We start from the raw sequence: 42,677 nt of genomic DNA, 5'->3' as shown, positions 1-42,677 counted from the left end.
CTGCATCATTCGGATCGCGGCAGCCAGTACGCTTCTCATGACTACCAGGCGCGGCTGCGCACCTACAAGATGAAAGGCAGTATGAGCCGCAAAGGGAACTGCTACGATAATGCGTGTATTGAATCGTTCCACAGTGTGCTTAAGAAAGAACTTGTCTACTTGGAGAAGTTCAAAACACGCAAGCAAGCCAAGAAACGCATTTTTGAATATATTACCTGCTTCTACAATGGAAAACGAATCCATTCCGCGATTGGGTATTCTACGCCCAATGAGTGCGAACGTATGTACCGATCTGCCGCATAATTTTCTCGATTCTTTGTGTCTACTCTATTGACAGAGGTACAATCCCGTTTAACACCATGTACTCAAACTCACTAGATACCATCATTAATAGTTACTTTCGCTTTCTCGCGTTATTTACAGATATATGCGGTTGAAATCTTTACCCATTCTTCGTTAAGTCATGACACTTCTGTTCTTATACTGTTATCGACTAAATCTAAGGTGGTGATAGCATGATTATCCGAAGCGACAGGCTGATGACGATTGATGAAGCGGCTTATTATTTGAACCTTTCGCCGCGAACAATTTACAGGAAAATATACGAGGGTGATCTCCTTGTTTATAAGGTCGGGGGAGTTTGGAGAATGGAACCTCTACTCGTTTACAAGTATTCGCGGCAAAACAAAAGAACAAGAGTGATTCAAAATGGATAACAATTACACTTTATCGGAAATTGCAAGAGAACTATCTTCGATTGCTTGATGATGCTAAGAAGAAAAAGTTCGATGTCGTCATCGCAAAAGCGGTTTCACGGTTGGGTAGAAATAGTATTAACAGTATGAATACCGCTTGAGCTTGAGAGAAATAACATCCGTCTTATCTTGCCCGAAGATGGATACGACACCAAATCGAGTAATAGCAGGCTAACTTTCAATTTGAGAGCCGTTCTAGCAGAGAAAGAATCTAGCATTGTCCAATAGGATTAAGTGAGGGCTAAAATCCAGCGCAACTCAAGAAAACCGAGTTGTAACTGTACCTCCATTTGGTTATCGTACAAATCTCGTTACTAAGAAGTGGAGATTGATGAAACAGCCGCCCCCATCGTCAAGGAGATTTCAGACTTTACTTGCATGAGGGATGGGGAATGTTCAGCATTAGTAACCTCCTTATGCGAAGGGGAATACCGACACCTAGAGCAAATTCAGGGGCGGCAGACGCAGGACAGAAGTGGCATCAAAATACGATTAAAGGCATCTTGACCAATCCAGTTTATACAGGTAAACAAGTGTTCCACAGGGAGGAAACAACACGTATATTAGCCGCTTCTGAAACTTACAAGGTAAGACGTAAGGTCAACGAAGAAGAACAGGTTTTCATTGAGAACTCACATCCTGCTCTTATATCAGAGGATGACTTTAATGTCGTTCAAGAACTGATGAAAAAGAAGGGCAAGCATAAGAGCAATGGCAAAGAGAGCTTGTTCTCATATATCGATAAATGTCCTGATTGTGGGAGCGGTATGCACTTTAAGCCTGATAGACGAAAGGGTGCTTACGTCTGTGGCGGCTACGTAAAGAGTACACTTCTTCGTATTGCTCTTCTCACATCATCGAGGAGATGGTGCTATTACAAGCTGTCAAGGATGACCTAAAAGCCATAATTAACGATTCGGTGAAGATTGAGAACCTATACGGAATTGCAGAGGAAAAAGCCTTGGCTATTCAATCTCACGTTCAGAGGGAACTGAAACGTGTAGAGAAACAATTAGCAGAACTTGATAATCGTTTCGATAAACTGCTGTCTTTACATGTTGAGGAAGCTATAACAACCGACCAGTTCAAGCATCAGAAAGAGCGCAATGCCCATCAACAGCAATTACTTCATAATAAGAAGGCTGAACTCATATTAGCCTTAGAAGAAGGAAAGAACCTCGCGGAACGTAAAGAAGCCTTTAGAAAGGAAGTTGAACGCTTCATTGACCTCGACATTAGCGATGAACAGGTATTGAAGCAAGTCCTCCAAAGGCTTATCCAAACAATCGAAGTATTCGAGGATGGAAAGATTAAGATTAACTACAACCTTTCCCATACTCTCCCCTCGAATTAAGATACAGTTTACTTAGCTGTATCTTTTCTTTCAAGTCTTACTGTACACTCAACATGCACCGAATGCGGGAACATATCCACCGGCGTGACCTCAACGGTCCGATACCCGCCGTCCTCCAGGATGCGCAGGTCGCGAGCTAGCGTCGCTGGATTGCACGATACGTAAACTACGCGCTCGGGCTTCATCTCAAGGATCGTCTCCAGCAGACGCGGGTCGCAGCCTTTACGGGGCGGGTCGACGACGATGACGTCAGCTTCGATGCCCTGCTCTTTCCAGGCGGGGATCACGTCTTCGGAGGCACCGACCTCAAAGGTGACATGCTCCATCCCGTTCAGCTGGGCGTTGACGCGAGCGTCTTCGATCGCCTCTTTGACAATCTCCACGCCGTACACCCGCTTCGCATGTTGCGCCAGGAACAACGAGATCGTGCCAATGCCGCAATAAGCGTCAATGACGGTCTCTTGACCGGTCAGACCAGCATATTCAACCGTTTTGCCGTAGAGGACTTCTGTCTGGATCGGGTTCACTTGGTAAAAAGAACGCGCCGAGATCGCAAACTTCACGTCTCCGATATAGTCATAGATCACTTCGCGCCCCCACAGGACGCGGGTTACGTCTCCGAAGATTACGTTCGTCTGCCGTGTATTGACGTTCTGGCAGATGCTCACCACGGACGGGAGTTCTTCGCGGATCGCCGCGATCCATTCGTCTTCACGAGGGATCCGATCGCCGTTGGTGACCAGCACCAGCATCATTTCTCCGGTGCGGAAGCCCACCTTCACGACGACGTGGCGCAGCAGGCCCTGGCCGGTCTCTTCGTCGTAGGCGGTGATGCCCAGGCGGCGGCCGATGGCTTTGACGCGGCGGATCACCTCATCGTTGCTCTCGTGCTGAATGAGGCACGTCTCCATATCGATGATGCGATGGCTGCCGCGGGCGTAGAAGCCGCCGACCAGGGCACCGTCGACGACGCCGACGGGCACCTGCGCCTTGTTGCGGTAGCGCCAAGGCGTCGCCATGCCGATCGTCGGTCGCACGACGACGGCAGTGTCCCCGCCCGCCGCGTGCTCCGCGGCGCGGCGGGCGGCATCGGCGGCAGCGCCGGCGTCGCCGCTGCCGCCTGCCGCTGGCGCGCCCGTACCCGGCGCGCCCTCTGCCACGCGCAGCTTGCCGATGCGCTCCAGCACGTCGACGACGTGCTGGAGCTTCCACGCGAGCTGCGCGTCATAGCTCAAGTGCTGCAGCTGGCAGCCGCCGCACTTGTCGTAGATCGGACAGGGCGCGGCCACCCTGTCCGGACTCGCCTCAACCACGTCAAGCAGTTTGGCATAGCCATACTGCTTCTTCGTTTTGAGCACCTTGACCCGGGCTTTCTCGCCCGGCAAGGCGCCGGCGACAAACAGCGTGTAGCCCTCCACCCGGCCCACGCCTTCCCCGTCGTGGTTCATCCCGATGATGTCGATGACGACCTCATCATTCTTCACGACGGGAAGACCCGCCAGCGCGGCTTCAGACGCGCGGCTCCCGGCGCGCCCAACAGGCCGCGCGCTGACAGGCCGTTCCGCAGCCACGGCCGCACGTCCCCGCGGTGGAAGACTCGCCGAGGAAGCTTCCCCTCGTCCGCCGCGGTTGCCTTTCCCGCCGCCAGCTGCTTTTTGTCCTTGTCCCCGAGGGCTGCCTACCCGCCCCGCTTCCGGACGACGATAGTTATTCCGTTGCTTCTTCATCATGGACTCCTTCTATGTTCAACTGAACCGGTTACTCCAACTTGGCATCATCTCATCCAGTTCACGTGATCTACTGTAATTCAAAACTCTCGATATACTTTAATCCTGTACTCTAAATCCTTGCATAAGGTAAGACCATCCGTTCGACGTTAACACACCTGTTTCAGCCCACCCATCAAACAACTAACGGTAAATCCTCCATCTAATTTACCCCGTTTGGGCCATTTTCGCAAAAATAACGGGAAATCGTACAGCTAATTTGGCCCATTTCCCCTGTTTTCAGCAAAGCCTGCGGAATTAACTGTACTTTTTCCAGCTAATCCACGCCAAACCCACAGTTACTCCAAAAATAACGGTAGAATTTCCACTTATTTCGCATTGCCACCACTTCGAACGCTGACCGCTATGCGCTATCCAAACTCCATTCGTACCATTGTGTCAGTTTAAACGTGGTGTGAGGCACGATAGGAAACCACGCAGCAGCGCGTCGAGACAAAACGAGACATAAAGGGTATGTGCCAAGGCAAGGAGTCCTCCTTAAGCCACAGATAGCTGCCTGCGGCCAGGGGACGGAGAGCAGCCTTAAGGCACTAACGGCTCTCGCCCCAACCAAATCAAATCCCCCGCCAACCCGGCGGGGGACCTCACAACCTCAGCTTCCTGATGATGTGCCTCAGGCAACCCTGTAAATTACTGTCTAAGCCTATGAATCACGGACGGATATCGAGAATTCAAGCAAAAATCCGCAAATGCTGCGGCAAAATCTCGAATACGCCGGGCAATTCGCCGCCCAGCTCGCCGTCGAGATTGAGCAGCACACGGCCGGGTGAGGTGACTTCCATGCGCCGCGTCTTGAAGTGAATGACGTGCGAGTCGCCTAAATGATCGCCGCGCAACGCCATCGTCACCAGGCGGATAAATTCCGCCAGGTTGCACTTCTTGAGCGCGATCACATCCAGCAGCCCGTCGTCGATCCGCGCATCCGGCGCCAGCTTCTCGAAGCCGCCAACAGAGTTGCTGTTGGCAATCAAGAACAGCATGAACTCGCCTTCTATGATCTCGTGCCCTTCCGCATCGATAATCAACTTCGTTGGCGACAAGCTGGCCATTTTCTCGATGCCTTTCATATAGTAGGCTAGCTGCCCAATCAGCGTCTTAAGTCGGCTCGGCACCTCATACGTCAGCTCGGTCAACTTGCCGCCGCCGGCGATATTGATGAAATGTCGGCCGTTCACTTTGCCGATATCGATCGGTCTGGTTTTATTCTCAATGACCAGGTCGCAATAATCCTCCCAACGCCGAGGAATTCCCATGGCACGGGCAAAATCATTTGTCGTACCAAGCGGAAACACCCCTAGCGGAGGCAAATCACTCTTCCCAGCCATGCCGTTCACAACCTCATTCAGCGTCCCGTCACCGCCGGCCGCAATAATGATGTCGTATCCGCGTTCGACCGCCAAAGCCGCCTCGCGCGTCGCATCGCCTTCCCCGGTCGTCGCATGACACGACGTCTCGATGCCGCCCTGATCCAGACGCTCCAGCACATCCGGCAGGAGACGGCGCATCTCTTCTCGTCCCGAGGTTGGATTATAAATCAACCTAGCTCTTTTCATCTTCCTAACGCCACCTGAACTCATAATGTCAACCTATCACTGATCCCATTATATTCAATATTTGTTGCGACATCCAGCGAGCCATCAAAGGGTGGGGCAGCAGCGCCTCTCCCGAATAACGATGAGCCAGCCCCTTCAGCCGCTCAGGAATCGTGACCTTCGTAAAATATCCGGCGCTCAGGAAAAGCGGAGCCACAATCACGTCCATTCCCCGTTCTGACCAATCACGGACTTTGGCCGATACGCTGTCCGGATTCAGAAGCGCATAATCGGCCCCGCCTGCGAGGCCGGCCAGCTCCGCACATTGCGCCGCCAGCGAGGCAATTCCGCGCTCCCACCGCTGCAAGAAGCCGGGATGATTACTGCCGTGTCCCACGAGAAGCAGCACTTCACGCTCCGGCCGTACGGACAGCCCCTTCACTTTGTCCCACACCATCTCAGCGACCAGCGGACCATCATCGATAGGATCGCCAAAAAACACCCGAGCGGAAACCCGAAAACGTTCCAGGTCGGTTTCCTTCTCCGGTGCATCTTTCACCCCAAGGGCATAAGCGATTTCATCGATATGGGTACTTCCTGAGGACACGAATAAGGGAATGACGATCATGTCCGTCACTCCCTGACCTTCCAGCTGATCGATGCCGTCCTGAATCAGGCGGCCTTCCACCGTTTCGAGGAAAGCACAGGCGAGCGGAAGCCCGGCGGGCAAATCGTCCGCCGCTTCCGCGACCGCCGCCTCCACTAGAGCTACCCAGTGCTCATCTGGGGAGCCGTGGCTGATGACAAGCACACCCGGTTTCTTGGCGTTCTCCATTGGGAGCATCTCCCGGCCATCGTCCGCCACCCTCATCGACCTTGCTTGAATTTCGTCTGTCATAAGCTTAGCGACCTAAACGGTCAAGCGCCATTTTGTAGCCGTCGTTGCCGTAATTTAGGCAGCGCTTTACCCGGGATATGGTCGCCGTGCTGGCTCCGGTTTCTGCTTCAATCTGGTTGTATGTGTTGCCTTTGCCCAACATTCGGGCGACTTCCAGACGTTGCGACAAAGACTGAATTTCGTTAACGGTGCACAGGTCATCAAAAAAGATGTAGCATTCCTCGATGTTCTTTAACGTTAAAATGGCTTCAAATAATTGATCAATCGTTTTGTCATTTAATTTCTTCAGCTGCACTGAATTATCATCCCCTACCGTTACTGTACCACACCCCCATTGTACCCGAGGGGCGTACTCCTTTTCAAGCATTAACGATTTCACGCATCACAGAAAGAACGCCCAAATTCCGCGAACGCCCACCAGAACCGGGACATTCGTCCATACGCAAGGCAGGGCGGGCACATACAGTATAGTAATACAAACGCCTAGCCAGGGATCATCACGCCGATCTCACCATCCGCGCGTGTCCCCTTCGGCGGATGTCATTTCGCTCCTAGGTCTTGTCTCGGGAGGGCGGACAAGAAGGAAACGGGCCTTACGGTCAGCCTGCCCGGGCAAAATATCCGAAAAGGAAAGTGATACCCATGCCTCATAACTATGATTCCCGCCAGGGTCCGGTGCCCCCGTTCCATCCGTACACCCATTTTTACCCGGGGGTGAATCCGTACGAAATTAAAGCGGAGGCTTCCTCGCTGGTTCCTTATTCTCCGCCGACACCCACACCGACCCAGGCGCCAACACCTACCCCGGCTGCGACAACCACGCCAAAAGCCGGCGGTCTGTCCTTGCCCAGCTTAAGCGACTTGAAAGGCATCGTCGACCGCATGGGCGGGATCGACGGCATCTTGGCAACGATGGGCCAGGTGCAGAAAGTTATGCAGACCGTACAACAATTCGCCCCGATGGCGAAGCTGCTTACCTCGCTCTTGCCCGGCGGCAAAAGCAGACCTGGCAGCCTCGGCCGGGACGATTACCCGCCCCGCCGCCGCAAATCCAATCGCAAGAAAAGCGGCAGCCGTACCGGATCTGGCCGCAGTGGTAAACGCTCCGCAACCGGCAAATCCAGCAAGTCGGTTAAATCGGGAAAACGCCGCCGTTAACCCGGCGGCGGCTTTATTTTTACTTGGCTACCCAGCACCAAATCTAACCCCAAAAAAAGCCAATCCTCAACAGATTGGCTTAACTCCATTTAGAACAACAATTTATAGATTAACCCCGCCATGACAAACACAATCGGAATCGTAATTACCCAGGCAATCACGATGCGCCCAGCCATCGACCAACGTACGGCAGAGAACCGTTTAGCAGCACCTACACCAAGGATAGACGAGGTGATCGCATGTGTCGTGCTGACCGGCAAATGGAACAACGTGGCTCCGAAAATAACCGATGCAGCGGAAATATCTGCGGCAAAACCATTGATCGGTTCGATTTTAAAAATCTTCGTGCCCATCGTCTTGATGATTTTATAACCGCCCACCGATGTCCCCAGCGCCATTGCCGTTGCTGCGGCCAGCTTAACCCACAACGGTACCTCCATATGATCTTGGAAATCTGCCGTGACCAAGGCGAACGTAATAATCCCCATCGCTTTCTGCGCATCGTTGGTGCCGTGCGTGAAGCTTTGGATCGCTGCGGTTACGATTTGCATCGACCGGAAGCCTTTGTTCACCGTATGCGGGCTACGCCGGGCAAAGATCCATTTCAACAAGGTCATGATGATATAACCAATCACAAAAGCGATGATTGGGGAGAACACCAGCCCTTCCACAATCGTCGTAAATCCGCTCCAGTTCAGCTTGTCCCCCCCAGCACCAACGTAGACCGCCCCAGCTAAGGAACCGATCAGCGCATGGGAAGAAGACGACGGAATGCCAAACCACCAAGTAATGAGGTTCCAAATAATTGCCGATAGCAGCGTGGCGATCAGGACTTCCAGACCATTATCCAGCTTTGCCGGATCGGCGACACTGCCCCCGATCGTTTTGGCGACCCCCGTAAACATGATAGCACCTAAGAAGTTCATGACCGCAGCCATCATGATGGCGGTACGCGGCTTCAGTGCCCGTGTAGATACTGAAGTCGCAATCGCATTGGCCGTATCATGAAACCCGTTAATGAAGTCGAATGCCAACGCCAGTATGATAACGATAAGCATAATCATTAAACTCGTATCCATAACATTTTTGCACAGATGGCTATCTCTCTATGTAAATCCGCGCAATTCCAACCTCCCGAACATCAAATATATAGTGAAGTTATCTTAAGAATTACGCATGATGATGGATTCCAGCATGTTGGCAACCTTCTCGGCGGCGTCGGTTGTCGTCTCCAGCCGTTCGTAAATCTCTTTCTTCTTGATTAACTCAATCGGATCGGTAACTTTCATGAACAGTTCCTTGATGCAAATCCGCAGCAGCTCATCGCCTTGATTCTCCAGGTCGTTGAGACGAATCGTATATTCGCGGATCGCCAACAATTTTTTCTGGGACAGCAAATGAATCGCCTTTTGAATCTCATACGCCGAGTTACGCATAATTTCGGCAAAGCGCGCAATATATTCATCCGGCCCGTTCAAATTGTACATAAAAAAACGGGATGTCGTAGCTTCCAAACCGTCGATCACATCGTCGAGGGCGGTAATCAGATGCATAATGTCGTCACGCTCGATGGGCGTAATAAACGTTTTGTTCAATTCCACGATGATTTTATGGGTGTAACCATCACATTGGGATTCGAACTCCTTCATCTTCTTGGCGAAGGCTTCAACGTCCTTGAAGTCCGCGACCTGCTGAGCGAAATAGTCCGCCGAATGCACGATCGTATCTGCCATATCCTCTAACGTCTGGAAAAAGATATCTTTCTTCTTCAGTCGCATCAGTATCCCCTTTTCTCTCCATAAGGTAGTTCTTGTGGTTGATGTTTTTACACAACCTTGAATATCTTATCACAACTGCATCACAGATAGGAAATATTGTCGCAAACATTTCACCTTCATGCGCTTATATTTCCCCTTATTCTCCCAGAGTTATCCTTTAATCGCCCTGGAAATACAAAATCTGCCTTTCTTCTCCTTTACTCTGCCTTTACATGACTGGCGAAATCCGGCGTATTGGGGACGATATGAATAAAGGTTTGGCCCGGCACCATAGGGATCTCCGCGTTATCCTTAATGAACCGGATCATATCGCCTTCCTTGCGGATCCAGTTGGCCTGAATGACTTTGCCTTGCTGGAACAATATCGCTTCACCGCCCAGTTCCAGTCCTACTTCCAGACGGCCGACATCGTCCAGCACCCGGTGGTCTGCCCCCATAACGACGACATTCGCAGCGGTTAATGGATCGCCCGTCTCCAGATCGGTGTGAGGCTCGCCATTGATGAACCGCTTGTAAAGCCCGGACGCCGCATCATATTCGTAACCCACCCGGTAGCTGTCCAGTTGAAACTTAATCTCCACGTGATTTGCGGTCTCCAGGGAATCCGAATGTTCATTTTCCTTATAAAAGAGATACCCCGGCACCGCCGTATCCTCCGTGGTATACCCGCGCTTCGCGGCGCCTTCCAGCAGCTTCTCTACGTTGGAATACAAATTGTGCGGAGCCTTCCGGGACTTGTCCCGCCAGAAATAAGCGCCGGCGTTTGTGATCTCGTCCAGATCCTCTTTATGCTGTCTTTGCAGGATCGCAAACGCTTCGTTGCTCGCCCCGGCATGCACCAACACCCCGTGGTAGCTCTCGCCCAAATCGATCATGTACGGGCGAATGCTGCGAATCGGGCCGATCTTGGCATTGTCCGCTTGACTGTGGAAGATGGATACAAGCCGCGTGACTCCGCCTTCCGCCAACACCTCGTATACAACATCGGCATCGATTAACCCCGATTGCGGGCGGGCTGCCGGCGCATTGTTAATCATAATGGCAAGCGGTCTGCGGGTCAGCGGCTCCTCGAGCGGCAATCCCGTCAACGGAGCCGTATAGGCAGGCGCCGCCGGTTCGGGTTCAGGATTGTCCTCCGGGGTCTCCGTCAGTTGCGGCGGAGCGTTGGTATCCGCAGGCGCGGCGGGCTCCCCGACCTTCCCGCACGCGGAGAGCATCATGATAAGCAAGAATAAGAGCAGCAGCCAACTTAACTTCAATGATTTCAAAGGCATGTCCTCCGTCAAAATTCTTAAGTTTTTTACATTATACGTTGAATTCCTCTTTTGGGGGAAGCCGGAACCAAGCAAACTTCTCCGCAATCTCCTTTATTTCATCTTAATTCTTGAATTGGGGTTTAAAATCGAGCTCTTCATCTGAATACTACAGGAAAGGAGAGATGAAGAGATGATCGTAAAATGGTTAAGGGAGAGCCTTGTTGCCTCTTGGCTCCTCTTGCTGTTCAGACTATATGTTGGTTATGAGTGGCTTACTTCCGGTTGGAGCAAAGTTACCGGTGGATTTGATGCCGCTGGATTTCTAACAGGCGCATTGGCCAAGAGCGGCGGCGACCATCCCGCGGTGCAAGGCTGGTGGGCATCTTTTCTCGAGCATGTTGCTATGCCAAATGTCGGGTTGTTTAATATCCTTGTCCCTTACGGCGAGGTGCTCGTCGGACTGGGCTTAATTCTGGGCGGTTTTACTTGGCTGGCGGCCTTCTTTGGCATGGTCATGAACTTTGCCTTCCTGTTCTCCGGTACCGTAAGTACGAACCCGCAGCTGCTGTTTCTCCAAATCTTTATCGTCGTCGCCGGCACGAACGCCGGGCGGATCGGATTGGACTTCTTCATCCAGCCTCACTTCCGCAACCGCTATGGACGGCGGCGTTAACCGGTCACAACTTCAAAAAAAAAAAGCGCAGACCCCAACCCTTGAGGTTCTGCGCTTATTTATATGGATCGGTCGTTCTGAACCAGGTCAATTCCCCGTCAACGACCGCCAAACTTCCAGCAGTTTAAGCTAAGGCTGCCGTATTGATAATCCTGAAACAATTTCACAGCATGCCGTTCATCGTCTGCCGCCCCCATGGCGTAGAAGAGCGGAACAAAATGCTCCCGTCCATACGAAGGGATCGCCATTCGGACATGCGGGGCTTTGCGGTCATAATCAAAGAGCTGCCGCAAGTCCCAGTTCTCCAGCTGCTGGCCGATCCAATCGTCAAACTCCACGGCCCACGCTGCCGGTTCTCGGCCTTCCCAGTCGAGCAAACGAAGATTATGAACAAGTCCGCCGCTGCCGATGACCAGAACGTTCCGTTGCCGCAGCTCTGTGAGCATTTTGCCGATGGCATACTGCTCTTCCGGCTCGCGTTTGGCGTCCACTGACAAGGCTACGACAGGGATATTGGCAGACGGATACATCAGCCGCAGCACTACCCAGGCTCCATGGTCCAGGCCTCTGCCGGTTGATGCTTTGTAAGGCAGATTGTGTGCTCGAAAAATCGCCTCGATCTCTTCACTAAGCTCAGGGCTGCCCGGGGCAGGGTACTCGATTTCATACATCTCTTCCGGGAAGCCGTAGAAATCGTGCATCGTCGTATGCTTCGCATCCGTTGAGACCCATTGATCCGGAGCATCCCAGTGCGCCGAGAAGACTACAATGGCATCGGGCGGCTCCAGCATTTCCTGACCTAGACGGTGAAGAAAATCCGTATACGCGTTCTTCTCAATCGCTAATGTAGGCGATCCATGTGCAATAAACAATGCAGGCTGAGACATCTCCCAAACCTCCCTACGCCAAAAAATGGTTACACCTTCATTGTATCCATCCCCAAAGGATTTTACCAGTTTTTGTACGCGTGGGTTTGACGTTGTTCGCCTTTAATGATCTTAAATCATCCAATGCTGCCACTCTGACTGCAGAGCTTCCAAACCTCCTAGCCATTCCTTGGTCTTCCGGATGACCTGTTGCTGATGATCACCGGATGAAAACGTGTGATTGCCTTGGAAAATAATCTCCTTATCGCAGCGCCCTTCGGGACGCATCCAGAATACCTTCTGATATAAGAAAGCATAATCCGCCGGAATAATATCGTCTGAGGTTCCATGCACCACCAAGACGTCACCAGCAAATTTAACGGCTTCCTGGAACGGTTGATATTCACCCAGCGAATCAAAAAAATTCGGCGTTAGGCCATAACCCAAATAGTCGGCGCTTCCTTGCTTGACCGCTCGGTCATAGAGATCGCGTCCAGTGATTTTCACAATGTCGCTGAACGGATAGCCCACCGCCGACCATAGGACAAGGTTCTTTACACGCCGATCGCGAATTGCGGTCAAGAGAGCGATCAACCCGCCAAGGCTATGTCCAAGCAACGATACCCGGGTCGGATCAACGTCAAATGCGCTTAAGCCATAATCCAGCACCGAACGGGTTTGGGCGATCATCGACTCCACGCCATGATCGCCGTAAGAACCTGTGCTTTCGCCGCATCCGAGATAGTCGAAGCGAAGTACGAGGAAGCCGTCAGCTGCAAGCTCCCTTGCAGTCTTGACAAATAAACGGTCGACTCCAATACGACTGCCTACAAATCCGTGGCAGATGACGACCAAGGGAGCGCGATGGCAGCGCCCCCCTTGTTTGTTCTCGGCCGGGTAATGTATGCTGGCCGCAAGCTGTTCTTCTCCATGATTGATCACGATCTGTCTTTCCATACCCCGTCTCCTCCCCGTACTTCGGCAATGATATATGCTTTAAATCCGATAAGTTTAATATGATTTAAACTCATCTTATCATTACCTGAGCCGAGGTGTCAATCGGATCGCTGAACAATCGCAAGAAACTCACTTACTCATAAGATTGGCGGAAGTAGGCATGGGTCGTAACCCGGCCCTCCCATTCTTTCATAAACCGGTGATTCCCCAGATCCCCTTCCTCACATGCCTCGTCATCCCCGCATAACATGGCGATTTCTTCATCGCTCTCATTGGTTACGACTTCTTCCAGGCTTCCCCGAGAGTTGCTGTTCAGCAAATACCTCCGGGTCAGCTCCGATTCAAATTTTCCCATGGCTCTGCCTCCCGCAACTTTAGAATGATGATGTGCAAACCGGCCTGTCAGGCATCAAATCCAAATTTAGCCTGAGGCCTTCGCCTGCCGTTTTGCTTAGGAACTAGTTTTTGGTGGGAAGGACGCTTTTTATTCCTGGTTCAAGGAATGTTCATAATCCATTAGTTCTGTTTCCCTTCCACTTCTGCCGTGCCTTGGTCCCTTGCGAATGGGACAATCTATGCAGTATACTACGGAAGAAACTGGGAGGAGAGATACTACCATGTACATCCACGAAATGATCGGCGAAACCAAACGGCTGCGACAGCAAATGACGCCGGAGAACGAAGCGTATTTCGGGGAAATGGTCTTGTACTTCCGTTCCGGCTCCAGCTCGCTTAGTGAGGCCAAGGGGGAAGAGCTCCTGCTAGACATTGCCCGGCAAATCATCAAGAACCAAGCCAAAGGCATTTCGGCGGCAGAACGCTTCGGCCCCGATCCAAAGGCTTATTGCGCAGAGCTGGCGGAGGACGTAAAGACACGGAAGCCCCGAACGCTGAAGGACAAAATCAAATATTATACGATGATCCCCTGGGTAGCTTTGACCTGGGTCTTCTTTATTTATATGATCACCGGTTTCTTCAGCAAATGGTTTGGCGGGGAGCTCGAGTATACCCTGATCAGCACCTCCTCGCTGTTGATTATCGCCGTTCTGTCGATTGTATTGGTTGAGCTGGTCACTCGCTTCCTTGGGCAAAGCTCCAAGGCCAATGAAGGTCAAGAGCCTGCCGGAGAAGCAAGACCAGCAGGGCCCGGAGCGAAACCAGGCATGCCGCCCAACGCGGGGCCGCGCGGCTTTAACCTCCGTGCGTTCGGCACTTACATCGCCGTTGCCGCCGTGTTGATCGTTGTGGGCACCGTATTAAATCGAATCATGCCGTCGTTTACCGTTTCACCTTGGGACAGCCTGATCTTGTTTGCCGTGGGACTGGCTGGGCAAATTTTCTTTTTTGGTCGCCGCTCGAAAAATTAAACAAAAAAAGCAAGAGCCGCATCCCCCAACTATGAGGAAGATGCGGCTTTTGCTTAATCTTAAGGAGATCAAATCTCAATCCGTTTCTTGAGTAAATACGTGATCGCGTAAAACATCAATACGGCTACAACCACTTCAAGCAGGAAAGGCCCGAGCGGGAGCAGATTTACCGATTCCCTCGTCACTGCGCCGTTCTCCTCGGCCATCCCAATCTGAATGATCCCGAAATTAGCAAAGGTACTATTGGTGCCTTTAAAAAGCAAGCCTTCCACCCAAGACATCCCGTTCTGAATGACGAAGAAGGAAAGGATGCCTACCCAGGTCCCGGCTTTGCCACGGATGCTGACGCTGGCGCCAATCGTGATCGCCATAAAAATCGTCAACACCAGCAGTGTATACATCCAAACGATGCTCAAAATAATGAGCACCGTGTTCCCGAACCCCGTGGTCCCGATCTGAACAAAATCGATCTGTACTTGAGCCACCCGATAATAGATCGCCGCATGAATCAAGACAATGGCCCCGATGATCAGCGCCACAAGCCAACTGAACACAAGCGAGGAGAGAATCGTCCATACCGGATGCAAGGGGAGCAGACGGCGATGATAGGCTTTGATATTGTAGGCAAAAGTTTTACAGGACTGCACGAGCATGAAAATGACAGCCGTAAAATACAGAACAAGGGATAAGCCAAAGATGGTTTCTGCATCCCACTGGCGAAGGTTACCTGTGATCGACAGAAGGACTTGCAAGATCACCAAGACAGCGAATAGTCCCAGCACGGTATTGGCATTTTGTTTGATATCGTACTTCAGCAGCTTCATCATTTATGCGAACACCTCTCTGAACATGTCATCGACGCTCTTGCCATAGCGAATCCGCAAATTCTCTACTTCCTCCTGCATAACAACCTCGCCGCTGCGAATAAAGATGACCTCATCGAAAATCCGCTCAATATCCGAAACCAGATGGGTAGAGATAATGAGGCTGCTCTCTTCGTTATAAAACTCCACAATTGCGTCCAATATTTTAGTCCGGGCCACCGGGTCCACCCCGCCGATCGGCTCATCGAGCAGATACAGCTTGGCATTTCTCGATAACGTTAACGTCAGCTGAAGCCGTTCGTTCATGCCCTTCGACAGGGAGCTGATTTTATCCTTCTCATTCAGATTCATGAAGTCGAGCATTGTGCCTGCCTTCTCCTCATCGAAATCCGGGTAGAAATCACGATAAAATCCAATCGCATCCCGCACCTTCATCCACGATTCCGTTAATGGTCGATCGGGCATGAAGGAAACTAACGATCTTGTCGCTAGTCCCACCGGCGTTCCGTCCACTGACACCTTACCTGCCGAAGGATGAATCAGGCCGGCGGCGATTTTCATCAGCGTGCTTTTGCCGCTTCCATTCGTGCCAAGCAGGCCAACGATTTTTCCTTTATCGACGCTTAGGGACACCCCATGCAATGCCTTTTTGCTGCCGTACGATTTAGATACACCTTGTACTTCCAGTAGCGGTTTCATTGATGGTTGCCCTCCTTTAGCGTCGCTCATTAGCCTTCATAGCGTCGGCGACCAGCGCCGCAATATCCTCGTTACTGAAGCCCAGCTCCTGCATGCCTCCGATAAAGCGATCCAGCAGCTCGCCGGCCATTTCTTTTTTGATGGTCATAATTTTCGATTCCTCGCTTGTCACGTATCTTCCGAGTCCGCGTTTCGTTTCCACGATGGCTTCACGCTCCAATTCCTGAAAAGTCCGCTGCACGGTATTCGGATTAATTTGCAGCTCGGCCGCAAGCTCGCGGACCGACGGAATTTTGTCACCGGCCTTCAGTCGGCCGGTGACGATCTCTCTCTTTAAATAATTCATAATTTGCAGATAGATCGGCAGATTATTATCAAATTCGATGCTCACGTTCCCTTGGCTCCTTTCCGCCGTGCCGCCGTTCATGATTCTACCGGTCAAGCGACATCCCGTTTTTTAAACGTAACAAAGCTTACTGCAAGAAACAAGACCAAATAGGCGGCGATCACCACGGAGGAGAAGGTTAATGTCATGCCCGGCATCGGCGGATTACCGTTGAGATATACCGACAAATCAGCGTTGGCGAAGATGAGGTACTTGGCGAAGGCGTATCTCGAAAGCAAGGCCACCACCAGCTCCTCCAGCACAACAAGGAACATGCCGATTCCGATCGTCGCTCCGGTGGAACGAGTAAGAATGCTTGCTAGGAAAGTGATCGTAACGTAAACCACGGTATAGATGAACGAATACAAGGTGTTGGTTAGCACTTCGCTCCAGCTGATTCCCTGTACGCTGGCAGATCCGAACCCGTAGACCAACCCTCCGCCCAACAGGGCAACCGCCAGGGAAAAGACGAAGAGCGACAGCGTAAACAGCAGCACAGCCACGTATTTCGAGGCCAAGATCCGGCTGCGGCTCTGCGAGCGGATCAGCAACAGCTTGATCGTACCAAGACTGTGTTCCTTCGCCACAATCCCCGCGGTGCAAATAATGACCAGCAACGTCGTCATTTGACCCAAGCCGTTTCGGGCAATGGCCATGGATGCGAAATCAAGGAACCCTAACTTCTCCTGCGAGAAAGCGTACATCATGTATAGCATCCCGGCAATCGCCGCGGCGATCAAGGTATAGGGAACGATAAAGCTTTTTTTCTTAGACATCTTCAACCATTCGTTCACAACAAGTGGAGTAAATTTACGCAATTTGATTTCCTCCCGTCCATTTCAAGAATTCGTCTTCCAGGGATTGCTTCACTTCTTCAATCCGGTAGATGGCGATGCCTTCGCTGCCCAGCGCGCTCACGACGCGTGGGATATAGCTGTCGCGCACGGCGACCGTCACTTCGTTCCGTTCTGGGGACATTCCCAGCAGGCGGATTTCTTCCATCCGGATGAGCCGAGTTTTGGCCGCTTCGACATCGCCGACCCGGAACGTCACATTCACCCGTTCCTCGGTTTTCTCAACCGGCTCACCCAAGGCGCGTTCGGTCACGAACTTCCCTTCCTGAATGACGACCACGCGGCTGCACATCAGCTCCATTTCGGCCAACAAGTGGCTGGAGACCAGAACGGCAATCCCTTCTTCAGCCGCAATACGCTTCAGATAGTCACGCATTTCCCGAATCCCCGCCGGATCTAGCCCGTTGGTTGGCTCATCGAGAATCAGAATCGATGGCCGATGTAACAAAGCTTGTGCGATGCCCAAGCGCTGACGCATACCTAGCGAGTACGCTTTGACACGTTTTTTCATCGCCTTCTCCAAGCCTACCAATCGGGTGACTTCTTGAATCCGCTCCTCCGTAATCCCTTCACTCATTCGTGCGTACTGCTTCAGATTGTCATATCCCGTCATGTACGGGTAAAACTCCGGATTCTCAATAATCGCGCCGACATGGGCGATCGCTTGCATGAAATGATTTCGGATGCTATAACCTTTGATCTTCACATCGCCTTCAGTCATTCCGATTAGACCCACGATCATCCGAATCGTGGTCGTCTTCCCGGCACCGTTAGGTCCGAGCAGACCTACGATCTCTCCCCGCCGAATTTCGAAAGACAGCTTATCGACCAGCCGTTTGTTACCAATCGCTTTCGTCACTTTTTGTACCGACAAGACGACGGGCTCATGCCCTTGTCCCTGCGATTTCACCGCAGCTGCTCCCATGCCTTGAGCAGTATTTCCAATCGATTGTTGTTGCACGTACCTTCACTCCTTTATTTGATCGATGATCGCAAATGCGATACTGAAATGCTTTGCTTGCGTCTGAATCTGATGATGTGTAACGTGTTCGATTCCATGGTTTCGATATCGTTGTATTGGTGTGATAGTTAAATAGTACACTAGGATATTAGTGTTGTCAACAAGGACGAAATCATATTTTTTCGACATTCAACGCTAATGGAACGTAGCGACGTTATTTACAATTTCCCGCGGTATTTCCCGAGCTAACGGAACGAAGAGGCCTTATTAAGCGAAAAAGAGCCCTGTGAAACGATGATCCGTTCAAATAGCGCACCTGAGTTCCGTTAGAAACCGATGAGTACCTTGTGACTTTGGAATAAGGTCAGTACGTTCCGTTACCGCGTCGGTCACCGGCTCGCTCCTCGTCTTCCCCCGCTCGAACCCGGCCCGGACAACCAACCCGGACACCGGCTGGGATCCGAACCCGACCTGTTCCCGTGCCTTGGCCCAACCTGACCTATTCTTGAACCGAGGCCCGACCATACCGTTCCCAATCCATACTTCGCCCCTTCCCGCTCAAACTTCCATGCATATCAAAAAGCCCTCCTCGACCAAAGTCGAAGAGGGCTGCTCGCCTCTATATAAGGTTTTTCACTTCCAGCTTAAATCAGTAAATTAAACAAATTCAAATCCCGATTCAGCTCGGTATATACGATGCCTTTCGCAGACATACGTCCGATCAACGGTTCATAATCGGCTTTATCGCTCAGCTCGATGCCAACCAAAGCTGGGCCGTTCTCTTTGTTATGCTTCTTCGTGTACTCGAACCGCGTGATGTCGTCGTTTGGCCCCAGCACCTCTTCCAGGAATTCGCGAAGCGCTCCGGCCCGCTGCGGGAAGTTAATTAAGAAATAGTGCTTCAGCCCTTCATAGATCAGCGAACGTTCCTTCATTTCCTGCATCCGGTCGATGTCGTTGTTGCCGCCGCTGATTACGCAGACGACCGTCTTCCCGCGAATTTGGTCGCGGTACATGTCCAGCGCCGAGACAGGGAGCGCCCCCGCTGGTTCGACGACGATGGCACTATCGTTGTACAGCTCCAGAATCGTCGTACATGCCTTGCCTTCCGGAACTTGAACGATGTCGTCCAGAAGGTTTGCGCAAATGTCGTAATTCAAATCGCCAACTCGCTTCACCGCCGCGCCGTCCACAAATTTATCGATTGATTCCAACGTGACAACCTGCTTCTGTCTTAACGCTTCCGTCATGGACGCCGCACCGGATGGTTCAACACCGATGATCTTCGTATCGGGGCTTACTGTTTTCAAATAAGTGCTAATGCCCGACACCAACCCGCCGCCGCCAATGGTGACGAAGACATAATCTGCAGGTACGGTCAAGCTTTCCATGATTTCCATGCCAATCGTCCCGTTTCCGGCAACAATCTTCGGATCGTCAAACGGGTGGATGAACGTCATCCCGCCTTCCTGGCAAGCTTTCATCGCCTCCGCATAAGCATCATCGTAAGTGTCGCCGATCAGAACGACCTCCACGTGCTCGCCGCCAAATCTTTTAACCTGGTTGATTTTCTGGTTGGGCGTCGTACTGGGCATATAGATTTTCCCCTGAATGCCTAGCGCATTGCAGGAGAAGGCTACCCCCTGCGCATGGTTGCCGGCGCTCGCGCACACAATGCCTCGCTTCAAATCCTCCGGCTGCAGGCTGCGGATCATGTTGTATGCCCCGCGTATCTTGAAGGAGCGTACGACCTGCAGATCCTCTCTTTTTAAATAGACATTGCACTCATATCTAGCCGATAACGTTGCGTCGAGCTGCAACGGAGTTCGAATAACTACTTCCTTCAGCACGTGATGCGCTTTGACGATGTCTTCCATGCCTACCGTTTGTCGTTCCGCCTGATTCATCTATTTCTCCTCGCTTTAACTGAGTTCTCTCATTCTTATAAAGTTACACCTGAAACCGCCTCCGGTTCAAGTTATTTTGTCCTGTCAGGGAAACGCCCCTCCGGACGGGCAGATATTCCCGGCTCGGAAGGGCGTTTACGTTCAAACCTATAGCTTAACGTTTCTTTGGTATTAGACGGTCATCGGTATGACCTTTCGAGTTCGTCTCTTGGGCCAGCTCGGTCAGCTCCCATTCCATCGTGCCGTACACGGGATCGGAAGGGAACTCCTCGCCTTTTTGCAAATAGACTTCCCGTCCCAGTTCATCCCGGTATACGCCGTCGACTTCCACTTCTTCGCGCGAGACCGGGAGCATTCCCTTCATTTTGTCGCTCATGATGATGCCGCCTCCCATTCGAGTATTCCAGGGACTTTCGTAAAGAGAATCCCCAATATCCCTTAACATGCTCGAATCGGCAGCGGATTATCCTAGCCGGATGATCTCCCTATACAAGCGCCTTAGCGGCAATATCCGACCGTTGATGCTTGCCCTCAAACGTAATGAGGTTCGCCGCCTCGTAGGCGTTGTCCCGGGCTTCGGCAATCGAGCTTCCACGGCCAACCACGCCAAGCACACGCCCGCCGTTCGTGACCCACTCGCCTGCTTCGTTCTTCCCCGTGCCGGCATGGAACACCAAAGCCCCTGCAGCTTGTGCTTCTTCCAGCCCTTGGATCGGCAGCCCCTTTGGATAGGAAGCTGGATAACCGCCGGAAGCCAATACAACGCAAACCGCCGCTTCCTCGCTCCACTCGATATCGACCTGGTCCAGCGTCCCATTCACCGCCGCCAAGAAAATCTCCAGCAGATCACTTTTCAAGCGCGGCAGAACCACCTGGGTTTCTGGATCGCCAAAGCGGGCGTTAAATTCGATCGTCTTCGGTTTGCCGTCCGGCGTGATCATCAAGCCGGCAAACAACACGCCGCGGAATGGCCGGCCTTCGGCAACCATCGCTTTTGCCGTTGGTTTGATAATCGTTTCAATGGCCTCTTTGATAATCGAATCTGCGATATGCGGCAACGGGGAGTAGGTTCCCATACCGCCGGTGTTCGGGCCTTTGTCGCCGTCATACACCTGCTTGTGGTCTTGCGCCGCAACCATGGGACGGACCGTTTCCCCGTCGACGAACGACAGAATCGACATTTCTTGGCCTTCCAGAAACTCCTCAATCACAACCTGACTTCCGGATTCGCCGAACACTTTGTCAATCATAATGTTCTTGAGCGCCGTTTCCGCCTCTTCGCGAGTGAAGGCGACCGTAACGCCCTTACCTGCCGCAAGCCCGTCCGCCTTAATTACGATTGGAACCGGACGGCTTTGGAGATACTGAAGCGCCTGCTCGTAGTTATCAAATTTCTCATAGACTGCCGTTGGAATGTTGTATTTTTTCAACAGATCCTTCATGAAGGTCTTGCTGCCCTCGATATGCGCAGCATTCTTACGCGGTCCAAATACCGGGATGTTCTTCGCTTCGAACACATCCACGATGCCCTCAGCCAGCGGATCGTCCGGACCTACGACAACCAGACCTACGCGCTTCTCCTCCGCAAAAGCTGCCAGCTTCTCGAATTCGTTCACCTGAATCGGCACCAGCTCGGCGATTTGTCCGATTCCCGCATTCCCCGGAGCGCAATAAATTTTATCGGCCTTCGGGCTTTTCGCCAGGCTCCAGCAAATCGCGTGCTCGCGCCCTCCGGCGCCAATCACCAAAATGTCCATAGTCTCCTCCTCACTTCTGAGCTCAAAATTTAGAAGTTGTCCAGTCTCGCCTGTTTCGGCACTAATTCGTTAACGAAATGAAATATGCCGATTACCGTTTGGTCTACAAACTAGTCTTTTTCGAAACGAACTGAAAATTCTACTGTTAATTTTCCACTCAGCCCGAATTCAAACGAAAATAACTGGAAAATGTATCGCTAATTAAAGCCTAAAGCATCAATCTAAGCATTTTTGCTCAAATTAACGGCAGGTTTTACAGCTAATTCGTCAAAATCCAGTGTTTCAGCTGAAATAACGGTAGATTTTACAGTTAATTGTCCCATGCAGGTTAGCGCATCTGCGAAAAGACGGCAGGCCGCCGCAGCGGTCCTGCCGTTAAGCTCAATCTTAGTGCTTGAAATGGCGCACGCCGGTGAAGACCATCGCGATGCCATGCTCGTTGGCCGCTTTGATGGACTCCTCGTCCTTCACGGAGCCGCCCGGTTGGATAATCGCCGTAATCCCGGCTTGGGCCGCCGCTTCGACCGTATCGCCCATCGGGAAGAACGCGTCGGACGCCAAGACGCTGCCTTTCGCTTTCTCGCCTGCTTGCTCGACCGCGATCTTCGCGGCACCAACGCGGTTCATCTGCCCCGCGCCGACGCCAACGGTCATATCGTCCTTCGCCAGAACAATCGCGTTCGACTTCACATGTTTAACGACTTTCCAGCCAAACAGCAGCTGTTTCAGCTCTTCTTCGGTTGGCTTGCGGTCGGTAACCACCGTCAAGTCGGACTCTTTCAGCGTATGCACATCGCTTTCTTGCACGACCATCCCGCCGTCAATCGAGGTGACGACAAACTGGCTGCTGCGGCTTGCGCCCAGCTCCAGACCGCCAAGCTTCAGCAAACGGAGGTTTTTCTTCTTCGTGAGAATCTCCAGCGCTTCTTCCGTGAAACCTGGTGCTAAAATAATCTCCAAGAAAATCTCCTTCATCAGCATCGCCGTGTCCGCATCAATGATGCGGTTGGCAGCAACGATCCCGCCGAAGATCGACACAGGGTCGGCCTCGTACGCTTTTTTGTAAGCTTCCAGCACGCTGGCCCCGACGCCAACGCCGCAAGGATTCATATGCTTGACCGCGACAACCGCCGGCTCATCAAATTCCTTCACGATTTGCAGCGCCGCGTTCGCATCGTTGATGTTATTGTAGGAGAGCTCCTTGCCGTGGAGTTGTTCTGCATTCGTCAGCGTGTCCGCTGCTGCCAACGGCTTGCGGTAAAACGCCGCTTTTTGATGCGGATTTTCGCCATAACGCAAATCTTGGATTTTCTCGTAGGTGACCGTAAAACGCTCTGGCAACGGATCGCCCGTCACCTTCGACAAATAATCGGAGATCAAGGCATCGTATGCCGCCGTATGGCGGAAAACTTTGGCCGCAAGCCGTTTACGCGTTTCCAATGTCGTATCGCCGCCCGTACGTACTTCCTCGAGCACGGTTCCATAGTCAGCCGCATCGACAACAACGGTGACAAACGCATGGTTTTTCGCAGCCGAACGAAGCATCGTAGGTCCGCCGATGTCGATATTTTCGATGGCGTCCTCATAGGTAACATCTTGCTTTGCAATCGTTTCTTGGAACGGGTACAGGTTAACGACCACCAGGTCGATATAGTCCAATCCCAGTTCCTTCATCTGTGCTTGGTGTTCCTCGCTGTCGCGTACCGCCAGCAGGCCGCTGTGTACGGCAGGATGCAGCGTTTTAACGCGTCCATCAAGGATTTCAGGGAATCCGGTGACGTCAGAAATTCCGATGACCGGAACGCCTTCCTTCGCCAGCAAGTTTTTTGTGCCCCCTGTCGAAATGATTTCCACACCCAGCTGCGACAGCTCGCGGCAAAAATCCACGATACCCGTTTTATCCGACACGCTCACGAGCGCTCTTTTCATACTCACAATCGGCTCCTCCTTTATTTTGGCGAATCATGCCCCCGATATTTCTCGGGAAATATCGAAACCCAGCATCTGTTCTAAACCTATCCAATCATCCAAAAAAACCTGTAACCAAGCGTTCTTTCGATGCTTCCTATTCCGACAGAATCGTCACTTTTCGGCCTTCCACGCGCACGCGGTTGCTCGCGAACCACGACACGACCTGCGGATATAAGCGTCCTTCTGCCGCATGGATCTTGGCTTCGAGTGTTTCCAGCGTATCGTCCGCCGTAATCTCTACCGCCGCTTGGGCAACCACTGCGCCGGTGTCCATCCCGCCATCAACCAAATGAACCGTAACTCCCGTCATTTTCACACCGTAGTCCCAAGCCTGCCCAATCGCATTTTTTCCCGGAAAAGCCGGCAGTAATGACGGATGAATATTAATCATGCGCCCGGCGTACGGCTCAACCAACACCGACGTGAGTAACCGCATATAACCGGCCAACACGACTAAATCGATTTGCCGCTTGTCCAGCTCGGCGGCAATTTCCGCCTCATAATCCTCTCGACGCGCGTAGGCCTTCGGGTCAAAAAGATAACATTCCACGCCGGCTTGACGAGCCCGTTCGACGACATAAGCCTTCGGCTTATCACAAACGAGCAGCACAATCTCAGCATCTAACTCACCTGACCGCGTCGCGTCGAGCAAATTTTGAAAATTACTGCCGTTCCCCGAAGCAAATACGGCAATCCGGTAGTTCGCCCCCATTAGACATCCGCTCCTGCAAAAGTCACAACCCGTTGTCCTTCCGTCACTTTACCGATGACATAAGGCGTTTCCCCGGCTTGCTTCAATGCAGCAACCGCTGCCTCAGCCTGGTCCTCCGCCACTACAATTACAAGCCCGATGCCCATGTTAAACGTCGTGAACATATCGCGGTTGCTCACGTTCCCTTTCTTCTGCAGCAAGTCGAAGATCGGCAAAATCGGCCAAGAACCGTAGTTGATCTCCACATTTACGCCTTCCGGCAGGACGCGCGGGATGTTCTCGATGAAGCCGCCGCCCGTAATATGAGCCATTCCCTTGACATCGACTTTCTCCAACAGGGATAATACCGGCTTCACATACAGCTTGGTTGGCGTAAGCAGCACGTCACCCAATGATGCTCCGCCTAATTCCGGCAGCTTGTCGGTCAAAGCGTAACCTGCTTCTTCCAGCAAGAGCTTCCGTACCAGCGAGAACCCGTTGCTGTGCACACCGCTGGAGGCCAGGCCAATCACCGTGTCGCCAGGGGCGATGCGGCTGCCGTTGACGATCTTGCTCTTATCAACGACACCTACTGTAAACCCGGCGATGTCGTATTCGCCTTCGCTGTACATGCCCGGCATTTCCGCAGTCTCGCCGCCGATCAAGGCGCATCCCGATTGGCTGCACCCTTCAGCGATACCGGCGACAATGGCCTCGATTTTTTCAGGCACGACCTTGTCGCAAGCCAAATAATCGAGGAAGAAGAGCGGCTCTGCCCCCTGTACGACGATATCATTCACGCACATTGCCACTGCGTCGATGCCGATCGTATCGTGCTTATCCATCGCAAAGGCAATTTTCAGCTTCGTGCCCACACCGTCTGTTCCCGACACGAGCACCGGTTCTGCGTATTTGTCTTTGTTCAAACCGAACAAAGCGCCAAATCCGCCCAGATCGGTCATCACTTCCGGCCGGAACGTCCGTTTGACGTGTTTTTTCATGCGCTCTACCGCTTCATTCCCGGCTGCGATATCAACGCCGGCTTTCTTATATGCTTCAGACACGAGAGGGACCCACTCCTTTAACTTAATGAACACGGAAAACCCAGTTATCACGAAATCAATTCATCATGTGAAATAAGTCGAATCTACGCTAACGAATTTAGCAAGTGCAGCCGAACTTCTCTTCCCCGTCGAAATCCGTCCGGGTTGGATAATCGTTGTCGAAGCAGGCCATACAGAGGCCGCCTTTGTAGTCCGTCGCGTTATCTCCGCCTACCGCCTGGATCAACCCCTGCGGGCTGAGAAACTCGAGCGAGTCGGCATTGATCTCCTTGCAGATTTCTTCTACCGTTTTGTAGGAGGCGATCAGCTCCCCGCGGTCGGGCGTATCGATGCCATAGAAGCAAGGATTTTTGAACGGCGGCGAGGTAATGCGGACATGCACCTCCGTCGCGCCGGCTTCGCGCAGCAAGTTTACAATCCGCCGCGAGGTCGTGCCGCGAACGATCGAATCGTCGATCATTACGACGCGTTTACCTTCCACGACACGGCGCACCGCGCTCAGCTTCATTTTGACCCCTTGCTCGCGCAGCTCTTGGCTCGGTTGAATGAACGTGCGGCCGGTGTATTTATTTTTGATCAGACCCAGCTCGTAAGGGATGCCGGTCTGCTCCGCATAGCCAATCGCGGCGGAAATACTGGAGTCCGGAACCCCAGTAACCACATCGGCGTCCACAAAAGACTCCTGGGCCATCACCTGCCCCATCCGCTTGCGGCTGGCATGCAGGTTCGAGCCATTCATGTCACTGTCCGGACGCGCGAAGTAAATGTACTCCATCGCACACAGCGCCTTCCGCTGCGGCTCGGCATAACGCTCCTCGCGAAGGCCGTCCTTATCCAGCACCAGCATCTCACCCGGCTGGATTTCGCGAATCGTCTCCGCACCAACGACCTCGAACGCGCACGTCTCAGACGAGAACAGGTACGCATTGCCAAGCCGGCCCATCACCAGCGGGCGCAAGCCGTTCGGATCGCTGGCGGCAATCAGCTTGTCGTTCGTCAGCAGCAGGAACGCGAAGCCCCCAACCAATTGACGAAGCGCGTCCTTTGCCGCCTCAACGAAATCCTTCGACGAGCGGGCGATCAGATGCGCGATCACTTCCGTATCGCTGGTCGTTTGAAAGATCGAGCCGCTTTGCTCAAGCTGGCGGCGGATTTTCGGTGCATTGACGATGTTGCCGTTCGTAGCCACCGCCAGATCACCGTCACGGTATTTGAAGATCAAGGGCTGGGCGTTCGTCAGCTTGCTGTCTCCGCTTGTCGAATAGCGGACATGCCCGATTGAACGGTCCCCGCGCAACGAAGCCAGCTTGTCGCGGTCGAACACTTCCTTCACCAGCCCCATGCCGCGGTGGTAATGGAAGTCCTCCCCATTCGTAGCGCAGATCCCCGCGCTTTCTTCCCCCCGGTGCTGCAAGGCGTGCAGCCCGTAGTAGGATAGAGAGGCGGCTTCGGCATGACCAAATACGCCAAACACGCCGCATTCCTCGCGTAACGTATCAAACGGATCCGCATGCCCCGCCCCTTCGTTATAGTAGTCTCCGGTCCAAAGTCTCTGCACGGGTCTTATTGCATCAGACATGGAATGACATCCTCCCAGACGCGTCTCAGCTGGTCCACCGGCTTGCTCAGAACCTCCGTTCCATTCACAGCAACGTTCAGTTCAGAACCTTCCACAACCCCAATTCGTGCTGCTGGCACGCCGCGTTCCGCGAGCAGCTTCTCCAGCGCCTCCGCCTTCTCCGGCGAAGCCGACAACAGGATGCGAGATTGGGATTCGCTAAACAACATGAAGTCGGGGCGCAGCTCGCTTGTAATATCCACCTTGGCACCCACCCCGCCGCTGATGCACGATTCAGCCAGCGCCACAGCCAGACCGCCTTCGGACAAGTCGTGCGCCGAACGCACCAGCCCGCCTTGGATGGCTTCCAGTACGGTGCCGAGCAATTTTTTCTCTACTTCTAAATCAAGCTGCGGCGGACGGCCTTCGACAACACCATGAACAACCGCCTGGAACTCACTGCCTCCGAGTTCGGCCTTCGTCTCGCCCAACAGGAACACGATATCCCCAGCCGATTTAAAGCCTTGCGTCGTGATGTGATCCGTATCATGCACCAGACCAACCATCCCTACTACCGGCGTTGGGTAAATTGCGCCTTTGGCGTTCTCGTTGTACAAGCTGACGTTCCCGCCGATGACTGGGGTGTCCAGCACACGGCAAGCTTCCGCCATTCCGTCCACCGCCCGTTCCATCTGCCAGAAAATATCCGGTTTCTCCGGGCTGCCAAAGTTCAGGTTGTCGGTGATTGCCAGCGGCTCTGCACCAGAGCAAACGATGTTGCGCGCCGCTTCACTGACCGCGATCCGTCCGCCAACTTCCGGATCCAGATACACGAACCGCCCGTTGCAGTCGGTGGTCATCGCCAGCGCCTTGCGCGTGCCATGAACGGTAACTACGGCTGCGTCCGAACCCGGACGAACCGCCGTGCTCGTTCGAACCATATAATCGTATTGGTTGTACACCCACGCTTTGCTAGCTACCGAAGGCGAGGACAGCACTTTCTCCAGCGCCGCGCCCAGATCTTGAACTTCCTCGTAACGCGTGGTGTCGACCGATTCATTTTCCACATAATAAGCAGGAACTGCCGAAGGCTTCTCATAGATTGGACATTCGTCCACCAGCGCCTTCACCGGCATGTCGCCGACCAGCTCGCCATGATGGAACAGCTTCAGACGGCCGTCGTCCGTCACTTTACCGACCTTCGCACAGATGACGCCCCAACGCTCAAAAATCTCCCGCGCCTTCGCCTCATCCTTCGGCTCCACGACGAACAGCATTCGCTCCTGCGATTCGGACAGCATCATTTCATAAGCCGTCATGCCTTCCTCGCGCTGCGGCACCTCGTCCAGGTACAACTCCAGACCGTTTCCGGCTTTGCTGGCCATTTCCGCGCTGGAGCAGGTCAAGCCTGCTGCGCCCATGTCCTGGATCCCCAGCACGATGCCGCTGTCGATCAACTCCAGACAAGCTTCCATAACCAGCTTCTCCATGAACGGGTCACCTACTTGCACCGCTGTCCGCTTCGCTTCGGATTCCTCTGTCAGTTCCTCCGAAGCAAACGTCGCGCCATGGATACCGTCCCGGCCCGTTGGCGGCCCGACATAAAACACCGGATTGCCAACGCCTTTCGCAACGCCGCGTTGGATTTTGTCATGGTCGATCAGCCCGACGCACATCGCGTTCACGAGCGGATTGCCTTCGTAGCTCTCATCGAACACCACTTCTCCGCCAACCGTCGGAATTCCGATGCAGTTGCCGTAGCCCGCGATCCCGGATACAACATGCTCGAACAAATATTTCACGCGCTCGCTTTCCAGCTTGCCAAATCGCAAGGAGTTCAGCAGCGCGACAGGTCTTGCTCCCATGGAAAAAATATCGCGAATAATCCCGCCCACGCCGGTTGCCGCGCCTTGATACGGCTCCACGGCCGAAGGGTGATTATGACTTTCGATTTTAAAGACAACCGCTTGGTTGTCACCGATATCCACGATCCCGGCGCCTTCGCCCGGGCCCATCAGCACGCGCGGGCCGCTGGTCGGGAAACGACGCAACAGCGGCTTTGAATTTTTGTAGGCGCAGTGCTCGGACCACATGACGCTAAATACGCCGATTTCTGTATAATTCGGCTTCCGTCCAAGGAATCCGCAAATCAGTTCGTATTCGCTGTCGGAAACGCCCATTTGTTTGTAAATTTTCTGCTCTGCAATTTGTTCTGCATTTGGTTCCTTAGCGGACACTTGCTGACTCATGCCGATCCCTCCAAGCTTTCAAAATGGATGTAAACATCTTCTTGCCGTCCGTCGAACCCAGCAAATCGCTGACCGCCCGCTCCGGGTGCGGCATCATGCCGACGACGTTTCCGCGTTCGTTGGAAATGCCGGCGATGTCGTCCACCGAGCCGTTCGGATTTTGAACATACCGGAAAATAATTTGGTTATTCCGCTTCAACTGCTCCAACGTTGCTTCATCGCAATAATAGTTGCCTTCGCCATGCGCGATCGGAATCGTAATGACTTCGCCCTTCGCATAATGCGATGTAAACGGATTTTCGTTGTTCTCCACGCGCAGCTCGGTGTCGTGGCAACGGAACTTCAGCGACATGTTGCGGCGCAACGTGCCTGGCAGCAATCCAGCTTCCGTAAGGATTTGGAATCCGTTGCAGATCCCCAGCACGTATTTCCCTTGCTCCGCCGCTTTGGCCACTTCCGCCATAACCGGCGCAAAACGGGAAATCGCCCCGCACCGCAGGTAATCGCCGTAGGAGAACCCGCCGGGAACTAAGATGCAATCGTAAGCAGACAAATCGGTGGCCGTATGCCACACATAGTCAACCGGTTCGCCTAACGTCTCTTCCACCGCTTTGTAACAATCGATATCGCAGTTGGAACCGGGGAATACGAGTACCGCGAATTTCATAGTTTAAGCCTCCAATTCAAAGCGGTAGTCTTCTACCACCGTATTGGCCAACAGCTTCTCGCACATCGCTTTCACTCGAGCTTCCGCTTCGAAGCGATCGTTCGTATCGAGCGTCAGCTCCATATATTTACCGATGCGGACGCTGTCCACCTCTCTGAACCCCATCGAATGGAGTGCCCCTTGAACGGCAACCCCCTGCGGGTCAAGTACGCTTTGCTTGATCGTGACATAAACGCTCGCTTTAATCATGTTCCTCGTGTTCCTCCTAAGTTTGGACTTGTGCGGCGCAGCCGCTTGGTATCTGGATGGAAATGATAATTACATTTGATAATTGCTTGTGCTATCGCTTGGGGCATTTCTTGCCTTCTAGCTTGCCTTCTAGCTTGCCTTAAAGCTAACCTTTAAGCTTGCCTTCTAACTTGCCTTCTAACTTGCCTTCTAACTTGCCTTCTAACTTGCCTTCGTGCTTATGCTTGCCTTCCAACTTTCCTTCATGCTTTAAGCTTGCTTTCTGGCATTCCTGTCTAATTTCCTTGCTGTCTCGCTCGTTGAGGGTCTTCTTGTCTCCCAAGCTCCTGCCCCTCTGATCCAAAGGGATAATGCACAGAAGACCTACCTCAGAGTACCCCATGTCCATTCTCTAATGGACCTCAGTGACGTTATTTACTCATTTCCCGTATATTTCCCCGGCTAACGGACTCTACCGCCGCTATTGGGCCCCATCCGGCAACAAACTGGACCGCCCCGGCCAAATAAGGTCCCCTCGGTCCGTTATATCAGTCTTCCCTGCGAATCTGTGCCAATAAGGGCCCTAGGGTCCGTTAGAGCTAAAAGGCTATATTGAACACAGTTCCTACGCCAACTCGGCTCCCGTCAATCGCCGGTAAATTTCACGGTACCGCCGTGTCGTCTCTTCAACCACCTGCGCCGGAAGCGGATCAGGCGGGCTCTCTTTATCCCAATCGGAACCGGCTAGATACGTACGCACCGGCTCTTTGTCCATACTGTCGATCTCGATGTCCAGCGCGTAGTTCTCTTTGGCCCAAAATCTCGATGCATCCGGCGTAAACATCTCGTCGATCACAATCAACTTGCCGTCCACCATCCCGAATTCCAGCTTGCAGTCTGCGAGCAGGATGCCGCGTTCCTCGCAGTAATCCCGGGCGTAGGCGTACATCTCCAGGCTGCGATCCCGCAGCTGTTCAGCCAATTCCTGGCCGACTTTGTCCACCATCTCAGCGAACGAGATGTCCTCGTCGTGGCCCACGTCATTTTTCGCCGCCGGCGTAAAAATCGGTTCCGCCAGCTTCGCGTTCTTCCGCAGCCCTTCCGGCAACTCAATGCCGTTAATCGTGCCGGTCTTCTCATACTGCCGCCAGCCGCCGCCGGTCACATAACCGCGCACCACACATTCAATGTCAATGCGTTCAGCTTTGCGGGTCACCATGATCCGGTTGCGCAACGCCTCGCGATGCTCTGACGGAATCACGTCCCCTAGCCGCTCCACGTCCGTATGAATCACGTGATTCTCCAGCAGATGCTGCGTCTTGTCGAACCAAAACGCGCTCAGCCGGTTCAACACGTTCCCCTTGTCCGGCACCGCCGGCTCCAGCACATAATCAAACGCGGAGATGCGGTCCGTGACCACGATCAAATAATGCTCGCCGAGGTCGTACAACTCCCGGACCTTGCCTTTGTACAGCAGCGGGGCCTTCACCAAATCCGCCGCGGTAGAAATTGCCGGTACCGTCATGAAGCTCTCCTCCCTATCACTGCAAGATCAGATCCTACTCAATCAATCCAAGCTTCCGGAAAATCGTATCCACATGCTTCAGATGCCAGGACGGATCAAAAGCATCATCAATTTCTTCTTTGCTTAAGACGCTGGTAATTTCCGGCGTCTCCTCAATAATGTCGCGGAATTGACGTTGGGTCTCCCACGCCTGCATCGCCCGCGGCTGCACTGTGTCGTACGCTTGCTCGCGGCTGAAGCCTTTGTCGATCAGCTTCGTCATCACGCGGCCGGAGAACGGTACGCCATAGGTGCGAGCCATGTTGCGCTTCATATTTTCCGGGAACACCGTTAGGTTCTTCACGATATTGCCGAAGCGGTTCAGCATGTAGTTCAGCAGCATCGTCGCGTCCGGCAGAATCACCCGTTCCACCGAAGAGTGGGAAATGTCGCGTTCATGCCACAGCGTCACGTTCTCATAAGCCGAAATCATGTGACCGCGGATCACGCGGGACAAGCCGGAGATGTTCTCGCAGCCGATCGGGTTACGTTTATGCGGCATGGCCGAGGAGCCTTTTTGCCCTTTGGCGAAGGCCTCTTCCACCTCGCGGAATTCGCTCTTCTGCAACGCGCGAATTTCCGTGGCGAACTTGTCGAGCGAGGTCGCGATCAAAGCCAAGGTTGCCATATATTCGGCGTGACGATCGCGTTGCAGCGTCTGCGTCGAAATCGGCGCCGGTGTCGTGCCCAGCTTCCGGCAAACAAATTCTTCTACAAACGGATCGATGTTCGCGTAAGTCCCAACGGCACCGGAGATTTTTCCGAATTGAACATTCTCAGCTGCCCGGCGGAACCGCTCCAGATTCCGTTTCATTTCTTCGTGCCAAAGCGCCATTTTCAGACCAAACGTGGTCGGCTCTGCGTGGACACCGTGGGTCCGCCCCATCATTGGGGTATCTTTATAAGCCAAGGCTTTTTCTTTGAGAATGTCGATAAAGTTCAAAATATCCCGTTCCAAAATCGCGTTGGCCTGCTTCAACAAATACCCCAGCGCCGTGTCGACGACGTCGGTCGAGGTCAAGCCATAATGCACCCATTTCCGCTCCGGCCCCAAGCTTTCCGAGACGGCGCGGGTAAACGCGATGACGTCATGGCGGGTTTCCTGCTCAATTTCATAGATCCGGTTGATGTCAAACGAAGCCTTCTCGCGCAGCAGCTTGGCGTCTTCCTTCGGGATCACGCCAAGCTCGGCCCAAGCCTCGCAAGCGCACAGCTCCACTTCCAGCCAAGCCTTAAATTTGTTCTCCTCCGTCCAGATCGCTCTCATTTCCGGTCTGCTGTAGCGTTCGATCATTTACGTTCATTCCTCCAAATGTTGGTTTGCTCTATCCAACGCAGCCCGTCCTCCACATTGCGGCAGATCAGATTGATATGCCCCATTTTCCGTTTAGGAGCGGCTCCGTGCTTTCCATATAAGTGTACTTTGGGGATCACCGGGAATCCAGTTTCACCGCCGGCTTCGCCAAACCACTGGCCCGTAACTACGGCCTTGCGTACCGCCTCCAAGTGTTCGCCCAGAATGTTGACCATCACGACCGGCGTTAACAGCTCCACCGGACCTAGGGGCAGATTGCAGATCGCCCGAACATGCTGTTCAAATTGGGAAGTCGTGCAAGCCTCCATCGTATAATGGCCGGAGTTGTGCGGTCTTGGCGCCAGTTCATTGACGAACAGCTCCCCGTCCTCGGTCAGAAACATCTCTACCGCCAGCAGGCCAACGGCCTCCAAGCCTTCGGCGATTCGGGCCGCGAGCCGTTCCGCCTCCCGTTGCACCTGCTCCTCCACGCGAGCCGGCACAATCGAGACATGCAAAATATTGTCGATATGAATATTCTCCGCTACGGGGAACGTCTTTATTTCTCCGCGCGGGCTGCGCGCCGCAATCACCGACAGCTCCTTGACGAACGGGACAAATTGCTCGAGCACGAGCTCGGTCCCAGCCCGGCTCAACGCGGCGTAGGCCGGCGCAATCTCGGCCTCGCTGCGAATGACCCATTGGCCTTTGCCGTCATACCCGCCGGTGGCCGTCTTCAGCACAGCCGGAAGGCCCAACCGAGCCACGGCTGCGCGCAACTCTTCCTCGCTGCCGATCTCTGCGTACGGCGCGACCTTCACGCCCGCTGCTTCGATGGCTCGCTTCTCCCGCAACCGATGCTGAGTGGTATACAGCAATCGGCTGCCTTGGGGCACGTACGATGCTTCCTCCAACAACGCGGCTACGCCGGCGTCGACGTTTTCGAACTCGTACGTGATCACATCGGCCCGCGCCGCGAGCTCACGCGCCGCGTCCTGGTCATCGTAGCGGGCGACGATCTGCCCCGCTACCTGACCGCAAGGCGCATCCGGCGTCGGATCCATGGCTACGAATCGGTAGCCAAGATTGCTCCCGGCCAGCGCCATCATCCGGCCAAGCTGTCCGCCGCCCAGCACGCCGATCGTTGCGCCCGGCGCAATCACCGGGGCGCCATTGCTGCCGCCTGTTTTGCCCATCACGCCGCTGCTCATTCCGCGGCTCCCAACTCCGAGCTGCTCTCCAGCACCTCGGCTTTGATCCGATCGCGGCGCTCCTGCACCCGGCGCATGACCTCAGGGTCAAACGCACCCAGAATTTGCGCCGCCAGCAGCCCGGCGTTGATCGCCCCGGCTTTGCCGATCGCTACCGTCGCCACCGGGATGCCGCCTGGCATCTGCACGATCGACAGCAGCGAATCAAGCCCGTTCAACGCGGCCGACTTCACCGGCACGCCGATGACGGGCAGCGTAGTTTTGGCCGCCACCATCCCCGGCAGGTGGGCGGCTCCGCCAGCCCCGGCGATGATGACCTTCAAACCGCGGGCTGCGGCCTGTTCGGCAAATTCAAACATCAAATCCGGGGTGCGGTGCGCAGATACGACATTTTTTTCGTAAGGAATCTGCAGTTCATCCAAAACGGCACAGGCATGGGACATCGTCTCCCAGTCCGATTTGCTGCCCATGATTACGGCGACTTGTGCTGTCATGCCTCAACCTCCACGTTCATATTTCTTGTGAACCTATCTATAGAATTAGCCGAATACGTAAAAAGGGCCCCGAACTTCCTGGGAACACTATTTCCCGAAATTCGCGGACCCTGCGAAATACGACACCTGCGTGCGGGCAGCTACAGCCTCGCCGCTGGCAACGCAAAGCCCGGTGCTTACAAGCCCAGGCTCATAAAAAGAAGGCCTTCCGTGCGGAGTAGCCTTACCTTCATCACGTATTCGCTCGTAGTCCGAAAATTTACGGTTCTCGGGTAGAAACTTCCGGGCCCTATTCCCGGCATTATACGAGATTATGATGTTCGGCGGCGAGCCGCCTTTCCTCTCCTAGTGTACCAATGGCGGACACGGGATGTCAACTCAAATCCGAACATTAAAAGAATGTAAAATCCGAATGTTCGTTTTTGAACAATGTCTCCCCAACACAAAAAACCTAGTCTGTCAAACAGACTAGGGTCTCTATCGAATGCGGTTCTGGGTCAGAAGTCTACCGCAAATTTACTGTAAAAAGTACCTTTAATTTTGCCTATCCTCCGTATTTGAAAACAATTAGATGTAAAAGTTACTCTTAATTCGGACCAAAACCCCAAAATTCCAATCTACCGCTCAAAATAACAGCAGGATTTCCAGTTAAATTGCTAAAATCTCGCCGATTCCCCGAAATTAACCTTACTTATTCCAGTTATTTTAGATTTCAGCCTGACGACCGGTCGACAACCTGCGCTCTACCACTTTATTCGGCGACATCGGCGTCCCTTACTTTAGTTGCACGCCCGCTTATGCATTAGCCCCAATTCCAATTCATCTCTCAGCCGCCCAACTGCTCCTGCACTTCAATGAACAACACCTGCAGGAACTTCTTAATATTCACCTTCCCCTTGTTGTTGCCCGGCTCGCGCCCCTCTTCGATCTCCTTCATCTTGAGCCGCACATCCTCGAAATCAAAATAGAGCGGAGCATAATACTCAAACCGAGGGTTTCCGTAATCCGTCAAGCCCAGCGAAGCCAGGTTCGTCAGCCCGGCCATCAATGCGCGGCGCAGCCGCTGCTCGATCGCCTTGACCTCCTTGTTGATCTCCTCAGGCCTTGTCTTGTACGTGGCTGCAGTTTGACGATACAACTCCTTCAGCGGCGGCAGATTCCCGCCAGGTTCACTTCCCCGCTCCAGCAGCAGCTCCATGATGTTAATCATATCGCGGCTGCCGCTTTCGCCAATCAACCCCATATTCATCAGGATCGGTTGAATCGCCTCTCGGACCGTTCGCTTGTGCTGACCCGCCGGCGGTGCGCTGCGCAAGTCCTCCAGCTTCTTCAGACTCGATTTGATTTCATCTAAATAGTGTCCTAACGCATAGCGTTCGTTGATTTTCCGCAGCACCGTCTCCACTTCGATCCGGTTGATCGGCTTGCGAATGAAGAACTCAATCCCGCTTCGGTACGCCCGTCCAACCATGTCTTGATTTTCGATCTGGGAGATCATCACGAACCGGGAGCTGCAGCCTTGAGCGCGCAAGGAATCGATCACCTCAATACCGTCCTGATCGGGCATCAGCAAATCCATCAGCACGATATCCGGCGGCTCGCTTAAAATTTGCCGCACTCCCTCCGCTCCGCCGCCAGCTGTCCCCGTCACTTCGCCCAGACCGCTGTCCTCGATAATGTACTGCAGCATTTTTCGTGCACTGGCATCATCGTCAACGATACAAAAAGAGAGCGGCATCGGATAACCTCCTTACACTTTAGGTTATAAGCGGTTTGCCAAGGATACGGTTGAAACGAAACTAGCTTTAAGCCGGCGCCGCCGACTTCTGCAAGCTTGGGGTCGGAATCCGGATTTGGACCATCGCGCCGCCCAGCCCGGGGGCCGTCCCCAGCGAGATGTCCCCGCCGAACCGGGTCACGATATCGCGCACATGGGATAATCCTATCCCCGTCGCCGCGACGCCTTCCTCATCAAATTTGGTCGTAAAGCCTGGTTCAAAGACCAGCTCCCGCTCGTCCTGCGGGAAGCCGCTCCCGCTGTCACTCACCGTAAGCAAGGTCGATCCCGCTTGCTCGCGAATCTCCAAATGAATCTGCCCCCGGCCCTGGATCGCCTCTACCGCATTGGCCGTCAAGTTCCCCAGCAGCGTCAGCAAGGGAATGTAATTGGCCGTATCGTAATCCAGGGAGATTTTCTGCGTAAACACGATTTGCTTCCCCAAATAATCGGCATACTGCCGTGTGCTGTCAATGATATATTGGACCAAGTTCGACAGCGGCATATCCCCCGGGACTTCACGGTCGGTCAGCTTAATCAGCCCCGCCAAAATCCGTTGCGAATCCTTCTTCACCTCATGGATCTGTTCCGTAATCCCAAGAATATAACGCTTATGCTCCTCCAGGCCTTCCTCCGATAACCGACGGTACATCTCATAGCTGCGCAAGGTCAACTCCTCCAATGTACCAATGGATTTCTTCAGGTAGAAGACCTCTCCATATAGGCCGGAGCTAAAACTAAGCATCTGTTCAATCCGCCGATTCTGCTCCTGCTGCATGATCCGCATCCGGCTGACGGAAATGCTGCTGTAGATCCCGGTAACAAAATAAGTACGCAGCATGGCAATCATCATGAGAAACGCCCACTCGTTCAGCTTAAACGTCGCCGTGCCAGTCACCAGCAACCGAGTCAGCAGCTCCGACTCATTGGACATCAGATCAATGACCGCGGTCACGGCTCCCAGCACCAAAGGATAGAAGCGATCCAAGCGCCGTTTGATCAGGCTCATCCCTAGTGCGAACACGATATAATACACCGCCGCCGAGCAATGCCTTGTCACGCTCTCCGCCACAGTCAATCCGTTGTCCAGCACCTGATCCAGTCCTGTACGAAACAGCAGCACTACCACGCCGGTGATGACGCCCGTCACGAGGTACGGCAACTGCCGCAGCAGCAGCAAAAACAACAAAAACGCGCTGCTCCCCAGACCAATCCGAAAGATGTCGCCGACAAACGGATTGATCTTCAGTTCCCCCGCCAAGGCCGTCCCGATCGCGATGACCGCGATCTGAACGTAAGCGGATCTTTGAAAGGTCTTGATAATCACGCTCCGCATCCCCGCTCCCCCGGATTCCGTGAGTGATTTTGATCCATATCGTACCACATCCAGGGAAGGATGACTATGCCTTATATACCATTATATGTTAGTATTGTGTCAGTTGATGCCTAAGCTCGCCGTGCCTCCAAACGTCTCGAGATTACCGAAAGCACAAAATTGACCGTAAAATAAATCAGTGCCACCAGCATCAAAATCGGTATCGTATACGTGTAGCCGTGACCAATAACGATCCCCGCATGATGCATCAGCTCCGGCAAGGAGATGACCACCGCCAGCGACGTGTCCTTGAGCAGCGAAATGAACTGGCTCACTAATGGCGGCACCATCCGCCGCAAGCCTTGCGGCAGCACGATGTGCCATAGCGTCTGAACAGCGCTGAGTCCTGACGAACGGGCCGCCTCGATTTGTCCTTTGTCGATGGAGGCGAGGCCGCTGCGCACGATTTCGGAGATCATCGCGGCCTCAAAGATCGTCAGCCCGGTTACCGTCGCGGCGACAAGCCCAAGCTTGATGCCGACCTCCGGCAAGGCGAACCGCATGAAGAAGATGATGAGCAGCAGAGGCAAATTGCGGATCAGCTCAACCCCCACCAGCATGATAGGCGACAGCACGGGCAATTTCGTATACCGGATTACGCCCACAATACAGCCGATCAGGAAGCTTAGCACGATGGACAGCCCGGCGACAATCAACGTCACGTAAAGTCCATCCGCTAAGAAGCGCAAATTCTCCGTACTGTACGCCCCAGCAAAATCCATCGAACTTCAGGCCTCCTTTCAGTATTTTTTCTCAAGTCTTCGCTCCCACACCCTTACGCCATAACTTAAAGGCAAGGTCAGCACCAGATAGAACAACGCGACAAAAATATAAGTATCAAACGTCCGGTACGTATCGGCATTTACGATGTCGGCAAAATACATCAGGTCAAGCCCGGCCACAATCGTTAAAACTGATGAGTTTTTGATTAAATTGATGAACTGGTTCCCGAGCGGCGGAATCACCAGCTTGATGGCCTGCGGCAGGATTATATGCAGCATCGTTTGCACGTAGCTCAACCCGGACGAGCGAGCCGCCTCCGTTTGCCCTTGGGGGATCGCTTGAATCCCGGCACGAATTGCTTCAGCAATGAACGAAGAGGTGTATACCGCAAGCCCGATTGTCCCCGCCGTGAAACCGTCCAGCGGTAAACCTAAAGCGGCTGGTCCATAATAGAAAATGTATACGACAAGCAGCAACGGAATATTGCGGATAAATTCCACGTAACCTGTTCCGAACCAGCGCAGGGGCCGGACGGGGCCGATGCGGAACACCGCGATCAAGGCGCCCAGCACGAAGCTTCCGACCAGCGCCAGCAAGCTGGACAGCACCGTTCCCCGGAACCCTTCCAGGTACACGTCAAAATAGTCAGTTAGAATCGTAAAATCCATCACGAATTATTCGCCCGGCTTCTTGCCGATCCATTTTTCGTATATCTTGTCGTACTCCCCGCTGTCATGAAGCTCTTTTAATGTATCGTTAATTGCCTGTACGATGTCTGAGTTGCCTTTCTGTACCGCAATGCCGTAAGGTTCATCGGTAAACGGCTTGCCGACCACCTCATAATTCGGGTCTTGAGCCGCCATCCCGTAAAGAATCGCATCGTCCGTCGTCAGCGCGTCGCCTTGCCCCGCCTTCAGGGCGTTAAACGCATCCTGATAGTTGTCGAACTCCAGCACCTTGATGCCTTCCACTTTTTCGCGGATATTTTTCACCGAGGTTGAGCCTTTGCTGCCCAGCACCGTCGAATCAGCCGTCAGACTTTCAATGCCGGTGATCGGGCTGCCCTTCTTCACCAGCAGCGATTGACCAGCTTGGAAATAAACATCGGAGAAGTCGACTTCCTTCTTCCGTTCCTCGGTAATCGTCATCGTAGCTACGATCATATCGATCTCCCCATTATTGAGCATCGGAATCCGCGTCTTCGACGTCACTTCCTTCAGTTCCAGGGCATTCTCGTCACCGAGAATGTGCTTGGCGATCGCCTTGGAGATATCGATATCAAATCCCTCGACATTCCCGGTGGAGGGGTCTTTCAGACCAAACAACTTCGTGTCGTACTTCACGCCAACCAACAGTTTGCCGCGATCTTTAATTTTCGCCAAGGCCCCGCTTCCGCTCTCCCCGGTTGCCGAAGCGGCATTCCCGCCGTTCCCTGCTGCGTTGCCGCCTGCCCCATTGCTGGCACATCCGGCCAGCACCGTCAACGCACATACCACCGCAATACTAATCAGCCTCCAACGCTTCTTCATTTCTCTTCCTCCCCTTGATTATCGATTGATTTAGTGGCTCAACAGACGGCTCAGGAACGTTCGCGTCCGCTCTTCTCGCGGATTTGCAAAGAACTCCTCCGGCCCTGCTTCCTCCACGATTTGCCCTTGGTCCATAAACACAATCCGGTCTGCCACCTCGCGGGCAAACCCCATCTCATGCGTGACCACAACCATGGTCATGCCTTCGCGGGCGAGCGTCCGCATAACATCCAGCACCTCGCCGACCATCTCCGGATCCAGCGCCGAGGTTGGTTCGTCAAACAGCATGATCTTCGGCTTCATCGCCAACCCCCGGGCGATGGCCACCCGCTGCTGCTGCCCGCCAGACAGCTGGGACGGATAGGCGGACGCCTTATCGGCAATTCCCACCTTCTCCAGATAAAACATCGCCGTCTGCTCCGCCTCCGCTTTGGAGATGCCCAGCACCTTAATGGGCGCCAGCGTGATATTGTCGATCACCTTTTTGTGCGGATACAAATTAAAGTGCTGAAAGACCATCCCGATATCGCGGCGCAGCTTATTGATATCTGTCTTGCGGTCATGGACCGGGAGGCCGCCTACCGTCAGCTCCCCGCTCGTGATCGTCTCCAGCCGGTTAATGCAGCGCAGCATCGTGCTTTTTCCCGAGCCCGACGGGCCAACAACGACGACGACTTCCCCTTCCTCAACCTGTAAGTCAATCCCCTTCAGGACGTGAAAATGACCAAAATGCTTATCTACCTGTCGAAAACGAATCAACGGCAGACCTCCTTTCCGCGTTCGGTTATTGGATGTGCCTGCGGGCGCACCCCTTTCCGTTATCCCTTCATGCCCTTGCGACTAAACACATCCTCTATTCGATGTGAGTAATCGTAACATTTGAACATAACCTTACTTTGGAGACTATAAAAAACTACAGATCCCTACACACCAACCGGAAAAACGCCCAAAAAAATTTGGGCATATTCCCCAAACTTGTCGGACAAGCGTTAGTTTCCCTTACAGAAATCTCCCTTGGTGGAGGTGCAGGAGTGATGTTCTACAATTGGGGAGTCATGTTCTACCTTTGTCAAAAAGTTCTAACGCTTGGGTGGAACGCGATTTGGGCTAAAATCGGTACGTGCAACTTGTAACGCTTATGGGACATCTTATTTCGGGGTTTTCCCCCGAAAAAGGCGGCTCCCCACCCAAATAAGAACGCTGATCAGCGTTAGAAATGAAAATTACTGTTTTTCGCCGCAATAAGCTTCCTGGCAAGCGTTAGAGCTACCTGCACCTATCCCGACATGCTCCCAACAAGCTCTCATAAAGCAAAAAAAGCCCAACCGAAATCAATCGGTCAGGCTTTCTGGTATAAACTCGCTCTTATTTTATTTGACAACGAGTACTGGGATCCGGGCATGCTGGACGACGTTGTGACTGACGCTGCCAAGAACAAATTCGCGAATGCCGCCCAATCCGCGGCTGCCAATGACAATCAGATCGGCTCCGCTCTTCTGGGCATGCTCTAGAATCGTCTCGGCTGGGGGCCCTTGGACCATTTCAACTTTTGGCTCCAGACCTGCGGCCTCCACGCGTTTCTTCGCTTCCTCGGCCGTTCGCTCTGCAAGCTCATAGAAATCCTTATTCATCGAAGCGGGGACCGGCGCAAAGCCCTCGGCTACGTAAAATCGCGGGAAGTCGTACACATGCAGGACCTCCAGCTGGGCTTCGGGTGTCGTTTTGCACAATTCAATCGCTTTGTCCAGCGCTTTGTTGGCTGCTTTCGAACCGTCATACGCGGCTAATATCTTTTGAAATAGCATGGAAAGCACCTCACTTGTCCCAAGAGTCTATATCATAAAATACCCATAAAGTACGGCGTTGAAAACCAGCAATACGGGGATGCCCACCCGGAAGCTGAGGTGCTTCGTTTTATGGCGCTTCGTGTTCATCGCAATGAGGACCCCCAGCGCTCCGCCCAACGCAGCAAGCAGAAACAGCGTTCGCTCCGGGATCCGATCCCGCCTCTGCCGCGCCCGCCTCTTGTCATCGGACATCACCAGATAGGCGACCGCATTGATAAATAGAAACCATACGAGTAAGCCCGTCCTCATCTTCGCCGCCCCCTTCGAGCTCCTGGCTCGATTATTGCTTAGTATTTCCACCAAATAGATAAATCTATTATACCTCAATCCAACCGCCCTCCGCATCTTGCCGCCCATACGCGTCAGTGTCAAGCTAGCGTGGGCAGTCATTTAAGATGCCTGGAACGCGAACCCCGAAGGAACCTCTTCCTTGTAAGCGCTTTGCTTCGTTCTTTCATCAAACACAAGTGATTTGTCAGAATTTTTTGCCGTTATCCGCGAAGTGCTTTGAGTGCCATACCCGTTGTGCTGCTTTGCTTCGGTCCTTGCAGCATGCGAATCATTCCAGCGATACAACCCTTGACCGGTTGCGTCACGTTCTTGAGCAATTGCCGCATGTTTATCGACTGCTGCGGCGTTGCCTGCTTACTCGCTTGTCCTTCAACCG

General features: G+C 53.3%; 45 protein-coding genes, 1 pseudogene and 1 riboswitch. Of the genes and pseudogenes, 7 read left to right on the top strand and 39 right to left on the bottom strand.

Features of this window, described 5'->3' with window-relative positions; all coding sequences use genetic code 11:
• The 4 genes from M891_RS0116255 to M891_RS25865 all read left to right on the top strand — a co-directional run.
• On the top strand, positions 1 to 303 hold a 303-nt coding region (locus M891_RS0116255; protein ID WP_028539566.1), incomplete at its 5' end, for an IS3 family transposase.
• Between the two features lie 212 nt (positions 304 to 515).
• Entirely contained in the window at positions 516 to 716 is a 201-nt protein-coding gene (locus M891_RS26185) for a helix-turn-helix domain-containing protein (protein ID WP_016313423.1), read from the top strand.
• A 431-nt stretch (positions 717 to 1,147) separates the two neighbouring features.
• Positions 1,148 to 1,654, top strand: a complete 507-nt coding sequence (locus M891_RS25370; RefSeq protein ID WP_016313424.1) for a recombinase family protein — start codon at positions 1,148 to 1,150, stop codon at positions 1,652 to 1,654.
• On the top strand, positions 1,624 to 2,109 hold the full coding sequence (locus M891_RS25865; protein ID WP_016313425.1) for a hypothetical protein: 486 nt from the start codon (positions 1,624 to 1,626) through the stop codon (positions 2,107 to 2,109). The genes M891_RS25370 and M891_RS25865 overlap by 31 nt, the downstream gene beginning before the upstream one ends.
• Before the next feature lie 8 nt (positions 2,110 to 2,117).
• Here the strand turns inward: M891_RS25865 and rlmD are convergent, their stop codons facing one another.
• The 4 genes from rlmD to M891_RS0116220 all read right to left on the bottom strand — a co-directional run bounded on the left by rlmD (position 2,118) and on the right by M891_RS0116220 (position 6,621).
• Positions 2,118 to 3,680 carry a 23S rRNA (uracil(1939)-C(5))-methyltransferase RlmD gene (rlmD, locus tag M891_RS24060; protein WP_051417051.1) on the bottom strand — a complete coding sequence of 521 codons (1,563 nt, stop codon included), beginning with the start codon at positions 3,678 to 3,680 and terminating at the stop codon, positions 2,118 to 2,120.
• An 887-nt stretch (positions 3,681 to 4,567) separates the two neighbouring features.
• Positions 4,568 to 5,449, bottom strand: a complete 882-nt coding sequence (locus tag M891_RS0116230) for a diacylglycerol kinase (RefSeq protein ID WP_016313427.1) — start codon at positions 5,447 to 5,449, stop codon at positions 4,568 to 4,570.
• A gap of 28 nt (positions 5,450 to 5,477) precedes the next feature.
• The gene (locus tag M891_RS0116225; RefSeq protein ID WP_028539564.1) at positions 5,478 to 6,263 is read right to left on the bottom strand and encodes a sirohydrochlorin chelatase; all 786 of its coding nucleotides are present in this window, start codon (positions 6,261 to 6,263) and stop codon (positions 5,478 to 5,480) included.
• A 67-nt stretch (positions 6,264 to 6,330) separates the two neighbouring features.
• Complete coding sequence (locus tag M891_RS0116220; RefSeq protein ID WP_009224548.1) at positions 6,331 to 6,621, bottom strand: YerC/YecD family TrpR-related protein; 291 nt, start codon at positions 6,619 to 6,621, stop codon at positions 6,331 to 6,333.
• 347 nt (positions 6,622 to 6,968) lie between these two features.
• On the opposite strand from M891_RS0116220, the gene M891_RS0116215 reads away from it, so the two are divergent.
• On the top strand, positions 6,969 to 7,484 hold the full coding sequence (locus tag M891_RS0116215) for a hypothetical protein (RefSeq protein ID WP_016313429.1): 516 nt from the start codon (positions 6,969 to 6,971) through the stop codon (positions 7,482 to 7,484).
• A gap of 89 nt (positions 7,485 to 7,573) precedes the next feature.
• Here the strand turns inward: M891_RS0116215 and M891_RS0116210 are convergent, their stop codons facing one another.
• The 3 genes from M891_RS0116210 to M891_RS0116200 form a co-directional block, all read right to left on the bottom strand.
• Complete coding sequence (locus tag M891_RS0116210) at positions 7,574 to 8,563, bottom strand: inorganic phosphate transporter (RefSeq protein ID WP_028539562.1); 990 nt, start codon at positions 8,561 to 8,563, stop codon at positions 7,574 to 7,576.
• An 84-nt stretch (positions 8,564 to 8,647) separates the two neighbouring features.
• A complete protein-coding gene (locus M891_RS0116205; protein WP_028539561.1) occupies positions 8,648 to 9,262 on the bottom strand; it encodes a DUF47 domain-containing protein in 615 nt (204 codons plus the stop codon).
• A 197-nt stretch (positions 9,263 to 9,459) separates the two neighbouring features.
• A complete protein-coding gene (locus M891_RS0116200) occupies positions 9,460 to 10,536 on the bottom strand; it encodes a DUF3048 domain-containing protein (RefSeq protein WP_028539560.1) in 1,077 nt (358 codons plus the stop codon).
• 172 nt (positions 10,537 to 10,708) lie between these two features.
• Between M891_RS0116200 and M891_RS0116190 the strand changes: the two genes are divergently transcribed.
• Positions 10,709 to 11,191 carry a DoxX family membrane protein gene (locus tag M891_RS0116190; protein WP_028539559.1) on the top strand — a complete coding sequence of 161 codons (483 nt, stop codon included), beginning with the start codon at positions 10,709 to 10,711 and terminating at the stop codon, positions 11,189 to 11,191.
• 98 nt (positions 11,192 to 11,289) lie between these two features.
• Here M891_RS0116190 and M891_RS0116185 read toward each other — a convergent pair whose 3' ends face one another.
• The 3 genes from M891_RS0116185 to M891_RS0116175 all read right to left on the bottom strand — a co-directional run bounded on the left by M891_RS0116185 (position 11,290) and on the right by M891_RS0116175 (position 13,369).
• Positions 11,290 to 12,078 carry a DODA-type extradiol aromatic ring-opening family dioxygenase gene (locus M891_RS0116185; RefSeq protein WP_028539558.1) on the bottom strand — a complete coding sequence of 263 codons (789 nt, stop codon included), beginning with the start codon at positions 12,076 to 12,078 and terminating at the stop codon, positions 11,290 to 11,292.
• Positions 12,079 to 12,189: 111 nt separating this feature from the next.
• Positions 12,190 to 13,014: an alpha/beta hydrolase gene (locus M891_RS0116180; protein WP_028539557.1), complete on the bottom strand. Its 825-nt coding sequence runs from the start codon at positions 13,012 to 13,014 to the stop codon at positions 12,190 to 12,192.
• A 133-nt stretch (positions 13,015 to 13,147) separates the two neighbouring features.
• Positions 13,148 to 13,369 carry a hypothetical protein gene (locus M891_RS0116175; protein WP_028539556.1) on the bottom strand — a complete coding sequence of 74 codons (222 nt, stop codon included), beginning with the start codon at positions 13,367 to 13,369 and terminating at the stop codon, positions 13,148 to 13,150.
• Positions 13,370 to 13,631: 262 nt separating this feature from the next.
• Here M891_RS0116175 and M891_RS0116170 point away from each other — a divergent pair, with 262 nt between their 5' ends.
• On the top strand, positions 13,632 to 14,381 hold the full coding sequence (locus tag M891_RS0116170; protein ID WP_028539555.1) for a DUF1129 family protein: 750 nt from the start codon (positions 13,632 to 13,634) through the stop codon (positions 14,379 to 14,381).
• A gap of 68 nt (positions 14,382 to 14,449) precedes the next feature.
• Here the strand turns inward: M891_RS0116170 and M891_RS0116165 are convergent, their stop codons facing one another.
• From M891_RS0116165 to M891_RS25360, 29 genes and pseudogenes are all read right to left on the bottom strand, one after another.
• Positions 14,450 to 15,208, bottom strand: a complete 759-nt coding sequence (locus M891_RS0116165; RefSeq protein ID WP_028539554.1) for a hypothetical protein — start codon at positions 15,206 to 15,208, stop codon at positions 14,450 to 14,452.
• Positions 15,209 to 15,904: an ABC transporter ATP-binding protein gene (locus M891_RS0116160; RefSeq protein ID WP_028539553.1), complete on the bottom strand. Its 696-nt coding sequence runs from the start codon at positions 15,902 to 15,904 to the stop codon at positions 15,209 to 15,211.
• A gap of 16 nt (positions 15,905 to 15,920) precedes the next feature.
• Positions 15,921 to 16,295, bottom strand: coding sequence for a GntR family transcriptional regulator (locus tag M891_RS0116155; RefSeq protein WP_016313440.1), 375 nt, complete (start codon positions 16,293 to 16,295; stop codon positions 15,921 to 15,923).
• A 47-nt stretch (positions 16,296 to 16,342) separates the two neighbouring features.
• Positions 16,343 to 17,107 (bottom strand): ABC transporter permease, encoded by a 765-nt coding sequence (locus M891_RS0116150; RefSeq protein ID WP_028539552.1) that lies wholly within the window; start codon positions 17,105 to 17,107, stop codon positions 16,343 to 16,345.
• Complete coding sequence (locus tag M891_RS0116145) at positions 17,100 to 18,068, bottom strand: ABC transporter ATP-binding protein (RefSeq protein WP_051417048.1); 969 nt, start codon at positions 18,066 to 18,068, stop codon at positions 17,100 to 17,102. Before M891_RS0116145 ends, M891_RS0116150 begins: the two co-directional genes overlap by 8 nt.
• A gap of 680 nt (positions 18,069 to 18,748) precedes the next feature.
• The gene (gene ilvA / locus M891_RS0116135; RefSeq protein WP_028539549.1) at positions 18,749 to 20,011 is read right to left on the bottom strand and encodes a threonine ammonia-lyase IlvA; all 1,263 of its coding nucleotides are present in this window, start codon (positions 20,009 to 20,011) and stop codon (positions 18,749 to 18,751) included.
• A 154-nt stretch (positions 20,012 to 20,165) separates the two neighbouring features.
• Entirely contained in the window at positions 20,166 to 20,387 is a 222-nt protein-coding gene (locus M891_RS0116130) for a hypothetical protein (protein WP_028539548.1), read from the bottom strand.
• Between the two features lie 109 nt (positions 20,388 to 20,496).
• Positions 20,497 to 21,768 (bottom strand): phosphoribosylamine--glycine ligase, encoded by a 1,272-nt coding sequence (gene purD, locus M891_RS0116125; protein ID WP_028539547.1) that lies wholly within the window; start codon positions 21,766 to 21,768, stop codon positions 20,497 to 20,499.
• Between the two features lie 387 nt (positions 21,769 to 22,155).
• Positions 22,156 to 23,703, bottom strand: coding sequence for a bifunctional phosphoribosylaminoimidazolecarboxamide formyltransferase/IMP cyclohydrolase (gene purH / locus M891_RS0116120; RefSeq protein ID WP_028539546.1), 1,548 nt, complete (start codon positions 23,701 to 23,703; stop codon positions 22,156 to 22,158).
• Positions 23,704 to 23,833: 130 nt separating this feature from the next.
• Positions 23,834 to 24,451, bottom strand: a complete 618-nt coding sequence (gene purN, locus M891_RS0116115; RefSeq protein WP_028539545.1) for a phosphoribosylglycinamide formyltransferase — start codon at positions 24,449 to 24,451, stop codon at positions 23,834 to 23,836.
• Entirely contained in the window at positions 24,451 to 25,494 is a 1,044-nt protein-coding gene (gene purM / locus M891_RS0116110; protein WP_028539544.1) for a phosphoribosylformylglycinamidine cyclo-ligase, read from the bottom strand. Before purM ends, purN begins: the two co-directional genes overlap by 1 nt.
• Positions 25,495 to 25,591: 97 nt before the next feature.
• On the bottom strand, positions 25,592 to 27,073 hold the full coding sequence (gene purF, locus M891_RS0116105; protein WP_028539543.1) for an amidophosphoribosyltransferase: 1,482 nt from the start codon (positions 27,071 to 27,073) through the stop codon (positions 25,592 to 25,594).
• Positions 27,058 to 29,301, bottom strand: a complete 2,244-nt coding sequence (gene purL / locus M891_RS0116100; protein WP_028539542.1) for a phosphoribosylformylglycinamidine synthase subunit PurL — start codon at positions 29,299 to 29,301, stop codon at positions 27,058 to 27,060. The genes purF and purL overlap by 16 nt, the downstream gene beginning before the upstream one ends.
• Positions 29,279 to 29,968, bottom strand: a complete 690-nt coding sequence (purQ, locus tag M891_RS0116095; protein ID WP_028539541.1) for a phosphoribosylformylglycinamidine synthase subunit PurQ — start codon at positions 29,966 to 29,968, stop codon at positions 29,279 to 29,281. Before purQ ends, purL begins: the two co-directional genes overlap by 23 nt.
• 3 nt (positions 29,969 to 29,971) lie before the next feature.
• Complete coding sequence (purS, locus tag M891_RS0116090) at positions 29,972 to 30,217, bottom strand: phosphoribosylformylglycinamidine synthase subunit PurS (protein ID WP_009224523.1); 246 nt, start codon at positions 30,215 to 30,217, stop codon at positions 29,972 to 29,974.
• A gap of 145 nt (positions 30,218 to 30,362) precedes the next feature.
• On the bottom strand, positions 30,363 to 30,539 hold the full coding sequence (locus tag M891_RS0116085; RefSeq protein WP_157268822.1) for a hypothetical protein: 177 nt from the start codon (positions 30,537 to 30,539) through the stop codon (positions 30,363 to 30,365).
• Positions 30,540 to 30,821: 282 nt separating this feature from the next.
• Positions 30,822 to 31,721 (bottom strand): phosphoribosylaminoimidazolesuccinocarboxamide synthase, encoded by a 900-nt coding sequence (locus tag M891_RS0116080; RefSeq protein WP_028539539.1) that lies wholly within the window; start codon positions 31,719 to 31,721, stop codon positions 30,822 to 30,824.
• A gap of 34 nt (positions 31,722 to 31,755) precedes the next feature.
• Complete coding sequence (gene purB, locus M891_RS0116075; RefSeq protein WP_028539538.1) at positions 31,756 to 33,054, bottom strand: adenylosuccinate lyase; 1,299 nt, start codon at positions 33,052 to 33,054, stop codon at positions 31,756 to 31,758.
• Positions 33,051 to 34,265 (bottom strand): 5-(carboxyamino)imidazole ribonucleotide synthase, encoded by a 1,215-nt coding sequence (gene purK, locus M891_RS0116070; RefSeq protein ID WP_028539537.1) that lies wholly within the window; start codon positions 34,263 to 34,265, stop codon positions 33,051 to 33,053. Before purK ends, purB begins: the two co-directional genes overlap by 4 nt.
• Entirely contained in the window at positions 34,262 to 34,759 is a 498-nt protein-coding gene (purE, locus tag M891_RS0116065; RefSeq protein WP_016313456.1) for a 5-(carboxyamino)imidazole ribonucleotide mutase, read from the bottom strand. Before purE ends, purK begins: the two co-directional genes overlap by 4 nt.
• 227 nt (positions 34,760 to 34,986) lie before the next feature.
• Positions 34,987 to 35,088, bottom strand: a riboswitch (purine riboswitch).
• Between the two features lie 497 nt (positions 35,089 to 35,585).
• Positions 35,586 to 36,497: a response regulator gene (locus M891_RS0116060; RefSeq protein ID WP_028539536.1), complete on the bottom strand. Its 912-nt coding sequence runs from the start codon at positions 36,495 to 36,497 to the stop codon at positions 35,586 to 35,588.
• 67 nt (positions 36,498 to 36,564) lie between these two features.
• Positions 36,565 to 37,872 carry an ATP-binding protein gene (locus M891_RS0116055; protein WP_036700711.1) on the bottom strand — a complete coding sequence of 436 codons (1,308 nt, stop codon included), beginning with the start codon at positions 37,870 to 37,872 and terminating at the stop codon, positions 36,565 to 36,567.
• Positions 37,873 to 37,982: 110 nt separating this feature from the next.
• The gene (locus M891_RS0116050; protein ID WP_028539534.1) at positions 37,983 to 38,633 is read right to left on the bottom strand and encodes an amino acid ABC transporter permease; all 651 of its coding nucleotides are present in this window, start codon (positions 38,631 to 38,633) and stop codon (positions 37,983 to 37,985) included.
• A gap of 18 nt (positions 38,634 to 38,651) precedes the next feature.
• On the bottom strand, positions 38,652 to 39,305 hold the full coding sequence (locus M891_RS0116045; protein ID WP_028539533.1) for an amino acid ABC transporter permease: 654 nt from the start codon (positions 39,303 to 39,305) through the stop codon (positions 38,652 to 38,654).
• Between the two features lie 3 nt (positions 39,306 to 39,308).
• Positions 39,309 to 40,163 carry a glutamate ABC transporter substrate-binding protein gene (locus M891_RS0116040; RefSeq protein ID WP_028539532.1) on the bottom strand — a complete coding sequence of 285 codons (855 nt, stop codon included), beginning with the start codon at positions 40,161 to 40,163 and terminating at the stop codon, positions 39,309 to 39,311.
• A 30-nt stretch (positions 40,164 to 40,193) separates the two neighbouring features.
• Positions 40,194 to 40,922 carry an amino acid ABC transporter ATP-binding protein gene (locus tag M891_RS0116035; protein ID WP_016313462.1) on the bottom strand — a complete coding sequence of 243 codons (729 nt, stop codon included), beginning with the start codon at positions 40,920 to 40,922 and terminating at the stop codon, positions 40,194 to 40,196.
• 611 nt (positions 40,923 to 41,533) lie between these two features.
• Positions 41,534 to 41,968, bottom strand: coding sequence for a universal stress protein (locus M891_RS0116025; protein ID WP_028539531.1), 435 nt, complete (start codon positions 41,966 to 41,968; stop codon positions 41,534 to 41,536).
• A gap of 27 nt (positions 41,969 to 41,995) precedes the next feature.
• Positions 41,996 to 42,259 carry a DUF1294 domain-containing protein gene (locus tag M891_RS0116020; RefSeq protein ID WP_028539530.1) on the bottom strand — a complete coding sequence of 88 codons (264 nt, stop codon included), beginning with the start codon at positions 42,257 to 42,259 and terminating at the stop codon, positions 41,996 to 41,998.
• Between the two features lie 242 nt (positions 42,260 to 42,501).
• A pseudogene (locus M891_RS25360) lies at positions 42,502 to 42,677 on the bottom strand (ISLre2 family transposase); the annotation flags it as partial.

It is taken from the genome of Paenibacillus sp. J14, assembly GCF_000518465.1.
Taxonomy (GTDB): Bacteria; Bacillota; Bacilli; order Paenibacillales; family Paenibacillaceae; genus Fontibacillus; species Fontibacillus barengoltzii.
Note: the sequence above shows the minus strand (reverse complement) of the source record. Positions and strands in the feature narration are given on the sequence as shown.

Coding starts and splice junctions, on each gene's coding strand:
- M891_RS0116165 (WP_028539554.1), bottom strand. CDS start 15,208: ATGATGAAGCTGCTGAAGTACGATATCAAACAAAATGCCAATACCGTG.
- M891_RS0116050 (WP_028539534.1), bottom strand. CDS start 38,633: ATGGATTTTGCTGGGGCGTACAGTACGGAGAATTTGCGCTTCTTAGCG.
- M891_RS0116200 (WP_028539560.1), bottom strand. CDS start 10,536: ATGCCTTTGAAATCATTGAAGTTAAGTTGGCTGCTGCTCTTATTCTTG.
- M891_RS0116215 (WP_016313429.1), top strand. CDS start 6,969: ATGCCTCATAACTATGATTCCCGCCAGGGTCCGGTGCCCCCGTTCCAT.
- M891_RS0116130 (WP_028539548.1), bottom strand. CDS start 20,387: ATGAGCGACAAAATGAAGGGAATGCTCCCGGTCTCGCGCGAAGAAGTG.
- M891_RS0116020 (WP_028539530.1), bottom strand. CDS start 42,259: ATGAGGACGGGCTTACTCGTATGGTTTCTATTTATCAATGCGGTCGCC.
- M891_RS0116175 (WP_028539556.1), bottom strand. CDS start 13,369: ATGGGAAAATTTGAATCGGAGCTGACCCGGAGGTATTTGCTGAACAGC.
- M891_RS25370 (WP_016313424.1), top strand. CDS start 1,148: ATGTTCAGCATTAGTAACCTCCTTATGCGAAGGGGAATACCGACACCT.
- M891_RS0116145 (WP_051417048.1), bottom strand. CDS start 18,068: ATGGGAGCAGCTGCGGTGAAATCGCAGGGACAAGGGCATGAGCCCGTC.
- M891_RS0116160 (WP_028539553.1), bottom strand. CDS start 15,904: ATGAAACCGCTACTGGAAGTACAAGGTGTATCTAAATCGTACGGCAGC.
- M891_RS0116055 (WP_036700711.1), bottom strand. CDS start 37,872: ATGCGGAGCGTGATTATCAAGACCTTTCAAAGATCCGCTTACGTTCAG.
- M891_RS0116170 (WP_028539555.1), top strand. CDS start 13,632: ATGTACATCCACGAAATGATCGGCGAAACCAAACGGCTGCGACAGCAA.
- M891_RS0116025 (WP_028539531.1), bottom strand. CDS start 41,968: ATGCTATTTCAAAAGATATTAGCCGCGTATGACGGTTCGAAAGCAGCC.
- purF (WP_028539543.1), bottom strand. CDS start 27,073: ATGTCTGATGCAATAAGACCCGTGCAGAGACTTTGGACCGGAGACTAC.
- M891_RS26185 (WP_016313423.1), top strand. CDS start 516: ATGATTATCCGAAGCGACAGGCTGATGACGATTGATGAAGCGGCTTAT.
- M891_RS0116185 (WP_028539558.1), bottom strand. CDS start 12,078: ATGTCTCAGCCTGCATTGTTTATTGCACATGGATCGCCTACATTAGCG.
- ilvA (WP_028539549.1), bottom strand. CDS start 20,011: ATGAATCAGGCGGAACGACAAACGGTAGGCATGGAAGACATCGTCAAA.
- M891_RS0116080 (WP_028539539.1), bottom strand. CDS start 31,721: ATGACGGTACCGGCAATTTCTACCGCGGCGGATTTGGTGAAGGCCCCG.
- M891_RS0116190 (WP_028539559.1), top strand. CDS start 10,709: ATGATCGTAAAATGGTTAAGGGAGAGCCTTGTTGCCTCTTGGCTCCTC.
- M891_RS0116040 (WP_028539532.1), bottom strand. CDS start 40,163: ATGAAGAAGCGTTGGAGGCTGATTAGTATTGCGGTGGTATGTGCGTTG.
- M891_RS0116180 (WP_028539557.1), bottom strand. CDS start 13,014: ATGGAAAGACAGATCGTGATCAATCATGGAGAAGAACAGCTTGCGGCC.
- M891_RS0116225 (WP_028539564.1), bottom strand. CDS start 6,263: ATGGAGAACGCCAAGAAACCGGGTGTGCTTGTCATCAGCCACGGCTCC.
- M891_RS0116210 (WP_028539562.1), bottom strand. CDS start 8,563: ATGGATACGAGTTTAATGATTATGCTTATCGTTATCATACTGGCGTTG.
- purD (WP_028539547.1), bottom strand. CDS start 21,768: ATGGACATTTTGGTGATTGGCGCCGGAGGGCGCGAGCACGCGATTTGC.
- purN (WP_028539545.1), bottom strand. CDS start 24,451: ATGGGGGCGAACTACCGGATTGCCGTATTTGCTTCGGGGAACGGCAGT.
- purB (WP_028539538.1), bottom strand. CDS start 33,054: ATGATCGAACGCTACAGCAGACCGGAAATGAGAGCGATCTGGACGGAG.
- purL (WP_028539542.1), bottom strand. CDS start 29,301: ATGAGTCAGCAAGTGTCCGCTAAGGAACCAAATGCAGAACAAATTGCA.
- M891_RS0116205 (WP_028539561.1), bottom strand. CDS start 9,262: ATGCGACTGAAGAAGAAAGATATCTTTTTCCAGACGTTAGAGGATATG.
- purQ (WP_028539541.1), bottom strand. CDS start 29,968: ATGAAATTCGCGGTACTCGTATTCCCCGGTTCCAACTGCGATATCGAT.
- purK (WP_028539537.1), bottom strand. CDS start 34,265: ATGAGCAGCGGCGTGATGGGCAAAACAGGCGGCAGCAATGGCGCCCCG.
- M891_RS0116230 (WP_016313427.1), bottom strand. CDS start 5,449: ATGAAAAGAGCTAGGTTGATTTATAATCCAACCTCGGGACGAGAAGAG.
- purE (WP_016313456.1), bottom strand. CDS start 34,759: ATGACAGCACAAGTCGCCGTAATCATGGGCAGCAAATCGGACTGGGAG.
- purS (WP_009224523.1), bottom strand. CDS start 30,217: ATGATTAAAGCGAGCGTTTATGTCACGATCAAGCAAAGCGTACTTGAC.
- M891_RS0116060 (WP_028539536.1), bottom strand. CDS start 36,497: ATGCCGCTCTCTTTTTGTATCGTTGACGATGATGCCAGTGCACGAAAA.